This is a genomic window from Rhizobium sp. WYCCWR 11152 (genome assembly GCF_013087615.1).
Lineage (GTDB): Bacteria > Pseudomonadota > Alphaproteobacteria > Rhizobiales > Rhizobiaceae > Rhizobium > Rhizobium indicum.
This window is the reverse complement of record NZ_JABFCP010000003.1, coordinates 285298-342035: the sequence shown is the minus strand read 5'-3', so window position 1 is coordinate 342035 and position 56738 is coordinate 285298. Positions and strand designations below refer to the sequence as shown.

At 61.7% G+C, this 56738-nt stretch carries 55 protein-coding genes and 1 pseudogene (2 of these 56 only partly in view); 24 read left to right on the top strand and 32 right to left on the bottom strand.

Annotated elements, in window-relative coordinates; genetic code table 11:
* Nucleotides 1-581, top strand: the end of a protein-coding gene (locus G9X67_RS04060; protein ID WP_171598149.1) for a PAS domain-containing sensor histidine kinase. Its footprint begins 1348 nt before the window's first position; 581 of the gene's 1929 nt are visible here — the last part of the coding sequence; the start codon falls outside the window, past its left edge; it ends in the stop codon at nt 579-581.
* Here G9X67_RS04060 and G9X67_RS04055 read toward each other — a convergent pair.
* From G9X67_RS04055 to cyoA, 5 genes are read right to left on the bottom strand one after another with little or no spacing between them, the layout of a single operon-like run.
* Nucleotides 576-1364 carry an SURF1 family protein gene (locus G9X67_RS04055; RefSeq protein WP_171598148.1) on the bottom strand — a complete coding sequence of 263 codons (789 nt, stop codon included), beginning with the start codon at nt 1362-1364 and terminating at the stop codon, nt 576-578. The two genes, G9X67_RS04060 and G9X67_RS04055, sit on opposite strands and share 6 nt — an antisense overlap.
* Nucleotides 1361-1762: a cytochrome o ubiquinol oxidase subunit IV gene (cyoD, locus tag G9X67_RS04050; protein WP_129419331.1), complete on the bottom strand. Its 402-nt coding sequence runs from the start codon at nt 1760-1762 to the stop codon at nt 1361-1363. The genes G9X67_RS04055 and cyoD overlap by 4 nt, the downstream gene beginning before the upstream one ends.
* On the bottom strand, nt 1759-2379 hold the full coding sequence (cyoC, locus tag G9X67_RS04045; protein WP_028756183.1) for a cytochrome o ubiquinol oxidase subunit III: 621 nt from the start codon (nt 2377-2379) through the stop codon (nt 1759-1761). The genes cyoD and cyoC overlap by 4 nt, the downstream gene beginning before the upstream one ends.
* A gap of 6 nt (nt 2380-2385) precedes the next feature.
* Complete coding sequence (gene cyoB, locus G9X67_RS04040) at nt 2386-4389, bottom strand: cytochrome o ubiquinol oxidase subunit I (protein ID WP_171598147.1); 2004 nt, start codon at nt 4387-4389, stop codon at nt 2386-2388.
* A 42-nt stretch (nt 4390-4431) separates the two neighbouring features.
* On the bottom strand, nt 4432-5598 hold the full coding sequence (cyoA, locus tag G9X67_RS04035) for a ubiquinol oxidase subunit II (RefSeq protein WP_171598146.1): 1167 nt from the start codon (nt 5596-5598) through the stop codon (nt 4432-4434).
* A 379-nt stretch (nt 5599-5977) separates the two neighbouring features.
* On the opposite strand from cyoA, the gene G9X67_RS04030 reads away from it, so the two are divergent.
* Both G9X67_RS04030 and G9X67_RS04025 read left to right on the top strand, forming a co-directional pair.
* Nucleotides 5978-7309 carry an MFS transporter gene (locus tag G9X67_RS04030; RefSeq protein ID WP_138389793.1) on the top strand — a complete coding sequence of 444 codons (1332 nt, stop codon included), beginning with the start codon at nt 5978-5980 and terminating at the stop codon, nt 7307-7309.
* Nucleotides 7310-7347: 38 nt separating this feature from the next.
* Nucleotides 7348-7542 (top strand): annotated as a pseudogene (locus tag G9X67_RS04025) (hypothetical protein); the annotation flags it as partial.
* A gap of 35 nt (nt 7543-7577) precedes the next feature.
* Here G9X67_RS04025 and G9X67_RS04020 read toward each other — a convergent pair.
* The 10 genes from G9X67_RS04020 to G9X67_RS03975 form a co-directional block, all read right to left on the bottom strand.
* A complete protein-coding gene (locus G9X67_RS04020) occupies nt 7578-8045 on the bottom strand; it encodes a cyclic nucleotide-binding domain-containing protein (RefSeq protein ID WP_029872144.1) in 468 nt (155 codons plus the stop codon).
* 102 nt (nt 8046-8147) lie between these two features.
* Nucleotides 8148-10862 (bottom strand): ABC transporter transmembrane domain-containing protein, encoded by a 2715-nt coding sequence (locus tag G9X67_RS04015; RefSeq protein WP_138331567.1) that lies wholly within the window; start codon nt 10860-10862, stop codon nt 8148-8150.
* A gap of 182 nt (nt 10863-11044) precedes the next feature.
* On the bottom strand, nt 11045-12190 hold the full coding sequence (locus tag G9X67_RS04010) for a glycosyltransferase (protein WP_246705357.1): 1146 nt from the start codon (nt 12188-12190) through the stop codon (nt 11045-11047).
* The gene (locus G9X67_RS04005) at nt 12187-13434 is read right to left on the bottom strand and encodes a glycosyltransferase (RefSeq protein ID WP_171598144.1); all 1248 of its coding nucleotides are present in this window, start codon (nt 13432-13434) and stop codon (nt 12187-12189) included. The genes G9X67_RS04010 and G9X67_RS04005 overlap by 4 nt, the downstream gene beginning before the upstream one ends.
* A gap of 9 nt (nt 13435-13443) precedes the next feature.
* Nucleotides 13444-14652, bottom strand: a complete 1209-nt coding sequence (locus G9X67_RS04000) for a glycosyltransferase family protein (RefSeq protein WP_138389790.1) — start codon at nt 14650-14652, stop codon at nt 13444-13446.
* A 96-nt stretch (nt 14653-14748) separates the two neighbouring features.
* Nucleotides 14749-15921, bottom strand: a complete 1173-nt coding sequence (locus G9X67_RS03995) for an ABC transporter permease (protein ID WP_164067319.1) — start codon at nt 15919-15921, stop codon at nt 14749-14751.
* Complete coding sequence (locus tag G9X67_RS03990; RefSeq protein WP_003548391.1) at nt 15921-16919, bottom strand: ABC transporter permease; 999 nt, start codon at nt 16917-16919, stop codon at nt 15921-15923. Before G9X67_RS03990 ends, G9X67_RS03995 begins: the two co-directional genes overlap by 1 nt.
* 3 nt (nt 16920-16922) lie before the next feature.
* Nucleotides 16923-18830 carry an ABC transporter substrate-binding protein gene (locus G9X67_RS03985; RefSeq protein ID WP_171598143.1) on the bottom strand — a complete coding sequence of 636 codons (1908 nt, stop codon included), beginning with the start codon at nt 18828-18830 and terminating at the stop codon, nt 16923-16925.
* Nucleotides 18830-20719, bottom strand: coding sequence for an ABC transporter ATP-binding protein (locus G9X67_RS03980; protein WP_138331573.1), 1890 nt, complete (start codon nt 20717-20719; stop codon nt 18830-18832). Before G9X67_RS03980 ends, G9X67_RS03985 begins: the two co-directional genes overlap by 1 nt.
* 154 nt (nt 20720-20873) lie before the next feature.
* Complete coding sequence (locus G9X67_RS03975; protein ID WP_138389788.1) at nt 20874-22217, bottom strand: adenylate/guanylate cyclase domain-containing protein; 1344 nt, start codon at nt 22215-22217, stop codon at nt 20874-20876.
* A 455-nt stretch (nt 22218-22672) separates the two neighbouring features.
* On the opposite strand from G9X67_RS03975, the gene G9X67_RS03970 reads away from it, so the two are divergent.
* Nucleotides 22673-24010 (top strand): nucleotide sugar dehydrogenase, encoded by a 1338-nt coding sequence (locus tag G9X67_RS03970; protein WP_138389787.1) that lies wholly within the window; start codon nt 22673-22675, stop codon nt 24008-24010.
* Nucleotides 24011-24175: 165 nt separating this feature from the next.
* On the top strand, nt 24176-24550 hold the full coding sequence (locus G9X67_RS03965) for a tudor domain-containing protein (RefSeq protein WP_138331576.1): 375 nt from the start codon (nt 24176-24178) through the stop codon (nt 24548-24550).
* 71 nt (nt 24551-24621) lie between these two features.
* Here G9X67_RS03965 and G9X67_RS03960 read toward each other — a convergent pair whose 3' ends face one another.
* Nucleotides 24622-25848, bottom strand: coding sequence for a DUF3095 domain-containing protein (locus tag G9X67_RS03960; protein ID WP_171598142.1), 1227 nt, complete (start codon nt 25846-25848; stop codon nt 24622-24624).
* 173 nt (nt 25849-26021) lie between these two features.
* Here G9X67_RS03960 and G9X67_RS03955 point away from each other — a divergent pair, with 173 nt between their 5' ends.
* Nucleotides 26022-26501 (top strand): class I SAM-dependent methyltransferase, encoded by a 480-nt coding sequence (locus tag G9X67_RS03955; RefSeq protein WP_138331579.1) that lies wholly within the window; start codon nt 26022-26024, stop codon nt 26499-26501.
* 67 nt (nt 26502-26568) lie between these two features.
* Here the strand turns inward: G9X67_RS03955 and G9X67_RS03950 are convergent, their stop codons facing one another.
* Complete coding sequence (locus G9X67_RS03950; protein ID WP_171598141.1) at nt 26569-28359, bottom strand: ABC transporter ATP-binding protein; 1791 nt, start codon at nt 28357-28359, stop codon at nt 26569-26571.
* Nucleotides 28360-28703: 344 nt separating this feature from the next.
* Nucleotides 28704-29159, bottom strand: coding sequence for an Rrf2 family transcriptional regulator (locus tag G9X67_RS03945; RefSeq protein WP_171598140.1), 456 nt, complete (start codon nt 29157-29159; stop codon nt 28704-28706).
* Nucleotides 29160-29290: 131 nt separating this feature from the next.
* Here G9X67_RS03945 and G9X67_RS03940 point away from each other — a divergent pair, with 131 nt between their 5' ends.
* The 3 genes from G9X67_RS03940 to G9X67_RS03930 all read left to right on the top strand — a co-directional run bounded on the left by G9X67_RS03940 (nt 29291) and on the right by G9X67_RS03930 (nt 31406).
* The gene (locus G9X67_RS03940) at nt 29291-30196 is read left to right on the top strand and encodes an NAD(P)/FAD-dependent oxidoreductase (protein ID WP_171598139.1); all 906 of its coding nucleotides are present in this window, start codon (nt 29291-29293) and stop codon (nt 30194-30196) included.
* A gap of 247 nt (nt 30197-30443) precedes the next feature.
* Nucleotides 30444-30887 (top strand): DUF805 domain-containing protein, encoded by a 444-nt coding sequence (locus G9X67_RS03935; protein WP_138389882.1) that lies wholly within the window; start codon nt 30444-30446, stop codon nt 30885-30887.
* A 186-nt stretch (nt 30888-31073) separates the two neighbouring features.
* Entirely contained in the window at nt 31074-31406 is a 333-nt protein-coding gene (locus tag G9X67_RS03930) for a hypothetical protein (protein ID WP_138389785.1), read from the top strand.
* Between the two features lie 154 nt (nt 31407-31560).
* On the opposite strand, the gene G9X67_RS03925 is transcribed toward G9X67_RS03930, so the two are convergent.
* Both G9X67_RS03925 and G9X67_RS03920 read right to left on the bottom strand, forming a co-directional pair.
* The gene (locus G9X67_RS03925) at nt 31561-32439 is read right to left on the bottom strand and encodes an FkbM family methyltransferase (RefSeq protein ID WP_138389784.1); all 879 of its coding nucleotides are present in this window, start codon (nt 32437-32439) and stop codon (nt 31561-31563) included.
* Complete coding sequence (locus G9X67_RS03920) at nt 32439-34157, bottom strand: adenylate/guanylate cyclase domain-containing protein (protein WP_138389783.1); 1719 nt, start codon at nt 34155-34157, stop codon at nt 32439-32441. Before G9X67_RS03920 ends, G9X67_RS03925 begins: the two co-directional genes overlap by 1 nt.
* Nucleotides 34158-34336: 179 nt before the next feature.
* Here G9X67_RS03920 and G9X67_RS03915 point away from each other — a divergent pair, with 179 nt between their 5' ends.
* Nucleotides 34337-35425 carry a glycosyltransferase family 4 protein gene (locus G9X67_RS03915; RefSeq protein WP_138389782.1) on the top strand — a complete coding sequence of 363 codons (1089 nt, stop codon included), beginning with the start codon at nt 34337-34339 and terminating at the stop codon, nt 35423-35425.
* Nucleotides 35425-36177 (top strand): polysaccharide deacetylase family protein, encoded by a 753-nt coding sequence (locus G9X67_RS03910; protein ID WP_171598138.1) that lies wholly within the window; start codon nt 35425-35427, stop codon nt 36175-36177. The genes G9X67_RS03915 and G9X67_RS03910 overlap by 1 nt, the downstream gene beginning before the upstream one ends.
* A 10-nt stretch (nt 36178-36187) precedes the next feature.
* On the opposite strand, the gene G9X67_RS03905 is transcribed toward G9X67_RS03910, so the two are convergent.
* From G9X67_RS03905 to G9X67_RS03895, 3 genes are all read right to left on the bottom strand, one after another.
* Nucleotides 36188-37057, bottom strand: a complete 870-nt coding sequence (locus G9X67_RS03905; protein ID WP_171598137.1) for an alpha/beta hydrolase — start codon at nt 37055-37057, stop codon at nt 36188-36190.
* A gap of 24 nt (nt 37058-37081) precedes the next feature.
* The gene (locus G9X67_RS03900) at nt 37082-37456 is read right to left on the bottom strand and encodes a GFA family protein (protein WP_131713100.1); all 375 of its coding nucleotides are present in this window, start codon (nt 37454-37456) and stop codon (nt 37082-37084) included.
* Nucleotides 37457-37713: 257 nt separating this feature from the next.
* On the bottom strand, nt 37714-38544 hold the full coding sequence (locus G9X67_RS03895) for an MBL fold metallo-hydrolase (protein ID WP_171598136.1): 831 nt from the start codon (nt 38542-38544) through the stop codon (nt 37714-37716).
* Between the two features lie 498 nt (nt 38545-39042).
* On the opposite strand from G9X67_RS03895, the gene G9X67_RS03890 reads away from it, so the two are divergent.
* On the top strand, nt 39043-39711 hold the full coding sequence (locus G9X67_RS03890) for a GntR family transcriptional regulator (RefSeq protein WP_029872168.1): 669 nt from the start codon (nt 39043-39045) through the stop codon (nt 39709-39711).
* Nucleotides 39712-39784: 73 nt separating this feature from the next.
* Nucleotides 39785-40459 carry a GntR family transcriptional regulator gene (locus G9X67_RS03885; RefSeq protein WP_138331591.1) on the top strand — a complete coding sequence of 225 codons (675 nt, stop codon included), beginning with the start codon at nt 39785-39787 and terminating at the stop codon, nt 40457-40459.
* Nucleotides 40460-40568: 109 nt separating this feature from the next.
* On the opposite strand, the gene G9X67_RS03880 is transcribed toward G9X67_RS03885, so the two are convergent.
* Complete coding sequence (locus G9X67_RS03880) at nt 40569-42464, bottom strand: sugar phosphate isomerase/epimerase and 4-hydroxyphenylpyruvate domain-containing protein (RefSeq protein WP_171598135.1); 1896 nt, start codon at nt 42462-42464, stop codon at nt 40569-40571.
* 247 nt (nt 42465-42711) lie between these two features.
* On the opposite strand from G9X67_RS03880, the gene G9X67_RS03875 reads away from it, so the two are divergent.
* The 7 genes from G9X67_RS03875 to G9X67_RS03845 all read left to right on the top strand — a co-directional run bounded on the left by G9X67_RS03875 (nt 42712) and on the right by G9X67_RS03845 (nt 48333).
* The gene (locus tag G9X67_RS03875; RefSeq protein ID WP_062940503.1) at nt 42712-43542 is read left to right on the top strand and encodes a transporter substrate-binding domain-containing protein; all 831 of its coding nucleotides are present in this window, start codon (nt 42712-42714) and stop codon (nt 43540-43542) included.
* 231 nt (nt 43543-43773) lie between these two features.
* The gene (locus G9X67_RS03870) at nt 43774-44217 is read left to right on the top strand and encodes a type II 3-dehydroquinate dehydratase (RefSeq protein ID WP_138331593.1); all 444 of its coding nucleotides are present in this window, start codon (nt 43774-43776) and stop codon (nt 44215-44217) included.
* Nucleotides 44218-44248: 31 nt separating this feature from the next.
* Nucleotides 44249-44917 carry an amino acid ABC transporter permease gene (locus tag G9X67_RS03865; protein ID WP_017991876.1) on the top strand — a complete coding sequence of 223 codons (669 nt, stop codon included), beginning with the start codon at nt 44249-44251 and terminating at the stop codon, nt 44915-44917.
* Between the two features lie 10 nt (nt 44918-44927).
* Entirely contained in the window at nt 44928-45569 is a 642-nt protein-coding gene (locus tag G9X67_RS03860) for an amino acid ABC transporter permease (RefSeq protein WP_011654831.1), read from the top strand.
* 53 nt (nt 45570-45622) lie between these two features.
* Complete coding sequence (locus G9X67_RS03855) at nt 45623-46387, top strand: amino acid ABC transporter ATP-binding protein (protein WP_138389774.1); 765 nt, start codon at nt 45623-45625, stop codon at nt 46385-46387.
* A gap of 43 nt (nt 46388-46430) precedes the next feature.
* Nucleotides 46431-47498, top strand: a complete 1068-nt coding sequence (locus tag G9X67_RS03850) for a Gfo/Idh/MocA family oxidoreductase (RefSeq protein WP_171598134.1) — start codon at nt 46431-46433, stop codon at nt 47496-47498.
* A gap of 4 nt (nt 47499-47502) precedes the next feature.
* Entirely contained in the window at nt 47503-48333 is an 831-nt protein-coding gene (locus tag G9X67_RS03845) for a shikimate dehydrogenase (RefSeq protein WP_138389772.1), read from the top strand.
* Between the two features lie 120 nt (nt 48334-48453).
* On the opposite strand, the gene G9X67_RS03840 is transcribed toward G9X67_RS03845, so the two are convergent.
* The 6 genes from G9X67_RS03840 to pcaD form a co-directional block, all read right to left on the bottom strand.
* The gene (locus G9X67_RS03840; RefSeq protein WP_171598133.1) at nt 48454-49221 is read right to left on the bottom strand and encodes an SDR family oxidoreductase; all 768 of its coding nucleotides are present in this window, start codon (nt 49219-49221) and stop codon (nt 48454-48456) included.
* Nucleotides 49222-49288: 67 nt separating this feature from the next.
* Nucleotides 49289-50335, bottom strand: coding sequence for a 3-carboxy-cis,cis-muconate cycloisomerase (locus G9X67_RS03835; protein ID WP_138389771.1), 1047 nt, complete (start codon nt 50333-50335; stop codon nt 49289-49291).
* Nucleotides 50336-50508: 173 nt separating this feature from the next.
* Entirely contained in the window at nt 50509-51120 is a 612-nt protein-coding gene (pcaG, locus tag G9X67_RS03830) for a protocatechuate 3,4-dioxygenase subunit alpha (RefSeq protein ID WP_138389770.1), read from the bottom strand.
* 2 nt (nt 51121-51122) lie between these two features.
* Nucleotides 51123-51872, bottom strand: coding sequence for a protocatechuate 3,4-dioxygenase subunit beta (gene pcaH / locus G9X67_RS03825; RefSeq protein WP_012763508.1), 750 nt, complete (start codon nt 51870-51872; stop codon nt 51123-51125).
* A gap of 9 nt (nt 51873-51881) precedes the next feature.
* Nucleotides 51882-52286 carry a 4-carboxymuconolactone decarboxylase gene (gene pcaC / locus G9X67_RS03820; RefSeq protein ID WP_171598132.1) on the bottom strand — a complete coding sequence of 135 codons (405 nt, stop codon included), beginning with the start codon at nt 52284-52286 and terminating at the stop codon, nt 51882-51884.
* A complete protein-coding gene (gene pcaD, locus G9X67_RS03815) occupies nt 52283-53092 on the bottom strand; it encodes a 3-oxoadipate enol-lactonase (protein ID WP_171598131.1) in 810 nt (269 codons plus the stop codon). Before pcaD ends, pcaC begins: the two co-directional genes overlap by 4 nt.
* 95 nt (nt 53093-53187) lie before the next feature.
* Here pcaD and pcaQ point away from each other — a divergent pair, with 95 nt between their 5' ends.
* The 3 genes from pcaQ to G9X67_RS03800 are packed head-to-tail and all read left to right on the top strand — an operon-like array spanning nt 53188 to nt 55355.
* Nucleotides 53188-54108: a pca operon transcription factor PcaQ gene (gene pcaQ, locus G9X67_RS03810; protein WP_171598130.1), complete on the top strand. Its 921-nt coding sequence runs from the start codon at nt 53188-53190 to the stop codon at nt 54106-54108.
* A 57-nt stretch (nt 54109-54165) separates the two neighbouring features.
* Nucleotides 54166-54687 (top strand): MbcA/ParS/Xre antitoxin family protein, encoded by a 522-nt coding sequence (locus G9X67_RS03805; protein ID WP_171598129.1) that lies wholly within the window; start codon nt 54166-54168, stop codon nt 54685-54687.
* Entirely contained in the window at nt 54684-55355 is a 672-nt protein-coding gene (locus G9X67_RS03800) for an RES domain-containing protein (RefSeq protein WP_171598128.1), read from the top strand. Before G9X67_RS03805 ends, G9X67_RS03800 begins: the two co-directional genes overlap by 4 nt.
* A gap of 45 nt (nt 55356-55400) precedes the next feature.
* Here the strand turns inward: G9X67_RS03800 and G9X67_RS03795 are convergent, their stop codons facing one another.
* Nucleotides 55401-56042 (bottom strand): alpha/beta family hydrolase, encoded by a 642-nt coding sequence (locus G9X67_RS03795; protein ID WP_171598127.1) that lies wholly within the window; start codon nt 56040-56042, stop codon nt 55401-55403.
* A gap of 70 nt (nt 56043-56112) precedes the next feature.
* On the opposite strand from G9X67_RS03795, the gene G9X67_RS03790 reads away from it, so the two are divergent.
* Nucleotides 56113-56295, top strand: coding sequence for a hypothetical protein (locus G9X67_RS03790; protein WP_003548476.1), 183 nt, complete (start codon nt 56113-56115; stop codon nt 56293-56295).
* A 293-nt stretch (nt 56296-56588) separates the two neighbouring features.
* On the opposite strand, the gene G9X67_RS03785 is transcribed toward G9X67_RS03790, so the two are convergent.
* Nucleotides 56589-56738, bottom strand: partial view of a hypothetical protein gene (locus G9X67_RS03785; RefSeq protein WP_171598126.1) — the 3' portion only. 60 nt of this gene lie beyond the right edge of the window; 150 of the gene's 210 nt are visible here — the last part of the coding sequence; its start codon lies beyond the right edge, outside the window — the gene reads right to left on this strand; it ends in the stop codon at nt 56589-56591.

Below are 56738 nucleotides of genomic sequence, written 5' to 3'. Positions count from 1 at the left end.
AGACGGTGGAGCAAGCAATCACGCCGTTCTTCACCACCAAGGGTATCGGCAAAGGCACCGGTCTCGGCCTTTCCATGGTTCAGGGCCTTGCGTCCCAGTCCGGCGGCCGCCTCATCCTGAAGAGCAGCCTTGGCCAAGGCACGACGGCCGAATTGTGGTTCCCGGTCGTCATTGCCGAGCAGGTGACCGCGGTAGCTGCAGACCTGCCGCAACGCGAGGAAAACGCGCCGCGTCGGCTGCGCATCGTCGCCGTCGATGACGATGGTCTGGTGCTGATGAATACGACACTGATGCTCGAGGATCTCGGCCATACCGTATTCGAGGCGATGGCGGGTTCCGAGGCGCTCGACATCCTGCGCAAGCAGCAGGTCGATCTGGTGATTTGCGACCATGCCATGCCGCGCATGACGGGCGCGCAGCTCGCCCAGGCGATCCGCGACGAATGGCCTGATATGCCGATCATCCTCGCAACCGGTTACGCCGAAATCCCCGAAGGGGCAGGCATCGTCGATCTGCCCCGCCTGGGCAAACCCTTCTCGCAGGCGCAGCTCGCCGAGGCGATCAGCCGGATCGCTTCATAAGCGGCGTCGGCTATCCCTCTCACCGCGAAGAATGAACACCAGCAATGCCAGCACCATTGCCGCCAGGGCGTACCAGGTGATCGCGTAGACGAGATGGTTGTTGGGGAAAGCGATGACGGTCAGGCCGCCGACAGGCAGGCCTCCCGGATTGGCAGCCGCATCGGCGTCGATGAAATAGGGCGCGATCGCACCGATGCCGCGCTTTTGCGCGATCGCTGCGACATCGCGCGAATACCAGCGGTCGGCGGCGACGTCATTGGATTGCAGCAGCGATCCCTTCGGCTCCGTCATCCGCATCAGCCCGGTGATCTCGACCCGGCCGGATAGTTCACCCTCGCGGCGCGAGGCCGGGTCGCGCCGGTCGGTCGGCACGAAACCACGATTGATGAGGATTGATGTCCCGTCGGCAAGCGTCAGCGGCGCCAACACCCAATATCCCGGTCCCAGCGCGGTTGAGGCATAGACCAGCGTTTCCTTGTCGTTGGCCAGCATCCCGGCCGCGGTCACCCGCCGATATTCGTCATCAGTGGCATTGACCTGGTCCCAGTCGGCGCGCGCCGGGGCCGGCACGGGTGACGCATGCACACGCTGGTCGACGCGGGCGATGAGGTCGCGTTTCCAAGCCAACCGCTCGACCTGCCAGGTGCCGAGTGCGGAAAGTGCCGCGGCAAGCAGCACCAGGCAGCCGGCGAAGATCGCGCGTTTGACCTGATAATGCCGTCTTTCCGATTTTTCCGAGGGAGCCTGCGGATGACGCTGCCGCCGCCCCTTCGTGACCGTCACGGCATGTTCTTCATCATCTCGGGGCTCATCGGCATCATGTTGGTGTTGAGATGATGCATGACCCAGAGCGAACCGGAGAGCGCGATGGCGACGATGATGAGGGTGAAGATCAGCGCCATGATCGTCCAGCCGCCCTCGCTCCTGGTATTCATGTGCAGGAAGAAGACCATGTGGACGACGATCTGGATTGCACCCAGGCCCATCACCAGAACCGCCGTCAGCGTCGGGCTGGCGAAGACGCCTGACATGACCAGCCAGAAGGGAATGGCGGTCAGGATGACGGAGAGCACGAAGCCCGTCATGTAGCTGCGGAACGTGCCATGGCCGGCCTGATGGCCGTGGCTGTGGCCGTGATGAGCCTCGTGGGCGTCCTCATGTGCAGGTGCTTGCGAACTCATCCGAGAACTCCCAACAGATAGACGAAGGAAAAGACGCCGATCCAGACGACGTCGAGGAAGTGCCAGAACATCGAAAGGCACATCAGGCGGCGGCGGTTGGCCTCGATCAGCCCATGCATCGATACCTGCACCATCAGCGTGATCAGCCAGATGATGCCGAAGGTGACGTGCAGACCGTGCGTGCCGACCAGGGTGAAGAAGGAGGAGAGGAAGGCGCTGCGCGTCGGCCCGGCGCCTTCATGGATCAGGTGGATGAACTCGTAGAGCTCGAGCCCGATGAAAGCCGCGCCGAACAGGCCGGTCACACCAAGCCAGAACAGCGTTTCCGCCTTTGCGTTCCGCTCCATCTGCAGCATCGCGAAGCCGTAGGTGATCGAGGAGAAGAGCAGCATCGAGGTGTTGAGGGCAACGATCGGTAGATCGAAGAGATCGGCCGGTGACGGGCCGGCGGCATAATTGCGGCCGAGCACGCCATGCGTTGCAAACAGCACCGCGAAGATCAGGCAGTCGCTCATCAGGTACAGCCAGAAACCGAGATTGGTGCTGTTCTCCGGATGATGATCTTCCGTCAGGTAGAATTCAGGCTTTTCGGCCGTGTCGATGGTGTGATCGCTCATGGTCTCTTACACCTGCTCGGCAAGCAGCGCGGTGCGCTTGCCTTCCGTTTCGGTTACCTCTTCGGCGGGGATGTAGAAGTCACGTCTGTAGTTGAAGGTATGGCCGATCGCCACAGCCAGCATGGCGACGAAGGAGACGACGACCAGCCACCACATGTACCAGATCAGGCCGAAGGCGAGTGCGATACTGATGCCCGACAGGATCGCGCCGGTGCCAGTGTTCTTCGGCATGTGGATCGGCCGGAAACCTTCCAGCGGACGCGCGTAACCGCGGTTCTTCATGTCGTACCAGCCGTCATGATCGTGCACGACAGGCGTCAAGGCGAAGTTGTATTCCGGCGGCGGCGAGGAGGTCGACCATTCCAGCGTACGGCCATCCCAGGGATCGCCGCTGTCGTCGCGCAATTCCTCGCGCCTCATGAAGCTGACGACGATCTGGATCAGGAAGGCGGCAATGCCAAGCGCAATCAGGCCGACGCCGAAAGCGGCGATGATGAACCAGATCTGTATCGACGGGTCCTCGAACTGGCTCATGCGGCGGGTGACGCCCATCAGACCCAGCACGTAGAGCGGCATGAAGGCGAACCAGAAGCCGATCTGCCAGAACCAGAAGCTCACCTTGCCCCAGAAGGGATCGAGCTTGAAGCCGAACGCCTTCGGGAACCAGTAGTTCACGCCGGCGAACATGCCGAAGAGAACGCCGCCGATGATGACGTTGTGAAAGTGAGCGATGAGGAACAGCGAATTGTGCAGCACGAAGTCGGCAGGCGGCACGGCAAGCATGACGCCGGTCATGCCGCCGATGACGAAGGTCACCATGAAGCCTACCGTCCACAGCATCGGCACCTCATAGCGGATGCGGCCGCGATACATGGTGAAGAGCCAGTTGAACATCTTCGCCCCCGTCGGGATCGAGATGATCATCGTGGTGATGCCGAAGAAGGAGTTGACGCTGGCGCCTGAGCCCATGGTGAAGAAGTGGTGCAGCCAGACGATGTAGGACAGGATCATGATCACGCAGGTCGCGTAGACCATCGAGGCGTAGCCGAACAGGCGTTTGCCGGAGAAGGTGGCGACGACTTCCGAGAAGATGCCGAAGGCCGGCAGCACGAGGATGTAGACCTCCGGATGACCCCAGATCCAGATGAGGTTGATGTACATCATCGGATTGCCGCCGAGGTCGTTGGTAAAGAAGTTCGTGCCGGCATAGCGGTCGAGCGACAACAGGGCGAGCGTTGCCGTCAGGATCGGGAATGAGGCGACGATCAGCACGTTGGTGCAAAGCGCCGTCCAGGTGAAGACCGGCATCTTCATGAAGGTCATGCCCGGCGCACGCATCTTGACGATGGTGGCGATCAGGTTGATGCCCGAAAGCGTCGTTCCCACACCGGCCACCTGCAGGCCCCAGATATAATAGTCGACGCCGACGCCCGGACTGTAGGCCGCGCCCGACAGCGGCGGGTAGGCGAGCCAGCCGGTCTGGGCGAATTCGCCGATGAACAGCGACAGCATGATGATGATCGCGCCGGCGGTGGTCATCCAGAAAGAGAAGTTGTTGAGGAAGGGGAAGGAGACGTCGCGCGCGCCGATCTGCAACGGCACCACGAAGTTCATCAAACCGGTGACGAAGGGCATCGCCACGAAGAAGATCATGATGACGCCGTGAGCGGTGAAGATCTGGTCGTAATGGTGCGGCGGCAGGTAGCCCTCCGAACCGTTGAAGGCGATCGCCTGCTGGATGCGCATCAGGATCGCGTCGGAGAAGCCGCGCAACAGCATGATGACGGCCAGGATCACATACATGATGCCGATCTTCTTGTGATCGACGCTGCAGATCCAGTCCCGCCAGAGCGGGGCCCAGAACTTGAAATAGGTGATGATGCCGAGCAACGCGATGGCGCCGATGACGACGCCGATGAAGGTCACGACCAGGATCGGCTCGTGATAAGGGATGGCATCGAGGGTCAACCGGCCGAAGACGAACTTCAGGAGGTCTGGATTGGAAAACATGGAACAACCCGTTCATTATGTCTTGCGACGCAAAGCGCCAGGTTAATTGTTGTTGTTGAGCTGCGCCGGCGCCGGATCGGCGCCATTGCTCATGCCAGGCATGGAATGACCCTGATGTTGCATGTCAGTTCCGGGCATGTCGTGCTGCATGGTGTTGCCGTCGGTACGCTCGGCGGGCTCGCTTCGCGCCGGAGCCCCTGTCGCCGGCACGGTGGCGGCGGGCGCCACGATGCCTTCGTCGGCATAACGGTTGTCATATTGCAGCTTTTCGCGGTTCTCGGCACTTTCCTTGCCGCCGCCGCCCATCATGTCGATGTGCATCATCTCGTTCATGCACATCTTGCCGGGCGTGGCGCACATGTTGAGGATGGCGTTGTAAAGGTCGGCATCGGCGCCGGCATAATAACGCACCGGCTCCTTCTCGCTCGGCTTCTCGAGCTTGAGATAGGCGTCGCGGTTGAGCATCGTGCCCTGCTGCTTGACCTGCGCCGCCCAGGCGTCGAAGCCCGCCTGGTCGAGGCCGTGGAACTTGAAGCGCATGTGCGAGAAGCCGCTTCCGCTGTAATTGGCGGAGAAGCCCTCATATTCGCCTTGCTTGTTGATCACGGCGTGCAGCTTCGTCTCCATGCCGGGCATCGCATAGATCTGGCCGGCTAGCGCCGGGATATAGAAGGAGTTCATCACCGAGGAGGCGGTGATCTTGAAATTGATCGGCACGTCGACCGGGGCAGCGAGTTCGTTGACGGTGGCGATGCCGAGTTCGGGATAGAAGAACAGCCACTTCCAGTCGAGCGCCACCACCTCGACGATCAGCGGCTTGGTATTGGCCGGAATGGCGCGCTCCGCATCGAGGCGGTCGAGCGGGCGGTAGGGATCGAGCTTATGGGTGGAAATCCAGGTGACGGCGCCAAGCGCGATGATGATCGCAAGCGGTGCTGCCCAGATCACGATTTCGAGGCGGGTCGAATGGTGCCATTCCGGCGCATAGGTGGCAGCCGTATTGGAGCGGCGGTAGCGCCAGGCGAAGAACAGCGTCAGGAAGATCACCGGGATGATGATCAAAAGCATCAGCACCGTCGAGATGACGATGAGATCGCGCTGTTGCGCGGCGATGTCGCCGGAGGGCGCCATGACCACCATGTTGCATCCTGCCAGGAAAAGCAGCGGCAAGACGGATAGAAGGCGGGAAAACTTCACCAGTTTTAGCACGTCTCTAAGCTCTTGTTGTTTCGTTCGTTCCGCGACTAACGCACTGAACCGGATAGCGACATGAGGTGTTTGGTCGCAGTGCAGCAATCATGCCGCACTGCGGCACAAATCATGGTGCACTACAGCTTTGGAATCCTGATGAATTCAAGAAGGATTCTTTGGCCAGCGCTGTTTCAAATCAATATATCCGCAAGAGGCGGCCAAGCCAGCGTCTCCCGGGAAAAATCGCCGGGCCAATCACGCTATTTTTTCCGCCCAGGCCTCATTTTGAGCCGTGATGATGAACTATTTACGTCTTACGGACTTGATAAGCCTGCGGGTTTGATCAAGATCAGGCTGAGGCGCCTTGGCGAAAGCGCTTCATCGAGGGAGGCGTTTCATGGCTACAACATCGCATTACGGACCGTCATCGTCGTCGCTGGAACGCGACGCGCGGCGCATTCATGACGACAAGCCGGTTTCGCCGGGTAGTATCGCCATCGGCGTGGTGATCGGCCGCATGTCGGAATTCTTCGATTTCTTCGTCTATGGCCTTGCCTCGGTTCTGGTCTTTCCACAGCTGGTCTTCCCCTTCGCGCCGGACAGGCTGACGGGAACGCTCTATTCCTTCGCCATCTTCTCGCTTGCCTTCCTGGCCCGCCCCGTCGGCTCCGTCGTCTTCATGACGATCGACCGGCTGTATGGGCGCGGCACCAAGCTGACGATCGCGCTTTTCCTGCTCGGCGGCTCCACGGCCTCGATCGCCTTCCTGCCGGGTTACAACGAGATCGGCGTGTGGTCGATCGCATTGCTGGCGCTCTTCCGTCTTGGCCAGGGCTTCGCGCTTGGCGGCGCCTGGGACGGCCTTGCCTCGCTGCTCGCGCTCAACGCGCCGGCCAAGCACCGCGGCTGGTATGCGATGATCCCGCAGCTCGGAGCGCCGATCGGTTTTGCGCTGGCCAGTACCCTGTTCGGCTATTTCGTCGCCAATCTTTCCAGTGAGGATTTCCTCTCCTGGGGCTGGCGTTATCCCTTCTTCGTCGCCTTCGCGATCAACGTCGTGGCGCTGTTTGCGCGGTTGCGTCTCGTGATGACCAAGGAGTTCGGCACGCTGCTGGAGCAGCACGAGCTGGAAGCAGCCCCCATCCTTGACGTGCTGCGCGTTCATGGCCGCGACATCCTGATCGGCGCCTTCGTGCCGCTCGCGAGTTTTGCCATGTTCCACCTCGTCACCATCTTCCCGCTCGGCTGGATGAGCCTCTATGGCAACCAGCCGATCGGCGCCTTCATGGTGGTGCAGGTGATCGGCGCCGCAGTCGGCATCCTCACGATCATCGCCTCGGGCCTGATCGCCGACCGTATCGGCCGGCGCGCCCAGCTTGCCATCTGCGCCGTCATCATCGCTGTCTTCAGCTTTATCGGGCCGAGCCTGATCGCATCCGGCAACAGCGGCCATGACGCTTTCGTCATCATCGGCTTCGGCGTGCTCGGCCTTTCCTTCGGCCAGGCGACCGGCTCGATCTCGTCCCGCTTCGGCCGCGGCTACCGCTACACGGGTGCCGCCTTCACCTCGGATCTGGCCTGGTTGATCGGCGCGGGTTTCGCGCCACTGGTGGCGCTCAGCCTTTCCAGCCGCTTCGGCCTGACCTTCGTCGGCTACTACCTGCTTTCCGGCGCTGTCTGCACGCTGGCAGCACTTGCCTTCAGCAGGGCGCTGGAGCAGCGCGAATAGGACTTTGCGAGGAAGCCATGCCCGGGAGAGAAGTGGGACCGGATCGTGCAGAGGCTTTGCGGCGAACTCACGAGGCGGCGGCATACGAGGGATGGTTTCTCGAACGGGTCGAGGAAGCAATCCGGGAAGCCAATGATCCGAACGCTGTCTGGATCCCGCATGAAGTCATTAAGGGAGAGATGGCGCGCGAGCGTGCCGAGTTGCTTGCCTTGCTCAAGGATGAGGCCAAGTGAGGATCGTTTGGCCACCCAAATCCTATAGCTGAATCCTACTGCGCCATCTGCGGTTGTTTCGCCGCCCGGGCCGCGGTCAGTTCCGCCGTGGTATGGTTCAGGCGGTCGGCCAGCACCCGCATGATTTCCACGGCCATCTCGGGGAAATCGCTGAGCAGCTTCAGAAAGTGTTCCTTGCTGATGCGCAGCACTTCGAGCGGCGAGGTGGCGCGCACCGTTGCCGTGCGCGAGACATCGCAGAGGATGGCGATTTCGCCGACGATGGAATTGGGTTCGACGTCGGCGACCTTGATCTCGCCCGCCGGCGAGTCGACGACGATATCGGCGGTACCCGAGAGGATGACATAGGCGGCATCACCGACATCGCCCTGATGAAAGAGGTTCTGCCCGGCCTTGTAGGTCATGCGATCGGAGGTAAAGGCTAAAAGCTTGAGCTTTGCTGGCGCGATCCTTGAAAAGATCGGCACCCTTCGCAGCATTTCGACTTCGTCTCTCAACAGCATGAGCGTTTCAATCCCCTGACGCAGGGTCCGCAGGACCAGGCATCTTCAAACTCCGAGGCGTTCCCCATCGGGAACACCCACCATCGCCGCCCCTATAGAATATTACGATAACAGTTCCTTGAACATCCCGTTTTTCTCGGAAAGTTCCGGATAGTTTCCGGCTTCCGCCAATCCGCCGCGGTCGAAGAGCAGGATGCGGTCGAACATCTCTGCCAGCCGGGCATTGGAGAGCACCCAGATGATCGCCGGCCGATGCCCTTCTTCGTGCAGGCCTTCGATGATGTTGCGGGTGATCTGATCCTGAAGGCGCTGGTCAAGCGCCGACAGCGGCCGATTGAAGATGAAATAGTCCGAGCGCTTCAACAGCGCGCGGGCCAGGTTCAGCTTCTGCCGCTGCACCATGGTCAGTCGCTTGCCGCCGGAGCCGACGTCGAATTCGAGACCGATCGACAGCACGTCGTCATAAAGATCGAGCGCATCGAAGAGTTCGCCCATGATGCCGCGGATGCGGTCGGAGGCGTCGGCCTGCTGATAGGCGATACGGCCGAAGAGCACATTGTCCATCAGGCTTGCCGACGGGGTGAAACGCTCGGCGTCGTAGCGCTCGATCAGCTCGGCGAGATCGGCCGGAATATGCTCGTGGAACTGCTTGCGGGCGCTGACGATCTTGTCCATGAGCTCGTCGGTCAGCAAGCCGAAGCGATGGCGCGGCTCGATATAGGCGAAACTCAGCCGGATGATGGCCGAACGTTCCTCTGGCGTGGCGTCCTCGAAGCGGCGGCTTTGCAGCTTCTGCAGCAGCGCCTGATAGGTCGGGATGTCGTCCGCCGTCATGAAGGTCAGCTGCTGGAAGAATGGATGGTCCGGCGGCAGGTCGTGGAAGAGTTCCACCGCATTCTCGGCGATCTCGAGGCCCATGGCGTAGAGATCGGTGCTGAGGCCTGTCTCACGGAAGAGCTGCTGGAAATAGGGATGCGCGGCAAGCCTGCGGTTGGTCATCAACGGCCGCTTCATCGTGCCGAAGAGCAGGTTCTCGCCGACCGTCGCCTGGCCGTTATAGGCATCGAAATCGAAAGGCACGACGATCGTGTCGAGCCCCTCGTCGCGCAGCCGGTCCCTAAGCGAGGCGCGTAGCGCCACGACATGGTCGCCGAGCGCCACATGCACGTCAGTGTTGACGGTCGAGCGCAGCGCCAGATCGAGGATGTCCTGCGAGATCAGGACGGCGTCGAGCACCGGGCGGATCGCTTTCAGAATGTCCTCGGGCCCGCTGGCGCCGGCGGCCTTGTAGTCCACCCAGTCGCTGTTGAGGTCGAGCGTCGGATTGCCGGCCTTCTCCGCCTCGGCGGAATGCCATTTATACTCCAGCGCTTCCCGCTCGTCGTAAACCGGATCGGTCATCGGCGCATGTTTCAGGCCGTAGAGCAGATTGCTGGCGAGCGTGCCGTGGAAGAAGAAGGTGTCGGACGAGGCATAGGAGATCCGACGGCCGGTGATCGATTCCGGCATGTCGAGGAGATCGCGGCCGTCGATGGTGATGCGGCCGGAGTCCGGCCAGACCATGCGGCCGAGCGCTTCGGCGAAGGCTTCCGCGCCGCTGCCGTTCGGCCCGACGATCGCCACCGTCTCGTTCGGCTTGATCTCGACGGAGACGTGGTCGACGAGGCGGGCGCCGCTGTCGTCGGAGAGCGACAGGTTGGTGACGACGAACGCGCCCGTCAGCGCGCCGACCGGGGCGGTTGCGAGTTCCTGGATGCGGCTGTCGATCAGCGGCTCGACATTGAACTGCTCGTAGACCTGCTGGTACTTCACCTGCACGTCCTGGCGCATCTGGTCCCAGTCGATCAGTTCCTTCAGCGGGCCGGGCAGGTCCTTGTAGGCTGATATGACGGCGACGAGCTGTCCGATGTCGAGCCGGCCCTGCAGCGCCAGGTAGCCGCCGATCGCATAGAACAGGAAGGGCGTGACCTGGGCGAGGAAGTTGTTGATGAACTTCACCAGGAACTTCCACTGGTAAAGGTCGTAGCGGATCGAGAAGATGCGGCCGAGCCGCGAGGCGATGTCGGCGCGTTCGAGGTTGGATGTGTCGTTGCCGTGGATCGTGCCGATGCCCTCGACGATTTCGCCGACCCGGCCGGAGAGCTCGCGGGCCGTCAGCTGCCGCTGGCGGCCGAGATCCAGCAGGCGCTTGCGCATGCGGGGAATGACGATCGCCTGCACACCGACGATGCCGGCGGCGATCATACCGAGCCAGAAATTCTGGACGATGATGAAGGCGAGCGCCGTGATCGCCTGGCCGCCGAGAAGGGCAGGGGAGACGAAGGCATCACCGGTGAAGCCGCCCATCGGCTCCACCTCGTCCTTGATCATGGTGGCGATTTCGGCCGATTTCACCCGCTTGAAGTGAATGGGCGGAAAGCGCAGCACCCGGTCGATCAGCTCGAAGCGGATACGGCGCAGCATGCGCTCGCCGAGCCGGCCCTTATAGGTGTTGATGTAAAACTTGAAGAGGCCGTTCAGCACCACCAGCGCCAGAAACACCAGGCTGAGGGCCATCAGCATCTGGAAACGGTTGAGCTGCAACCCTTGAAAGAACTCGACATGGCCGATCAGCGGCAGGTCGTAGGCAATATGCATGAAGGTCTGCGTCGCGCCCGGACCTTCGAAGCCGTCACCCTGGATCGGTCCGTTGACGATCTGCTTCGGCAGGTCGAAGGACAGGAAGTAGGGCACCATCGATGCGGCGACGACAGCCAGAATCCACAGCTGCTGCAGCCGCGTGTTCTTCCAGATGTAGCGGGCGAGGCTTTTTTCCATGGCTAACCGTCAGCTTGCTGGGAAATTCCGGGGGCGCGATCCGGGCGCCGGGACGGGAAGGAATTTTGAGAACAGGATCATGCAGCCGGACCGCCGATATCGCAATGAAAACAAGGCGAAGCGACCGGCTGCAAAAATGCCGATTCTCGCCGGAACATTGCTTATATCACAGGAATTTTGGATTAGGCGAGGGATTCGGCAATCATGGAGCGAATGATGAGGGCGGTTTTCTCCGCCCCGTCGAGGTCGAGCAAGACCGGCCCCCGTGGCTGTGCGGCGAGTGCCTTTTCGACCGCCTCTTTCACATGGCCCGCCGTCAGTCCGTTTTCCGGCAGGATATCGGCGAGGCCGAGCGCCTGCAGCCGTTCGGCGCGCACCGTCTGCTCGGTCTCGCCGCCGGCGACGAAGGGGATGAGGATCGCCCGGCATTCGGTGCGCAAGAGATCGCCGACCGTGTTGTAGCCTGCCTGCGAGATCGACACCTTGGCGCCGCGCAGCAGCGAGGGAAAATCCCTGCGGAAACGCACCAGCGTCACATTCGGGGCCGCGTCCTCAGACAGCGCGGCGAAATCGGCCTCCGGCAGGTTCGGGCCGGCGACCAGCAGCCAGCGAAGATTGTCCGGTAGCAGCGTTGCCGCCTCTTTGGCCGCTCCGATCAACGCGGCGCCGACCGCGCCACCGCCCGCCGATGCGATGATGTCGAATGTTTCGGCGGGTTCCGGCGCCGGCGGGGCTGCGACGAGGCCGGTATAGCGCAGCCTGTCGGCGATCTCTGACGTCAGCGGGAAGGTGTCCTCGAGCCTGACGAAACCGGGATCGCCGTGGACGAGCACGGCATCGAAATGGTCCTTGACCAGCGTGACGGTCTCCGCGTCGCGGCCGGCCTTGCGGTTTTCCTGCAGGATGTCGCGCACCGAGCTTATGAGTTTCGGCCGCGGTTCGGCCTTGTCGATGGCCTCGAGCAAAGGCAGCAGTTCGAAGCGCATCTGTCGCCGGCCGAAGGGGAAGGCTTCGGTGATGACGACATCCGGCCTTGCGGCATGGAAGGCATCGAGTAGCAGCTGGCGGCGGGCATGGAGGAAATCCTCGCCGGCCGGCCGGCCATCGGCATCGGCGAGGCCGGAGAAACCGGCATTGTTGGCGACGACCGCCGGCAAGGCTACGGTCTTCACGCCTTCGCCGGGAAAGCCCGGCACCGGCAGGCCGCCGGTCACGACAGTCACGTCAAAACCGTCCTTGACCAAGGCATTGGCGATGCGGCTGGCGCGGGCTATGTGGCCGATGCCGAGCAGATGCTGGACATAGAAGAAAATACGCGGTGCCGTCATGACGCCTTCTGCCATTCGGCCTCGAACAGGCCGGTGAGCTGTCTGATGCTGGAGTGATAGTCGAAATATTCGCGCACCTGGCTTTCGGCGGCGTCGCCGAGGCGCTTGCGCAGCGCCGGGTCGCGGATCGCCGCCTGCAGCGCGCTGGCCAGCAGTGCCGGGTCCTCCGGCGGCACGACGAGGCCGTTTTCACCGTTCTTCAGGAGCTCCGGCACGCCGGACACGTCGGTCGAGAGGCAGACGAGCCGCTGGCTCGAGGCTTCGACCAGGACGTTCGGCAGGCCGTCGCGGTCGCCGTTGGCGGCGATGCGGCAGGCAAGCGCGAAGAGGTCGGCGCGGCGGTAATGATCGAGCACGTCTTCCTGCGCCATGGCGCCCTTCCAGACGATGCGGCCGGAAATGCCGAGTTCGGTGGCCAGCGCCTTCAGTTTCGCAAGCTCCTCGCCGCCGCCGATATGGTCCATGCGCCAGTGAAGGTCGGGGGGCAACAGCGCCAGCGCGTGCAGCAGCACGTCGTAACCCTTCTTCTCGACGGCGCGGCCGACGCTGAGGATGAAGGCCGGATCGTCGGGGTCGCTGCCGGTGCGGTCCGAACGCTCGCCGGCAAAATGGCCGAAGCGGGCGAGATCGAGACCGTGGTAACTCAAGTGCACGGCCTCCCTGCGTGACGTCAGCGTCCGCATATGGTCGTAGCCCATCCTGGTGCAGGTGACGGTCCAGCGGGCGCTGCCGAGTTTCTCGTTCAGCTCCCAGTCGGGCGACGTCCAAATGTCCTTGGCGTGCGCCGAGCAGGTCCAGGGCGTGTCCGTGAGGATGCTTGCATATTCCGTCACCGAGGCCGGCGTGTGGATGAAATGCGCATGCAGCCATTCACCCTCGTCCGGCCATTCGCGGCCCAGCACCAGCGCCTGGCCGAGACGGCGGAAGCGGTTGCGGGAGATGTCGCGCTTGAGGTCGGCGAGGAAGCGTTTCATCAGCGCCTTGAAGCCGGGTTTGGAGAAACCAGCGATGAGGCCCTTCAGCACGCGGATCGGCTCCTCGTGCAGATATTCCGGCAGATAGACGACACGCGCCCGGATCTCGTCATGCACAGGATGGCGCTTCTTGTCGGTCGGCCGGCGCATCGAAATCAGCGTCAGGTCGAAGCCGGCCTTTTCGAGGCCGAGCAGCTCCTGGGCGATGAAGGTTTCCGAAAGGCGGGGATAGCCTTTCAGCACGACGAGGATCTTGCGGCGTGGCGGCAAGGCTGTGCCCTATTCCGCGCCGACGAGGGAAAGGTGGCTGCCGCGGCCGTCGATCCACCGGCCGACGGTCTGCGAGATATGGTCCAGTCCTTCGAGACGCATATTGCCGCCGCTCTTCGACGGTGGCTGGCGGGAGGGCAGGCGCTTCAGCGCCTCGGCCATGATTGTGGGGTCGACCGACTGTTCCGGCAGCAGCATGTCGACGAGGCCGAGTTCGCTTGCCCGCTGGGCGCGCAGCAGCTGTTCCTCGCGCGGCTTGACACGCGGCACGATGAGGGCCGGTTTGTCGAAGGAGAGGATCTCGCAATAGGTGTTGTAGCCACCCATGGCGACGACGCCGGTGGCGCTGTCGATCAGCTCTTCCATGTGATTGTCGAACTCGATCACCTCGATATAGGGAATGGCTTCCCCCTTCTGCACCAGCTTGGCGCGCTCGGCGGCCGGCATATAGGGCCCGAGCACCACGAGCGCCTTCTGCGTCAGCGTCGGATCGGCCTCGTAGGCGTTCATGACGTCGTGGACGAGATCGGAGCCGTCGCCGCCGCCGCCTGTGGTGACGAGGATGTAATTATCCTTGCGGGCGTTGATCGACGTCTTGCCCCTGGAGACGCTGCGTTGCAGGAAGCCGACGAAATCCATCTTCCGGCGCAGGCTTTGCGGCACGTCAAGGCCGATCAGCGGATCGTAGAATTCCGGCGGACCGTAGACCCAGACGCTGTCGTAATACTGGTCGATCTTCTGCATGATGCTGTTTTTCTTCCACTCGGCCTCGAGCAGATGCGGCGCGTCCATGATCTCGCGCAGGCCGAGCACCAGAACGGTGCCGCGGGCCTTGAGATAGGCAAGCGTATCCTCGACCTCGCCCTTCAGTCCCATCGGTTCCTTGTCGACGATGAAGATATCGGGCTGGAAGGTCTCGGCCGTGTGGCGAATGCTCGATTCGCGCATCTTCAGCGTCTCGTGCAGGTCGATATGGCTGGCGAGCGACGTATATTCACCGTTGCGGAGCTTGATGACGCTCGGGATCTTCACGAAGTCGACACGGGCGCGGTAGTCGAAGGCGCCGGCGATCGTGGCACCCGAAATGATCAGAATATTGAGGCCGCGATAATCCTCGACCAGCGCATGGGCGATGGCGCGACAGCGGCGCAGATGGCCGAGACCGAAAGTATCGTGGCTGTACATGAGGATGCGCGCATCTTCGAGACGTCTGGACATGGGCATCCCTTCTGGGCTCAGCAACATATTTAGTACCCCCACCGTCCGGAGGCCAAGAGGTGGGGGCGGTGCCGTGATGCGCCGCCGCGTTTCCTGCTATTTGTAGGGATCTGCCGCATCACGCAAGCCGTCTCCCAGAAAGTTGAACGCCAAAATGACAAGAACAACAGGAATGATCGGATAGAGCAGCCATGGATAGAAGGCGATGACGCTGACGCTTTTTGCCTCGGTCAGCAGAATGCCCCAGCTGGTGATCGGCGGACGAAGGCCGAGGCCGAGGAAGGAGAGCGCGGTCTCTCCAAGGATCATGCCGGGGATCGAAATCGTCGCCGAAGCAATGAGATGCGACATGAAGCCCGGCACCAGGTGCCGGCCGATGATGCGTGGCGTGCTGGCACCCATCAGCTGTGCGGCCTGGACATAATCCTCCTCGCGCAGCGCCAGGAGTTTGGAGCGCACGGCACGCGCGAGCCCCGTCCAGTCGATGATGCCGAGGATGACGGTGATGCCGAAATAGATGACGATCGGGCTCCACGTTACCGGCATGATGGCGGCCAGCGCCATCCAGAGCGGCAGGCTCGGCAGCGATTGCAGCACTTCGATCAGGCGCTGGACGATGAGATCGAAAATGCCGCCACGATAACCGGCAAGGCCGCCAATGACGATACCGAGCACGAAGCTGATCGAAATGCCGATCAGACCGATGGTCAGCGATATCCGCGCGCCGTAGAGGATGCGCGAGAGCACGTCACGGCCGAGCCGGTCGGTGCCGAGCAGGAACATCTGCCCGCCGATCGCCGGGCAGACGAGATGATAGTTCGAGGCAACAACGCCCCAGAATTTGTAGGCATCGCCGCGGCAGAAGAATCGGATTGGCTGCACGTCGTTCGGCCTATCCGTATAGACACGATGCAGCGTGTCGAGATCGAGCGTCATGCTGCGGCCGTAAACGAAGGGACCGACGAAGCTGCCCTTGTCGAAGAAGTGGATGGGTTGCGGCGGCGCGTGGATGAAATCGACATTGCGCGTGTGCAGGCCGTAGGGCGCCAGGAACTCGACGATCAGGATCATCAGGTAGACGACGGCGAGAAAGATGCCGGAGATCAAGGCCAGCTTGTGCTGCTTGAATTTCCACCACATCAGCTGCTTCTGCGAGGCGAGATGAATGCGCGATTGCGCCGCCGTCATCGATTCGGTCGCAAGGGGATCGAAAGGCGCGGTCGAGACGTAATGCGGCAGCGGCGCGCCGGGTGCGGGAAGGGGCGACATTATTTGGTGCTCCTGCCTTGCAGACGGATGCGGGGATCGAGGAAGCCGAGCGCGATGTCGGAGATCAGCACGCCGATGACGTTGAGGAAGGCCAGGAACATCAGGAAGGAACCGGCGAGATACATGTCCTGGCTCTGCAGCGCCTTGATGAGCATCGGCCCCGTCGTTTCCAGCGACAGCACGATCGCGACGATCTCGGCGCCCGAGATGATCGACGGCAGGATCGAGCCGATATCGGCGACGAAGAAGTTGAGCGCCATGCGCAGCGGATATTTGACCAGCGCCTTCAGCGGCGGCAGGCCCTTGGCACGGGCGGTGACGACATACTGCTTCTGCATCTCGTCGAGCAGGTTGGCACGCAGCCGCCGGATCATGCCGGCCGTGCCGGCCGTGCCGACGATGATCACAGGGATCCACAGGTGAGAGAGGATCGACCGCGCCTTCTCCCAGCTCATCGGCGCCGAGATATATTGCTGGTCCATCAGATGGCCGATCGAGATGCCGAACCAGATATTGGCGAAATACATCAGGATCAGCGCCAGCATGAAGTTCGGAATGGCGATGCCGAGCAGGCCGAGGAACGTCAGCCCGTAATCACCCCAACTGTACTGGTGCGTGGCCGAATAGATGCCGATCGGAAAGGCGATCAGCCAGGTGAGCAGGATCGTCGTGAAGGAGACGAGCATCGTCAGCCAGAGGCGATCGCCGACCACGTCGGAGACCGGCAGCTGATATTCGAAGGAATAGCCGAAATCGCCGTGCAGCATGCCGCCGACCCAGTAGAAATAACGCACGATCTCCGGCTTGTCGAAGCCGTATTGCTGGCGCATCTCCTCGATTTCCTGGAGGTTGGCGGTCTCGCCGGAGGCACGCAGCTCGGCGATCTGGCTCTCGAAGAAGTCGCCGGGCGGCAGCTCGATAATCGTGAAAACCAGCGCCGAAATGACGAAGAGCGTCGGCACCATGGCGGCGATGCGCCAGAGAATGTATCTGAGCACGCCTCAGGCCTCCTTGTACCAGAATGCATCCGGCATGTAGACGCCGAGATAGGAGGTGGGATCGAAGCCGTAGAGCGCTCTCTCCGGCAGGTTCTGCAGCTTGGCAGCGCGAAGGATCGGCTGCAGCGTGCTGTTGATGAGGCCGATCGAGAATACCTGCTGCGTATAGAGCGACAGCATCTTGTGCCAGATCACCTGGCGCTCCTCGAATTTCGCCGTCGAGCCCCATTGGCTGAGCAGGTTGACCAGCTCGGCTGCCTCCGGCAGGTCGGGTGCGACCCCCTCCTGGCCGGCGGAGAGGTAATGCATGCCCCAGAGCGGCCATTGCAACTGATCGTCGAGTGTCGGCGCAAGGCCGGCCGGCGACATGTCGGCCGTCGGGACGCCATTGTCGAGGCCGTACCAGATCGACATCATGATCGAACCGCTCATGGCGCGATTGCGGAAGACATCGCGCTGCGAGGTCCGGGTATAGAGCGCCAGGCCGATATTGGCCCAGTGATCTCGCACCAGTTCCAGCACGTCGGTGTCGAGATTGCTCTCGCCGGCGGTCTCGACGGTGATCTCGGCGCGACGCCCGTCCGGCAGCAGCCGAATGCCGTCGTCACCGCGTTTGGTCAAGCCGAGTTCGTCGAGCAGGCGGTTGGCCTCGTCGGGATCGAACTTCACGAAGGCATCGGCATATTCCTGCTTGAAGAGCGGGCTATCGGGCAGGACGGTATCGGCGCTTGGCGTGCCGAGGCCGTAGAAGGCGACCATGTTGACCTCGTGCCGGTCGATCGCCAACGACAAAGCGCGGCGCAGGCGGACGTCGCGGAAAAGGCCGCGCCACACTTCGTCAGCACAGTTGAGGTTCGGCAGCAGCGTGATGCGCGAGCCGCGCGCGAGCTTCCAGAGATTGACCTTCACCGGGAAGCGCTTCTCGGCCTCCTTCAGGAAGGTGTAGTCGTTGAAATCGATGCCGGTCACCTGCAGGTCGGCTTCGCCTGCCCCCGCCTTGGCGGCGATGATCGATGAGGAGGAGACGTTGAGGATGAAGCGGTCGAGATAGGGTAGCTGCCTGCCGGTCTCGTCGATGCGGTGGAAGAACGGGTTGCGCTCGAAGACGAACTGCTCGGACGGCAGCGGCGTCGTATTGCGCCAGGGATCGAGCGTCGGCAGGTTCGGATTTTCCGGACGGTAGGAACGCGCCATCTTGATGTGCAGATCCTGCCATTTCTTGACGCGGTAGGTCTTCATCAGCTCGTCCATCTTCGCTTGGTCCGGCTGGAATTTCTTGTGGAACTGCTTGAGATAATGACCAGGGCCGAAGATGACGAGCGGCTGCGGGCCTGCCAGCGTCGGCAGGAACATCGGGTTGGGTTTTTCCCAGGTGTAGCGCACGGTCAGCGGATCGAGCATCTCGAAGCGCGGCAGGCTGCCGTGCGGACGAAGCTCTAGCGCGCCGCCGCCGGGCGTCAGCTTGTCGTTCAGGATGACGTCTTCCCACCAGTAGCGGAAATCGTCAGCCGTAAACGGCTGGCCGTCGGACCATTTATGGCCCTCGCGCAGTGTGAAGGTGAAGACCGTGTCGTCCTCGGACTGGAAACCGGCCAGGATGTCCGGCTGGAACTGCAGGTGCTTGTTGTAGCCGACCAGGCGGGCATAGCCGTAGATCGTCATGAAGCGGATGTCGCGCTGGCTGCCGATGATGGTGCGCACCGTGCCGCCGTAGGCACCGGGTTCGAGCCCCATCTCCTTCAGATTGACGATACGCGGGCGGACGGGAATGCGCTCCGCCATCGGCGGCAGGCTGCCTGATGTCAGCCGCTCCTTCAGGAATTCCGGCTCGCCGACCTGTCCGGCGCGAAGCACCGCGGGCGCGATCGCCGCGCCGACGAGGCCGCCGAGAAAAATGCGACGCGTCACCATCAGCGCAACTCCTTGGCATCGGCGCCTTTGCGGGCGCGCACCAGATGGCCGTCGCCGAGGTCGGCATAGGCAAGTTCGGAAGCGTCGTCATGCTCGGCGGTGAAGGTCGCGCCCCAGTTCTGCTTGTCGGCGGCGCCGTTTTCCCTGAGCGCCTTGAAATCGAGCGGCCGGTCGAGATCGGGGAAGGGGACGGCGGCGAGCAGCGATTTCGTATAGGGGTGCACCGGATCGCGCAGGATGATCTCGCGCGGCGCGATCTCGACGATGCGGCCCTTGCACATCACCGCGATGCGGTCGGCCATGTAATCGACGACGGCGAGATTGTGCGAAATGAACAGATAAGTAAGCCCCAGCTCTTTCTGCAGGTCCTTCAACAGGTTGAGGATCTGCGCCTGCACGGAGACGTCAAGCGCCGAGACCGGCTCGTCGAGGATGACGAGCTTCGGGCCGAGCGCGAGCGCCCGCGCGATACCGATGCGCTGGCGCTGGCCGCCCGAAAAACTGTGCGGGTAACGGCTGAGATAACGCTTGTCGAGGCCGATTGCCGCCATCAGCCCTTCGACCTTGCGTTTGCGCTCGTCGCTGTCGCCGCGGTCATGGATTTCCAGCGGTTCACTCAGGATGTTGCGCACCGTCATGCGCGGCGAGAGCGAGGAGACCGGGTCCTGGAACACCATCTGGATCTTGGTCCGCATGTCCTGCAGTTCGGCGCCTTTGACGGAGAGGACGTCGACGACCTCCTTGCCGTCGTTGAACACCACTGCGCCGCTGTCCGGCGTGATGGCGCGCATCAGGATCTTGCTGAGCGTCGTCTTGCCGCAGCCGGACTCGCCCACCAGGCCCAGACATTCGCCGCGGCGGATGTCGAAGCTGACGTCGTCGACGGCGCGCAGGACGGTGGCTTCATGCTTGCCGAAGAAACTGCGCTTGCGCGTCTTGTAGGTCTTCGAGAGATTGGCGACGGAAAGCAGGATGCCCGGCGCCTCTGCCTGGAGCGGCTTCTTCTTGCCGACGAGGGACTCGAGATTGACCGTTACCTCCCGCAGCGCTTTCAGCCGCTCGCCGGGTTTCATGTCGAAATGCGGGACGGCGGCCATCAGGCCTTTGAGATAGGGATGCTGCGGATTGCGGAAGATATCCTCGACCGGTCCTGCTTCCATGATCTCGCCGTGATAGATGACGACCACCTCGTCGGCCATGTTGGCGACGATGCCGAGATCGTGGGTGATGAGCAGCATCGCCATGCCGAGCTTGGCCTGCAGCTCGCGGAGCAGTTCGAGGATCTGCGCCTGGATCGTCACGTCGAGCGCAGTCGTCGGCTCGTCGGCGATCAAGAGCGCCGGCTTGCAGATCAGCGCCATGGCGATCATCGCGCGCTGGCGCATGCCGCCGGACAGTTCGAACGGATACATGTCGTAGGTGCGATGTGGATTGGAGAAGCCGACCAGCCCAAGCATCTCCTCGGTCTTTTCACGGGCTTCCTGCTTGTCGGCTTCGGTATGGATCAGCAGCACTTCGCTGATCTGATTGCCGATCGTATGGAGCGGCGACAGCGAGGTCATCGGCTCCTGGAAGATCGTCGCCATGCGGCGGCCGCGCAGGTCGCGCATTTCCTCGCTGTCGCGCGGAAAGGACAGGATATCGGTCGTGCTGCCGTCGAGCGGATCGGTGAACAGGATGCTGCCCGAGGCCTTGGCCGGATTGGGCAGGATGCCCATGATCGACTGGCTGATCACCGATTTTCCGGAGCCGGATTCACCGACGAGAGCGGTGACCTTGCCCGGAAGAATGCGAAGATTGGCTTGCTTTACGACGCGTAGCCGGTCACCGAAAACCGAGAAGGAGACGTCGAGATTTTCAATACGCAACAGATCCGCTGCAGACGCCATACCAATGAAATTCCCCAGTCTTCTATGTTCCCGTTAAGGCACACTAGCGTACCGCAAACGGGGTGTCTAGCTGATGACAATCATAGATAAACCAGCATGTCCCGCCGAAGTTCCCCGGGCGAGACGCGCAGATTCTGACTGGGGTTCTGAGCTCTTACTGGATGAATTTCTCCATGCTGGTGCGCTCGACCTGTTTCTTGGCGTCACGATGCAGGAGAATGACCTGCTCGGCTTCTGAAAGTCCGTTCTGCACGGCCTCGCGGAAGCTCTCGTCGACGTTGATCGCCGGCGCCGGCGCGCGCGGCTGCAGCACCGTCACCTTCTGGCGGATGCCGCGCAGCTTCTCTTCGCCGAGCGTCGTCCATTCGCCGCCGCAATAGCCGGCGAAGGCCTGGCTGGCGACGACCTCGCGGCCGTATTTCTTGGTCAGGATCTGCAGGCGTTGCACCTCGTTGACCGCCGAGCCGAAGGCGGAGAAGGTCAGGCGGTCCTTGAGGCCGACATTGCCGAACATGACGTTGCCGACATGCAGGCCGATGCCGTAGCCGACCCTGGTCAGGCCCTTCTGCTCGCGGTCCCTGTTGAGCTCGGCAACCCGCGCCTGCGCCTGATGGACGGCCGAAAGAGCCGCCTCGCAGGCAATTTTCGATGGGTCCTTATGGCGTCCACAGGGATAGACGGCGAGAAAGCCGTCGCCGAGGAAACTCAGGATCTCGCCGCCATTGCGGTTGAAGGGGGCGGCGATCGCGTCGAAGAACTGGTTCAGCGTGTCGATATAGGCCTGCCGGCCTTCCTTTTCGGCATAGACGGTGGATTCGCGCATGTCGCCCATGACAAGGGCCGCGCGGATCGTCTCACCGTCGCCCCGGCGGATCTGGCCGTTCAGCACCCGCTTGCCGGCGTCGCCACCAAGATAGGTGGTCAGCATGTTGTTGGCGAGCTTGCCGAGCACGGCCATCTTGGCGGCGACCGCCAGATGGTTCTGCATCCTGAGCAGCGCGTCGATCATGTCGTCGGAAAAGCCGGTGTGATGGTCGGTCGACCAGGAGCCCATCATGCCCTGCACCGAGCCGTCGCCGAAGGGCTGCACGAAGGCGAGATAGTCGGTGATGCTGTCCTTGCGCAGGTCCTCGAAAATCGGGAACTCGTTCGGCCCATCCTGCATCAGCCGGCGGCGGATGTGCTGCAGATTGTTGTCGAGCAGGTAATAATAAGGGCTCTGCAGGAAGCGGTCCGGCTTCTGCCCGGCGGGCATGCGGAAGCCCTCGATGGTGACGCCGCTGGCGCGCCGCCAGGTGAAGCTCAGCGCATCGTAGAGCGGGTGCAGCATCGAGAAGGAAAGATGCACGCGCGCAAGTGGCAGGCCCGCAGCAGTGAGCCTTTCGCAGAAACCGCGGACGATGTTTTCAAGCTCGTCTCCGGCCAGCGAAGAGTTCGTCAGCCATTCAGCGACCCGGTCCAACAGGATGGAGGACACGCTGGATTCGATCGTGCTCATTCTCGGTATGATCCTCATAAGGCACGCCATCCCCAAGAGCCAAAAGTCCCCCGGCCGGCACATTTTCATGCGCAGGTCACAAGGAAATCAGGATGTACGAGCGGTATTATTGTGTCAACGATCTGCCGAAAGCCCGGCAGCGGCGCCCCTCAGTTCCCCCATAGCGGGATCGGACGGGTAGTCCTTTCGCGGTGGTTCATTATCAAAAGTCAAAATAGGGATGCTGCAAATGCGAAACAATGGGATGCGCATTTTTTTGTGCGCTCAAGTTGCAGCGAAGGGAGCGGCCTTAGTCATTTCGGCCACACCCGGTCGGCCACACCCGATAAGCATCGCAAGGGGTCGCGGCCCTGTTTTTCAGCTCCTGTCGTACGCGGAGAGACGGGGCCTGGGTTTAATTTGCCTGGAGCATGCATTAGATCAGCTTTCCCTGTTCCCGTTCGAAAGATCCCGCCTTGGCCATCTCCCCCTTCGATACGCTTTTGCAGAAGATCGAAACCCGCGCGGCCCGTGCCGGCATCATCGGCCTCGGTTATGTCGGCCTGCCGCTGGCGATGGCGGTGGCGCGTAGCGGCTTTGCCGTCACCGGCTTCGACATCGATCCCGGGAAGATGGTGGCTCTCGATGCCCGCCGCTCCTATATCGACGCGGTGAGCGACGCGGCGTTGTCGGCCGAGATCGATGCGGGACGCTTCAAGGCGACGACCGATTTCGCCGGCCTTGGCGAGTGCGACGTCATCATCATCTGCGTGCCGACGCCGCTGACCAAGCATCGCGATCCCGATCTTTCCTTCGTCGAGGCGACGTCGCGCTCGATCGCCGCGCATTTGCGCCCCGGTCAGCTCGTCGTGCTGGAATCGACCACCTATCCCGGCACGACCGACGACGTGGTGAAGGTCATTCTCGAAGGCACCGGGCTGAAATCCCGCTCGGACTTTTTCGTTGGCTTCTCGCCGGAGCGCGAGGATCCCGGCAACCAGCATTATCATACCGCCACCATCCCCAAGGTCGTCGCCGGCGACGGGCCCGAGGCGCTGGCGCTGATGAAGGCTTTCTATGGCGCGGCGGTATCATCCGTCGTTCCGGTCTCGTCGAATGCCACGGCCGAGGCCGTGAAGCTCACCGAAAACATCTTCCGCTCGGTCAACATCGCCCTCGTCAACGAGCTGAAGACCGTCTATGCGGCCATGGGCATCGACGTCTGGGAAGTGATCGACGCGGCCAAGACCAAGCCCTTCGGCTACATGCCCTTCTATCCCGGCCCCGGCCTTGGCGGCCATTGCATCCCGATTGATCCTTTCTACCTCACCTGGAAATCGCGCGAATACGAGCTGCCGACCCGCTTCATCGAGCTCGCCGGCGAGATCAATTCGGCAATGCCGCGTTACGTCGTCGGCAAGCTCGCCGAAGCACTCGACATCCGCGCCGGCAAGGCGCTGAGCCGCAGCAAGGTGCTGGTGCTCGGGCTTGCCTACAAGAAGAACGTCGCCGATATTCGCGAAAGCCCGTCGCTGCGGTTGATCGAGATCATCGAGGAGCGTGGCGGACACGCGGATTATCATGATCCCTTCGTCGCCGAGATCCCGCCGACGCGCGAATACCAGGCGCTGAAGGGCCGCAAATCGGTGGCGCTGACGCCTGATACCATTGCCGGCTACGATGCTGTGCTGGTCGCGACCGATCACGACAGGGTGGATTATGCGGCGCTCGCAAAAAGTGCCTCGTTGATCGTCGACACGCGCAACGTCTTCAACCGGCTCGGCCTTTCGGCCGATCACGTCATCAAGGCATGACGGAAACGTTGCTGCATTATGCGGCAACTCAAAGTGCTACGGCCTCTTATACTGATCCGCGCGGCTTCTTGTTGTTAAGGCAGGCTTCATCCCCGCGCTTTAAGCTGCCGACCTTGCCACGACCATTTCGGGGGCGGATTGGGTGAGTTCCGAGGGAGGACTATCTTGAAGAGTTTTGTTGCTGCGGCTATCGCAATCGGTGTCATGTGCTCCGGCGCTTCTGTCGCATCTGCGCAGACGAAGGGCGACTGGGTTCTCGGAAACTGGAAGGGAGCCGGTTATTGGTTCCCTGGCGTTATCGACAACACCTCCGGCGGGAAGGTCACCATCCGATATGATGACGGCGATAGGGAAACCGTTCCTTTGAGCGATGTGCGTCCTTACAACTGGGTCATCGGGATGAAGGTCGAGTGCAACTACAAGGGTGCCGGCGATTGGTATGCAGGGAAGATCACCTCGCTTGGGGGCGAGAAGATTGGTATTGCCTACGATGACGGCGACAAGGAAACCACCCGAACCGGCCGCTGCCGTTCACGATAAAGTCTTTGCCTGAACCGATGCGAGATCAGCCCGTCGCCGTCAAAGCGACGGGTTTATTTTTCTTCGGACAATCACGTTTGATGCGGCGCTGTCGCAAGCACCTTGCCGGTCATCCGGCTTGCGGCCACCGCATAACCGCCGGCCGCGCCGTCGATGAAATGCATGTGATCGCGCGAGATCGGCGTCGGCACGAAGCAGGTCATCAGCGCCGAGGCCTGCCGATGCAGGCCGTAGCGGGCAATGCCCTTGGCGCGTGCCGCTTCCAGTAGCGTCTCGATCCGTTTCAAATGTTCGGCGTCGACGTCGATCGTCATCTTCAGCCCGTCATCGAACTTGCGGAAGTCGGAATTGCCGGCGACGTCGCGCTTGTAGCGGCGGGCATCGAAGCGGCCGAGCGGAATGCCGAGCTTGTAGCACACGACGGTGATGGCGAGCTGCAGGAAGATGATGAGCTTCTGCCGCAATCGCCGGCCAGCCGGCGCGGTGGCCTTGGCTTCGCGGTTGATGCCGTGCAGCGAAAAGGCAAGGTTCGGACCATCCGCCGGCACCGGATGGCTGTCCCGGTTCTGCTCGGTGGTGATGGAGACGATGCCGTTGACGAGGTCCCGGAATTCCTGCCCCGGCCGGCCCTCGCCAGGAACCGCGATGATCGAGACGACCTCGCCGTGCCTGGCGTCGATCGGGCTCCAGCGGCAGGAAAGGCCGGTGAGATCCGGGCGCGTTCCCGGGGCCGCGCGATCGATACCGTAGCGGCCGAGCTTCATTTGTCTTTCGGCCCAGCTGGTGCCGCCGCCCCAGAACATCGCATAGGTGACATAAGGGCTTGCGGAGTAACGTGCGACGCGAACGTCGAGGCCCTCGGCGCGGGTGTCGGCGACCGGCACGATGGCGATGCGCAGCGTCAGGCCGAGATCCTCCTCGACCCAGACCTGCACGGCGGCAAGGGCGTCGCGCGCTGCCTTTTCCAGCGAGCCCGGAAGCGCGATCAGCGCGCCGTCGCCGCCGAAGACGAAGGGATAGTCGCCCTTGCCGACGGAATTCAACACCGCCGATATGACGCTGGCGCCCGCCATGTTGACGTCCTTGTAGCGGCCGGCGGCGATCGCCGGCGTCGAGCCGACGATGTCGGCCAGCGCCAGCACCCATCCGTCCGGCAGCGGCCGGTAATTGGCGGCGTCGGTCACGCCCTCGAATTCGCTGAAGAGCGGCACTTCGGCAAAGAAGGTTTCGTCGGTCACGGTTTTCATATCGTCCAGCTTAGCACAGACCCATGTCGCCACTGCAACGCCAATTCCCATTTACGGCAATCGACTTGGCAAGGTTTCATGTGTTAGAGCATTTCGTGCTTTTTCGGACGTACGGAAATGCGCTATCTTTTTGTTTTTACGCAATTCCGGACGCAAAACCGCTCTCGCACTTTTGCTGGAATTCCTCCTGGACCGCCGACGATTTCATGACGGATATAGATTAGATGAGCCGCCTCGACAGCTTCATTCGCCGGTTGACGGCTCAACGCGACATTTTGAACTCGATCATCGATCTGGTGGGGGAAACGCCAGGCCCGGTGCTGGAGTTCGGCCTCGGCAACGGCCGCACCTATGATCACCTGCGCGAGAACTTTCCCGGCAGGCGCATCGTCGCTTTCGACTGGGAAGTCCGTTCCTATTCGGCCTCGACACCATCGGCAGAAGACATGGTGACCGGCAATATCCGCGAGTCCGGCCAGGCCTTCGTCGGCATCGGCGCAGCCCTTGCCCATGCCGATATCGGCACCGGTCATGACGAGATCGACGCGGTGACGCTGACCTGGCTGCCGCAGCTGATGGCCGGCGTGCTCGCCCATGACGGCATCGCCGTCAGCGGGCTGCCGCTGGAGCATCCCGAGCTGATGGCGCTGCCGCTGCCAGACGGCATCAAGGAAGGCCGCTATTTCCTGTATCGCAGGACGTAGCATCAGCAATTGAAAGTGCTAGAGCGCCGCGGCTCTCGAAAAGACGCGCGGCGCTGTCGTGTTTCGGTTACGCCACCAGACCCTTGGTCAGTTCCAGTGCCTGCCGTTCGAACAGCCGGCGATAGATACCGTTATTGAGCCTGATCAGCGCTTGGTGATCGCCTTCCTCGACGATCTTTCCCTTGTCGAAGACCAGCAGCCGGTCCAGCGCCCTTACCGTGGACAGCCGGTGGGCGATGACCAGCGTCGTGCGGCCGTTCATCAGGCGTTCCATGGCCTGCTGGATCTGCACCTCGCTCTCGCTGTCGAGGCTCGACGTCGCCTCGTCCAAGATCAGCACCGGTGCATCGGCCAGGAAGGCACGGGCAATGGCGACACGCTGCCGCTCGCCGCCCGACAGCTTGACGCCGCGTTCCCCCACCATCGTCTCATAGCCCTTGGGAAGGCCCATGATGAAGTCGTGGGCACTCGCCTGTTTCGCCGCCTGCACGATCTCGCGCCGCGAGGCGTTAGGCCGGCTATAGGCGATGTTTTCCGCCAGCGTGCGGTGGAACAGGATAGGCTCCTGTTGCACGATGGCGATCTGGCCGCGCAGACTGGATTGCTTGACCGCCGCGATATCCTGTCCGTCGATGCGGATTTCGCCCGAGTTGACGTCATAGAGGCGCTGGATGAGCTTGACGAAGGTCGTCTTGCCCGAGCCCGAATGCCCGACCAGGCCGACGCGCTCACCCGGCTTGATGGTGACCGAGAAATCCTCATAAAGCGGGGTGGGATGCGCGCCATACTGGAAGGTGATGCGATCGAAGACGATCTCGCCCTCGCCAATCTCGATCGGCTTGGCGTTCGGCTTGTCCTCGATGCCGAGCGGCATCTTGTCGAGCAGCACCAGTTCCTCCATGTCGTTGACGGCACGCTGCAGATTGCGGATGTCCTGGCCGACATTGCGCAGATAGCCCTGCAGGACGAAGAACATCGCCAGCACGAAGGTGATGTCGCCAGGCGTCGCCAGCCCCTGCCGCCACATGATCAGGCCCGTTCCCAGAATGCCGGCCTGCATGGAAACCATCAGGAAACCCTGGATTGTGCCGCTCAATGTGCCGCGCTTCCATGTCCGCCGCGTGCGGCTGTCCCATTTCGCCATCACGTGGCGCAGGCGCACCTCTTCGCGGCCTTCGGCGCCGAAGGCCTTGACCACCGAATTGCAGCTGATGGCATCCGCCAGCGCGCCGCCCAGCTTGGTGTCCCAAGCATTGGCAAGCCGTGCCGCCGGCGACACGAAGCCCATGGAAAGCGCCACGGTCACGCCGATATAGATCAGCGACCCGGCAGCAACGATCAGGCCCATGATCGGCCAATAGCTGCCGAGCACGATGCTTGCGCCGACCAGCATGACGATGGACGGCAGCAGGGCGACCAGCAGCAGGTCGTTGAGCTGGTCGAGCGCCCACATGCCACGGGTGATCTTGCGCACCGTCGAACCGGCAAAGCTGTTGGCGTGCCAGTCGGTCGAGAACCGCTGCACCTTATGGAAACCGTTATTCGTCACATCCGCCATGGTGCGCAGCGTCAGCCGGATAATGCCGTTGAAGATGAACCAGCGCAGTGCCACGCTGGTCAGGCCCAGTGCCACGACGATGACGAAAGCACGCAGCGCCCGGCCAGCCGCATCGCCGCCGGCAATGGCATCGACGATCCGGCCGGAAAACACCGGCACCATGACTTCGGCCAGGGTGCTGGCAATGACCAACACGATGATGATGCCCACCAATACTGGCCGATGGCGCCAATGATGGAAAACAAAGCCGAGCACATGGCGATAGGCATCGGCGCGGAAATCGAGCTTCTTGCGAGTCATTTTAATCGCTCGGCGCCGTGTCGGCGACCGGTCCTCAAAATCGAGAGTTGGATGGCACAGCCCAAGCGGGAGACGAAATGATCCCGCGGATCAATCGGGCTATGAATTAAGGGAAAACCGCATGTCGGGCGCGCTCGAGGCGGGCCGCGAATGGAAATGACCTAGTGTCGGGACATTCCGCACGGGAAGGTTTCGATGATTGCTGGTGTCATGCAACGCCTCCCTTATGTTCGAACTAAAGCGGTCAGCGTTTTGTACCGAAGCAATTCGCCATTGCCAAGCGGATATTTGCAACCTTACGGAAAGTGATGCGGAAACGACACACCTTGTGAGCTTGCGACCGCTCAGGAGGCGCAGGAATGGGATGTGGCCGGGCGCTTGGCCAGTTTCGCCTCGAAGTCGGCCGCGATTTTGTCTAGCGTCACGCTGTCCAACCGCCGCAGGAGCAGGGCCTGGGCTTCTTTCATCGCGTCGCCGAGGACGACATTCACCGCCTGTTCCACCAGGCATTGCGGCTGGTCGTCGGCCGGGCCGATGGCGAAGAGATGCGGTTCGCCGATGGCGTTATAGACGTCGAGCAGGGTGATGTCGGACAAGGGACGCACCAGCGTCCAGCCGCCGCCATGGCCCTTTTCGGAGCGGACGTAGCCCTGTTCGCGAAGGCCGGCCATGGTGCGGCGGACGACGACGGGATTGGTGTTCAGCATCTTTGCAATCATGTCGGAGGTCGCCGAATGCTGGTGCTTATCCATGTGGATCAGCACGTGCAGCATGCGTGAAAGGCGGCTGTCATTGCGCATGGGTCTCTTCCTGTCGATCGGACGGGCCATTATCGCAAAGGGATCGTAACAAGACAAGTAACATGATGCTTGACGACATTGATTCATGTAACTTATGTTGAGTCATGAGTCCAATATCAAGGAAGAGTTCCATGTCGTTCGAAGCCATCATCATCGGCGGAAACTTTGCCGGCCTTTCGGCAGCGATGCAGCTGGCCCGGGCACGGCGGCGCGTTCTGCTCGTCGATGCCGGCGCGCCGCGCAATCGTTTTTCTGAAGCCTCGCACGGTTTCCTCGGCCAGGACGGCCAGACGCCGGCGGCGATCATGCGGGAGGGAAAACGGCAGCTTTCGCTTTATCCGACCATCACCATCCGCGAGGGGAAAGTCGTCCGGGCGCAAAGCGATGGTGACGCCTTCACTATCGGCACCGAAGACGGCGGCGAGGAACGAGCCGCGCGCATCGTGCTCGCAACCGGTGTTAGCGACACGCTGCCCGAAATCCCCGGCCTCAAGGAGCGATGGGGCCGCTCCGCGCTGCACTGCCCCTATTGCCACGGTTTTGAGGTCGGCGGCGGCAAGCTCGGCGTTCTCGCAAACCATCCGCATTCGGCTCATTCGGCCATGATGATCCCGGACTGGGGTGCGACGACCTTTTTCACCCAAGCGCTGTTCGAGCCCGATGAAGAGCAATTGGTGAAGTTGACGGCCCGTGACGTCCGGATCGAACGCAGCCCTATCGTGGAATTGTTGGGCGACAAACCGAAGCTTGAGGCCGTTCGCCTCGCCGATGCCCGCGTCGTGCCGCTGGACGCCATCTTCGTCGCTCCGAGAACGGCGATGGCGAGCACGATTGCCGAACAGCTCGGCTGCGCCTTCGACGACGGCCCGTTCGGGCCAATCGTTCGGATCGCCGATAACAAGGAAACCACCATCAAGGGCGTCTTTGCCGCCGGCGATGCGGCAAGCGCCATGCACAATGCCACGCTCGCCTCCGCCTCAGGCGTGCTCGCCGGCGTGCACTGCCATCAATCGCTTGTCATGCAGTCGACCGCTTAGGGCGGAAACAGCACGTTAAACGGGTGGAATTCTCCCCAACAGGTCAGGGACACGTGCACCTCGCGGTCATCGAGGTGAAAATCTCAACGCGTTAATCATTGCTTTTAAAATAATGAGCCGATGCAACCGACTTATTGCAATTTCTACGTTTGAATTGTAGCTGTTTTCATCTGAATGACTATCAAGCAAGACGATGGTGAGACCGTGGATCACCGCGCTTGCAGCAAGCAGAAATGGGGGGATTTCAATGGGGTTTACTGAAGCTGTTCGGACTGTTCTGAAGCAGAAATATGCGACCTTTTCCGGCAGGGCTTCCCGGTCGGAATATTGGTGGTTCGTGCTATTCTATCTGCTGGCGCTGTTCGCACTCATAATTCCGGCCTTTATACTCGCCTTCGCTACCAGTGGCGGCGGAGCCCCGTCACCGGTTCACTATACCGTGGTCATCTGGATGTTGTTCACACTCGCAATTTTTTTGCCGCTGACATCTCTTCAGGTTCGCCGCTTCCATGATCGCAACATTTCCGGTTGGTGGTATCTCGCGCTGTTTATCGGGAGCTTCGTTCCCTATGTCGTTCTCGTCACCGCCCCAGTGACTATTGTTATTTCCGTGCTCCCGGGCACAGAAGGTCCGAACAAGTTCGGGGCGGATCCGCTGCGTCCGGAACGAAGCGCGGAGGTCTTTGCTTAGAGCATGACCATTCGCAAGGCCGACCTGCTGTGGCTGTGTGCTCGCCGCAAATGATGATTGGACGGTGGGATCCGATCCCTCCTATCGATGTAACTCTGAAAGAATAGTGGTTCTGAGCGGCGAATTGACTTCGGAAATTCGCCGAGGTGTATGGCGCCGAAGGATTGTATTTTAAGGGCAGGGGTAATGAAGCTACGTATTTTAGGCGCTTTCGCGCTTGTTCTTGCTGCTACGGGTCACGCTCAGGCTGGCGATCGCACAGCCGCGGCAGCAACCTTCTTTCGTGATGTGACGAAATCGACATGCGGTTTCAAGATGACGCCAGAGTCGGCGTTAAAAGCTGCAACCACTCTTGGAATGTCGGATCCTATTAGCGAGCCATCGCTTTCTGCGGTGGTTGCAATTTGTGGAGAGGTAAAAAAAGGAAACAAAAGCAAAACCATTGTAATCCAGGTTCCCGACAACCGAAAAGTGCTTCGGAAAGTCATGATTGAAAGAGCCAAGTGGTGGCAAGCATGATGAGAGCGGCAGGGCTTGGCGGAGATGACAAACCTGCTGTAACTGCTGGATACCCAAGGAAGTGACAAGTGCTGCATATTCACCGCGTGTCTTCGCGGTGAATGACTCAATTGCCGCAGGGGAAATAGTCTCTCCGGCATTCACGGCCGAACATCTAAGGCAAAAACAGCACGTTGTACTGATCGACATCGCTCGGCAGGTCCCGCACCCTCATCTCCTCCTCGCGATCCTCGAAGAGGACCAGGCAATCCTCGTAGAAGCCTGATAGCATGGATATGAAGGCTTTCGTTCCCTCACGCCCGTAAAAGAGTGGCGTGAACTCCATGTAGAGCGGCACGCGGCGGGCAAGCAGCGGCTGCATTGAGCGGCAGGCGACCGGCTCGTAGCCCTCGATATCCATCCAGACGAGGCCGATTGCGACCGGGTCGATCGAAAGTCCGGCAAGGATCTCGGAAATCGGCTTTACCGGCACGCTGATCTTCCTGTCCGTCGGGCTTTGGCGGATGGCGCTGCTCTTGCCGTGATTATTGAGGTTGAGAAAAAAGTCGATCTCGCCTTCGCTCTCGCCGGCGGCGCAATTGACGAGTCGGACTTTTTCCTCCAGCCGGTTCTGGCGAATGTTAAGTTGAAGCAGCGGGAAATTACGTGGATCGGGCTCGATGCTGACGATCTTGATGTAGGTGTCGCTGAGGGCGAAATAGACGGTCTGGGTGCCGATATTGCCGCCGATCTCGAGCAGCGTCGCGTCTTTTCGCAAAAGGCCGCGCTCGCGCAGGATGACGATCAGCCGGTCGACGGCCTCGCGCTCGAAATGGCCCTTCCGGAACACCTTGCGACCGATATAGTCGGCCGGCGAGAAGGTCATCAGGTGGTCGCCGGCATCGACCGTCATCGAGACGACGCGCGGGCCGATATTCTCGATCAGCAGGCGGCGGCCGAAGCGGGTGTCGAAGAAGCGCGAAGCGGCCGCATTGCGCGCCTTGCGCAGCCGGCGGCTCCAGTATTTGGCGGTCAGCCAGGGCTTGCCAGGCATCAGGCTTTTCCTTCGAGCGGCTCTGCCGCTTTCTCTCTCGGAATGACGTAGACTTTCAAGGGCAGGGCCCGGCCGCGTACACTGATTTCACGGCTTTCGATGCCGGCGAGGTTAGCACCCGAAAGGCTCGCCACCGGCTCGGAGATGACGATCGCCGCCTCGAACTCCTTGGCAGCACTTTCCAACCGGCTCGCGACATTCACGGTATCGCCGATCGCCGTCATGCTGCGCACCCGGCCGTATCCCATCGTGCCGACGACGGCCGGGCCGGTGTGAATGCCGATCGCGATGCGCAACGGCAGCGCCAGTTCGTCGGCCAGCTCGGCGGCGAGTTTCTCGATCTCGGCGACGATCGCCGCGGCCGCGTTGAGCGCCTGGCGACAGGCTTCCTCCGGTGCGGTGTTGAGCCCGAAGAGCGCCATGGCGCCGTCGCCGATGAACTTGTCGAGCCGCCCGCCCGACTGCTCCACCGCCTTGCCGATGATGGCGAAATAGCGGTTCAGCAGGAAGACGACGTCGAAGGGCAGGCGGGTTTCCGTCAGCGTGGTGAAATGGCGGATATCGACGAAGAGCACGGCGATCTCGCGCTCGCGGCCGGGGCTCGTCTCCTGGCTGTTGGCGGGAAGGGCCGCCTCGATCGCCGGCACGAGAAGCGGCGCGACGGCAACGTTGCCGTTCGGGCGAAGCTGGCAGGCGAGCCGGACATCCGGGCCGGCATTGATGCGCCTCAGTGTCGTCTGTTCCATCTTGTCGGGGGCAGGCAGGCTTTCGTAATCGCCAAGGATCTGCACGCGACAGGTGGAGCACTGGCCCTTGCCGCCGCAGACGGCATAATGCGGCAGGCCGCCGAGCCGGCTTGCCTCCAGCACCGAGAAGCCGCGCGGCACACGGATCACCTCGCCGCCCGGATAATTCACGGCGACCTGGTCAAGCCGCTCCTTCAACTTGCGCCGGGCGCGGGCGACGACGACGATGAGCAGCGAGGCCGAGAAGGCGCCGTAGAGCCCGGCGCGGATCATGGCGACCTGACGGTGAACCTCCGGGTTCGAGGCGTAACGGGTGTTGACGCCCTCCTTGTAAGCGCTGACCGTCATTGACTGCTGGTAGGAAGGGTCGGCGAGCGTCCTGCCCATTTCGACGAAGCCGAGCAGCGAGAGCACCGGCACGAGGATGGCGAGTGCCAGCATGAGCGGTGCGAAGTCCGGGTACCAGGAGCGGTAGCGCAGCCAGAAATGGATGCCGATGCAGCCGTGGATCCAGACGGCGACGACGGCGAGCGCCTGCCGCGCGCCGTTCGCCGGAGACCTGATCCACAGCGAACTGACGACCGTCTCGTAGTCGTCGATATAGCCATAGAACTCGTGGGCGATGCGCGTGCCGATGACATGATCGAGGAGAAGCAGCGGGATCATCAGGCCGAGCACAATCTGCGCCATTTCCCCCTTCGGCATGACCAGGCTGCGGCGCATGTAGATGGCGCGCAGCACCAGCGCGATATGGATTAGCACCGACGAATAGAAGACGGTGGTCCCCAGGGGATTACGCCAGATCGCCAGGAAGAGGTGGGCGGCTTTATCGGCGGCTGCGACGGAAATCAGGCCAATCGCATGGTTCGACAAATGCAGCACGACGAAGATGAAAATGACGAGGCCGGAACCGAGCCTCGCCCTTCTGATCGTACGTTCCGAAAAAATCCCTGTGGCCGAGACCGTCGTCATTCATTCCCGTTCTTGTCGATGTAACCGCAGGCCCATAGAGATTGGGAAAGAGGCGGAATTGCTTCGATGGCGATCACATTCCATATGCTTATGCGCAAGTTTTCGGCAAAGGGACAATAGCGGAATTTTCCCGACAGGCGCGAAAGTTGTAAACAGTGTGTCTTACCTGAGGTGTCCCAATGCAGGTGGCTTTCTACGCGCCGATGAAATCGCCGAACCATCCGGTGCCGTCGGGCGACCGTTTGATGGCGCGGCTGCTGATCCGGGCGCTGGAGCTTGGCGGGCATCAGGTCGAAGTCGCCTCCGAATTCCGCACCCATGCCTCGACACCGGAGGCGGCAGCCGCGCTCGAACCCGCCATCGGCGCCGAACTGGAGCGGCTGCGGCTGAGATGGAAATCTGGGCCGCGACCGGAACTCTGGTTCTGCTACCACCCCTATTACAAATCGCCCGATCCCTTCGGGCCGGCGATTTCTGCCGAATTCGCCATTCCCTATGTCACTGCCGAAGCCTCCTATGCGGCAAAACGCGACCGAACCGGCTGGGCAACATCACAGAAGCTGGTGGGCGAGGCGATCATGCAGGCGGCGGTCAATATCAGCTTCACCGAGCGTGACCAGGCCGGGCTTGCCGCCGTCTTTCCGCAGGCGGGCCTTGCCAGGCTGAAACCCTTCATCGACACGGCGTTGTTCGAGAACGTGTCGCCGGCGCCCGATCCGCGCCGGCTGATGACGGTCGCGATGATGCGGGCCGGCGACAAGATGGACAGTTATGCGATGCTTGCGAGAGCATTGCGGCTGATCGAAGACCGGCCCTGGACGATTGCCGTCATCGGCGATGGTCCGATGCGCCAGGAGGTACAGGCGGTGTTTGCCGAGTTTCCTGGCCGGATCGAATGGCTGGGCGAGCGCAATGCCGTCGAGATCGCCGAACTGCTCGGGCGCGGCGGCGTCTATGTCTGGCCCGGATGCGGTGAGGCCTATGGCCTTGCCTACCTGGAAGCCCAGGCCGCCGGCCTGCCTGTCGTCGCTCAGGAAACGGCAGGCGTGCCAGCGGTGGTCGAGGCTGGCGTGACCGGCCTGCTGACGCCGGATGGCGATGTCACTGCCTATGCCGAGGCCCTGGCTGCCCTGCTTGACGACAGGCAAAGGCGCGACGCCATGGGGCAGGCGGCGCGGCGCTTCGTGCTCGGCGAGCGATCGCTTGCGACGGCGGCGCAGGTATTGAACGGAATTTTGCGCGACAGCGCAGCAACAGGAGTGACGTGATGACCGACTGGATAGCCTGGGACCCCCTGCACCATGAGCTTGACCGCTGGCAGGCCGCCGACCGGGTGGCGCGGTTCTGGCTGCGGGACGACGACGCCGTTGAGCCGACCCAGGCGCTGGAGACGTTGATGGCGCTCGCCTGTCAAAGCGAGGTTCCGCTGACACTCGCCGTCATTCCCGGCTTGACCGGCGAGGCATTGGCCGCGCGCCTGGTGGAAGACGCAGCCGTCGCTGTCGCGGTGCATGGCTGGTCTCATACGAACCATGCGGGGCCGGAGAGAAAAAAGCAGGAACTCGGCGGCGACCGGCCGGCAGATGTCGTGCTCGGCGAGTTGGGTGAAGGGTTCCGGCTGCTGCAGCGGCTGCATCCGGCCCGCTTCCTGCCGGTGCTGGTGCCGCCGTGGAACCGGATCGACGCGGCCCTCATCCCGGCGCTGCCCGGTCTCGGATTTGCAGCACTGTCGGTCTATGGGCGGGCAAATCAGGGTGGCCCGGTGCCGCTCCTCAACACCCATGTCGACATCATCGACTGGCATGGCACGCGCGGCGGACGAAGCGAGGCGGACCTGGTGGCCGAGCTGGTGGCCGAGCTTCGCCACCGGTTTGCCGGGAGCGACGAGCCTGTCGGCGTGCTCACCCACCATCTGGTGCATGATGCAGCCGCGTGGGACTTCCTGTCGGCCTTGTTTGCAGTGACGGGCCGGCATCCGACCGTCCGCTGGTCGCCGGCGTCGGAACTGCTAGGGCCTTAGACATTGCCGATCAGGCGGCGTGAACGCGTCCGAGGAACTCTCGCATGAGTGCTACGACATCATTGAGATGCGTCTCGAGCAGCCAGTGCCCGCCGCCGAGCAGATGGAGTTCGGCATCCGGCAGATCGCGCAGATAGGCCCGAGCCGACTTTTCCGGCATGTAGTGGTCGTTCGGACCCCAGACGATCAAGGTCGGCGGCCGGTATTCGCTGAGATATTTGCGGTGTTCCGGGAACCAGGCCCGGTTCTCCTTCAGTCCGGCGATGAGGTCTATGGCGATGTCCTTGCGCCGCGGCGTGATCAGCGACCAATGCAGCTTCCAGAGATCGGGCGGGATCGTATCGGCCAAAGCAGGCGGCAGATCGTTGAGGAACTCCTCCTTGAAGGCCGCCTCGCTGATCGCCTCCGCCAGCACCTTCCTCATCTCCGATCTCGGAAGCGTCCATGTCGCCTCGATATCCGCATATTTCGGTCCGAGGGCATCTTCATAGGGGATATCGCCATTCTGGATGATCAGCCCGGCGACGCGGTGAGGGTCTTTGATTGCCAACCGCGCACCGATAGGCGACCCGAAGTCGTGGAGGTAGAGCACAAACCGGTCGACATGCATCGCATCGACGAAGGCCTCCAGCCAGGCGGCATATCCATCGAAGCTATAGTCGAAATCATCCGGCGTACCGCTATAGCCCGCACCCGGGAAATCCGGCGCAATCAGGCGCCAACGGTCGGCAAGGCGCGGCATTAGATTGCGAAATTCATAGGATGAGCAGGGATATCCGTGCGGCAGCAACAAGACCGGTGCATCTTCCCGGCCGGCCTCGCGGTAAAAAGTCTCGACGCCTGCAACCGTCATCCAGCGATGTCGGACGAGAGTGGCCATCAGAAAGCTCCTCAGAACCGTTCTTCACTTTCGGTCTTCGTCATACTGCTTGGCGCCTTCCACCGGTCGCAGCCACGGTTCACGGCGTTTGATCCAGAGTTCGTAGCTCGGCACCAGAGGCGTCGGCGCCTCGGAGAGGATGCCAAGCTTGATTTCCGCCTCCCGGTCATCGGCGGAAAACAGCCGCGAGCCGCAACCGGTACAGAAATGCCGACCTTGGAACGCGCCAGTTTCCCCTGAATGTTCGAATTGGCCGGCGGGCCAGATCCCATAAAAGGTAAAAGCCGAACCGCTTTCCTGCCTGCAGTCCGTGCAATGACAAATTCCAACGCGCAAGGGTTCGCCCCGGACAGAAATACGCACCTGCCCGCAAAGACACTTTCCGGAAAGCACGGTCATGACGGATCCCTGTTTCGTTGATTTGCGCTGCCGGGAAAACGGTCCGGCCCGGCATCTGTTCCTTCGTGACGTCGCCGGCATGCCAGTTCGACGAATGGGCTCTCTGTCGAAGAGCTTCGGACTGGCAAGATGAAGGCGGCCTTCGGCGGCCTGCTAAAGCATGTCGCGCAAAAGTGTGCAGCGGTTTTGCGACAACGACATGCGTAAAAACAAAGATCTAAAGCGCGACGAGCGAATCTGAAAGATCGCGACGTGCTTTAGATCACCACGGTCTGATTGTCGCGGGCGGCAAAAGATTCGGGGAAGGCGGCCTGCGCCTGCATTTCCATCTCCGCCAGCTGTTCGTCCGTGCGCGAGGGGGCGTGGTGGAACAGCGCGAAGCGCTTGGTGCCCGCCATTTTCGCAAGCTCGGTGCCATGCTGCCACGTCGAATGGCCGAAGCCCTTGAAACGCTGCATCTCGTCTTCATTGTATGTGCAGTCGTAGACGACGAGATCGGCGTCCCGCATCATCTCCAGCGAGACCGGATCATAGCTGCCGGGAATATGCTCGATATCATAGACGAGAGCGACCGAACGGCCCTGCCATTCGATGCGGTAGCCGATGGCGCCGCCCGGATGGTTCAGCATGAAAGTCTTGATCTCGATGCCCGCATGCGGGGTCAGCACCTGACCGGCATGGAAATCCCGGAAGTTCATCGTCGCCTGACAGATGTCGGTCTTGACGGGAAACCAGGGCGGGCTGATGAACTGCTCGACCATTTCCCGCGTGCTCATCTTGCCATCGAGATGGCCGGACCAGATGTTGACGTTGATCGAGGGATAATAGATCGCCTTGAAGAAGGGCAGGCCAATGATGTGGTCGTAATGGCAGTGGCTGAAGAACAGGTCGACGTCGCTGACGCCGTCGGCGAGCATCGACAGCCCGGCCTCGCGCAGGCCCGAACCCGCGTCGAAGATCATCCGATGTTTTCCGCAGCGAATTTCGATGCAGGAAGTGTTACCGCCGTAGCGATCGAACTCGGGGCCTGACACGGGAATACTGCCGCGGACGCCCCAAAATTTTATTTGAAACAGTTCTGTCGTCATCGTTCTTCAAACCGGCCTTCCCGCATCGCCATCGTAGTCATAGTTCGTCTCTATGCGAAGCAGCAGAATTCCACGGGTTTGTCTGTTCCCCTTTGTATTCTCCTAACCGCTAGCGGAAGAAGAAGTAGATTTTCCTAAGCAATCGGCTTTCGGCTCGGAAAGCAACCCGGTATGGTTGGTTTTCGGTAAACAGGCTGCTGAGGACGGGGGACATTTTCCCGTAAGTCATGCCTATTAGATGGTTGCGCGCGATTGAAAAAACAATTGCCGCCATGTTGAGCCGAAAATCCCGTCTTGAAAGCAGCACGAACGCGGCGCCGAAGGGGCTGTCCGAAACGACATGTGGCGCGTGGATTCTCGTTCGGCCCGCTCGCCCGGTTCTCCGGGAAAACCGCCATCATATGAGAAAATTGTGCTTCCTATTCCGCGAATGTTTCCTTGATTGGGAATGGCAAAAAGCGATATATCCGACGATACAGGAAATATAAGAGACTCGCCATGTTGCAGCCGGTTATCAACGAGACCATCGCCGAAAGCAGCTACAGGCGCATTCGGGCCGACATTATTTTTGGCCGGCTGGCTCCCGGACAAAAGTTGAAGCTGGAAAGCCTGAAGGAGAGCTACGAGACCAGCATCAGCACACTTCGGGAAGTGCTGAACCGGCTCTCCTCCGAGGGGCTTGTCCTCGCCGAGGGGCAAAAAGGTTTCGAAGTGTCCCCGGTGTCGGTTTCAGACCTCAAGGAGACGGCGGCGCTAAGGCTTCTCCTGGAAACACATGCGCTGGAGCAGTCGTTCGTGCATGGCGACGTGGAGTGGGAAGCTCCGCTGGTATCGGCGCATTACAAATTGGCGCGGATGGAACAGGTGATGGCCTCCGGTGATACCAGCCGGGCCGAGGACTGGAAGCGCTACGACTGGGAGTTCCATCAAGCCCTGATATCCGCCTGCGGGTCGAAACTGCTGATGGAGACGCATTCGGTGATCTTCGACAGATATCTCAGATATCAGATGGTTGCCTTGTCCTATCGAGGCGATGTCGCGGCCAATGAACACCAGCAGCTTTTGGATGCGGCATTGCGACGGGACGCGGAGACGGCCAAGCGGGTGCTTGTCCTGCATATTCAAGGCGGGGTCGAACATGCGCTGGCGAGAGGGACGCTGAGATAGACATGGTTCGGACGTTTCTCTTCGAGCTTCAGGTCCCGACGTAAATTGCATTTCGGCGAAATCAGGAAAAGCCATGCTCAAGCAAGTCCACGACCCGGCGGAAACAGTAAGCGATGTCGTCTTCCGACAGATCCGCGAGGATATCATATCGGGCACATTGCCGCCCGGGGCCAAGATCAAGCTGGAGCAGGCAAAGGAGCGCTACTCCATCGGCATTTCATCGCTGCGCGAAATTTTGAGCCGCCTGACCACGGAAAACCTCGTCGTCGCCGAGGGGCAGCGCGGTTTTGAAGTCAGCCCTGCTTCGCGCCGCGAACTCCTCGAACTCGCCGACCTCAGGATTGTTCTGGAAACACATGCGATCGGCCTTGCCTTCGCTGCGGGAAATCTTGAATGGGAAGGGCGCATCGTCGCCGCCCATCACCGGCTGGCTGCCGCCGAACGCAAGCTCCTTGCCGGCGACGTCTCGCGGACAGTCGACTGGGTTCGATACGATTGGGAGTTCCATCAGGCGATCGTCTCGGCCTGCAATTCGGCGACGCTGATGGCGACATTGTCATCCGTCTTCGACCGCTTTCTCCGCTACCATATGCTGGCCGAGAGTTTTCGCGGCAAGCCCGTGGTCGATGACCACAGGCTTTTGTTCGAGCTTTCCATTCGGCGCGACGTCGCCGGCGCGACCGACATCGTCAGGCGGCACGTTCAAAGCGGCGTGGACCATGTGCTGAAGAGCGGCCGGATTACTTAGCTCAATTCCAGGAAAAGTGCGACGCGGTTTTCCGTCCGGAATGCGCGAAACAAGAGGTTGGAGCGGCTCTGCGTTTTCATGAAAAGCTGAGCCGCTCCTAAACCATGGCTCAAGAGGCGTCTTTAGGAATTCCTTCCGGACGCATCTGTTTCTTCAGAGCGGCGATCCGGAAAATTGCGTTCGGGGCGCCGTAGCCGCGGTAGCCGCGGCGCTCGACGATCTCGAAAAAGAAACCCTCTCCATAGGTTCCGCTATAGAGCTGGAAATATTCGCCATGCTCGTCGCGGTCATAGAGGATGTTCTCCGCCTTCAGCCGCTCAGTCAATGCAGGATCGAGGCCGAAGCGTGCTTCGACGTCGTCATAGTAGTTCGGCGAAATGTGCAGTGATCTGAAACCGCAAACACGAAGGCTTTCGGCGGTCGCGAAGATGTCGTCGGTCAAGAACGCCAGATGCTGGATGCCGGCCCCGAATTTCTCGGCGATGAAATGTCCCGCCAGAGTGCGGCGATTCTCGGCGCCGTTCATGGTAATGCGCAGCGCCCCGGTGTCGTTCTCGACGACTTGACTGCGCACCACCCCGGCCGGATCGATGATATCGACCATCGGGGTCTTCCGCGTCTCGAAAATGGACGTGTAGAATAGAAGCCAGGTGAGCATTTCATCGTAACCGACCGTCTGGGCGACGTGATCAATGCGCAAAAGGCCTGCAGGCGGCGCGTCGCTGTCGTCGGTGACCGGCTGAAAGTCGATTTCGGAGAAGCGACCCAATGCGCTCTTGTCGTCGATGAGATAGACGATTCCGCCCCCGACACCGCGAATGGCGGGCAGCTCAAGCTCACCGTCTGCGACAGGCTGGGTGAATGGCTCGGCATCCAAGGCGAGCGCGCGCTCATAGGCCTTGGCCGCATCATCGACGATCAGGGCCATGGCATAGGCAAAAGTACCGTGAACGGCGTAGGCGGCGTTGGCGAATCCTGCCTGATCGACATTGACGAGGATGCGGATCTCGCCCTGCTCGAAGAGGGAGACTTTTTTCGTGCGGTGGACCGCCGTCTTTTTGAATCCGAGCGTGCGCAGCAATGCAACCAGCTCGACTTCGTCTTCCTCGTCTGTGGCAAACTCGACGAAGCCGACGCCCTTGACGGAAGGCCTTTCCGGCATCGCCGCCCCGGTCATGCTGCCGATGCCGAGATTGCGTCGTACCTGATCGCCGAGATAGATCAGGGAGCGGTGGCCATCGGCCGCGATCGCGCGCGACAAACCGCCTCGGAACTGGTCGTTGAAGATCTCCAGGGAGAAATATCCGTCGTAACCTGTTGCCGCGACGGCTTCGGTGAACGCCGTGACGGGAAGGTCGCCTTCACCCGGCATGTTTCGGAAGTGGCGGCTCCAATAGAGCAGGTCCATGTCGATATCAGGGGCATCGGCAAGCTGGACGATGAAGATTTTCTCTTTGGGAATTGAGCGGATCGAATTGACGTCGATCTTCCGCGACAAGGTGTGGAAGCTGTCGAGGATAAGACCGATATTCGGATGATCGGCGCGACGGACGATCTCCCAGGCGTCGCGATGGTCGCTGATATGGCGGCCCCAGGCAAGCGCCTCATAGCCCACCCTCAGTCCACGCCGGGCAGCACGCTCGCCAAGTTCATGAAAGTCCGCTGCCGCCCGGTCGATGCCGCCGATAGCGGCCGGCGAGACGTTGGAGCAGACAAGCACCAGCTCCGTTCCGAGCTGCTGCATCACGTCGAACTTCCGTTCCGCGCGGTCAAACGTACGGCTTCGCAAGGGCTCCGGCATGCCCTCGAAATCACGAAATGGCTGAAACAGGGTGATCTCCAGGCCATGGTCGCGGACGAGTTTTCCGACATCGGCCGGGCTTCCGTCGAAGGCGAGGAAGTCATTTTCGAAGATCTCGACGCCGTCGAAGCCCGCCCGGGCGATCGCCTCGAGCTTCTCCGGAAGTTCGCCGCTGATCGTTACAGTCGCAATCGAGGTCCTCATGTCAAACCCTTCCGATATCCGTGCGAGATTAAACGAGCGCCGAACACCACGATGCGTCACGGAAAATCGCTCGCTACTATTATGGCAAATGTCGTGAGGAATTCAAATAGCGTGTCTTATTATAAATTCTCATATGATTTTGAAAAACTCTGTTGATTTGACCGCTCGTCTCTGGCAATCATTGCTCACACAGTCAAAAGGTGAGGTGGCTGTCCGGTCGAGTGACCGCCAAAGGAGGAGGAATCACATGTTCAAATCTATGCTGACGCGCCGAAACGCGATGCTCGGAGCCGCGGCCCTGGTGGCTGCCGTCACCCTAGCGCAACCGGCCGCCGCCATCACGCCTGATGAAATCAAGGCTCGCGGCAAGATCATCGTCGGAATTCAGGGTGACAACCCGCCTTGGGGCTTCGTGACCAGCGGCGGCAAACAGGACGGCCTCGATGCCGACATCGCGACGCTGTTTGCCAAGGAACTGGGTGTTTCCGTCGAGTTCGTGCCGCTTGAAGTCAACAACCGCATTCCCGCACTGACGGCCGGCCGCGTCGACGTTCTGTTCGCGACGATGGCGATGCTGCCGGATCGCGCAAAGGCCGTGCAGTTCAGCAAGCCCTATGTTGCTAATGCCATCGTTCTGATTGGTCCGAAATCGGCTGAGATCAAGAAGAATGACGACATGGCCAAGTTCACGGTCGGCGTCGCCAAGGGTGCAGCCCAGGACACGCAGGTCACCAAGAACGCGCCGCCGAGCACGACCATCCGGCGCTATGATGGAGACGCCGCGAGCGTCCAGGCCCTGGTGTCCGGCCAGGTCGAGACGCTTGGTGGCAACATTTTCTACATGGACCGGGTGGAGAAGGCCCGTCCGGGCGAATTCGAAAACAAGCTTGAATTCCAGAAGCTCTACAACGGTGCTTGCACGCGTCTCGGCGAAAAGGAAATCAATGCGGCGCTCAACACCTTCATCGACAAGATCAAGGCAAACGGCGAACTCAAGGCAGTCTACGACAAGTGGATGAAGGTTCCGGTCCCGGAATTCCCGGAAACGCTGGAAGGCATTCCGTTCGCGGCGAACTGAGCGAACCGCAAAGGCGGACGAGGCCCGGCCTTCCGGCTGATGACAGGGTCTGCCAACCGCTCGCCATCATGCTCGGGCTCGTGTCCCGAGCATCTACGGCGGCAGATCCCCGGCACAGGCCGAGGATGACGTCCAGAAAGAGGCAGTCTCTCACCAAGCAAGGCCGGGCATGCCAATGCCCGGCAACGCAACCGCCATGCTTAAGGCTCTGCCCCGTTTGAGGTGCGCGACATGACCAAAACCATCTTTGTGCTCAACGGACCGAACCTGAACCTGCTGGGCCAGCGCGAACCGGCGATCTATGGAACCACGACGCTGGCCGACATCAGGAAACGGTGCGTGACCAAGGCAAAGTCCTTGGGATTCGACGTCGAGTTCCGGCAGACCAATTTCGAGGGCGAACTGGTCGAGAGCGTGCACCAGGCCCGGACCGACGCCTGTGGCATCATCATCAATCCCGCCGGCTATACCTTCACATCGATCGCTCTTCTCGATGCGTTGAAAATGTTCGACCCGCCGAAGATCGAGCTGCATATTTCGAATGTTCATGCGCGCGAAAGCATCTACCACAATTCGCTGATCTCGCGCGTTGCCACGGCCATCATGATCGGCTTTGGAGCGGATGGCTACGAGCTGGCTATCCAGGCGATGGCTGGAATGGTCAAGCAGGACTGAACTTTCAGGAAGACGGACCAGAAGGATCGCCATGAATTATAAGTTGGATTTCACCCCGGTCATAGATGGCCTGCCGAGCCTTCTGCTCGGCTGCCTCGGGACATTCTTGCTTGCCATTTGTGGGATGCTGCTGGCGATCATCATCGGAATTGGCGGCGTCGCCTTGCGCGACTCCGCCCTGAAGCCGGCGCGATGGCTGGTCATCGCCTTCGTCGAGTTGATCCGTAACACGCCGTTTCTGGTGCAGATCTTTTTCATCTACTTCGCGCTTCCGCTGACAGGCATCAGGCTGGATCCGACACCGACGGCGATTATCGCGCTCGGCATCAACGGTGGTGCCTACGCAATTGAGATCATTCGCGGCGGCGTCCAGTCGATCCCGAAGGGACAGATGGAAGCGGGTCTGGCGCTTGGTCTGCACAAGGCTCAGGTCTTCCGGCTGATCATCCTCAAGCCGGCATTACGGGCGATCTATCCGTCCTTGACCAGCCAGTTCGTCCTGTTGACGCTGACCACCAGCATCGCATCGGCGATTTCCGCCTACGAGCTAACGTCCGTTTCGCAGCGCATCGAGTCGGAGAGCTTCCGCAGCTTCGAGGTCTACTTCACCGTCACGGTTTTCTACTTCGTGATCTCCTGGCTGATGATGCGCATCTTCGCGCTGTTTTCGGCGCGTTACTTCAAATATCCGGTCAAGTAGGAGGAATTCCATGGGTCACGAAGAATTCGTCTTCCTCCTGATCGGCCTGAAATGGACAGTGCTCCTGTCCGCCGTCGGTTTTGTCTGCGGCGGCATCGCGGGGCTCGGCGTCGCCCTTGCCCGTGCCTCGGGCATACCGCTGCTGGAACGCGTCACGGCCGGCTATATCGCCGTCTTCCAGGGAACCCCGCTGCTGATGCAGCTGTTCGTCGTCTATTACGGCTTGGCGCTGGTGGGGCTGATGCTCGATTCCTGGGTGGCCGTCGCCATCGGCCTGACGCTGCATGCGAGCGCCTATCTCGGCGAGATCTGGCGCGGATCGATCGAAGCGGTTCCGCGCGGCCAGACGGAAGCGGCAAAGGCTCTCAGCCTCAGATACATCTCGCGCATGAAGGATGTCATCCTGCCGCAGGCGCTGCGCATTTCGCTGCCCGCCACGATCGGTTTCCTCGTCCAGTTGATCAAGGGCACCTCGCTTGCGTCGATCGTCGGCTTCACCGAGCTGACGCGGGCCGGCAACATCATCTCCAACCAGATTTTCCAACCGCTGACGGTCTTCGGCATCGTCGGCATTCTCTATTTCCTGATGTGCTGCCCACTGACGATTCTTGGCGCTCGCCTCGAACGAAAGTTCGCCGCCTCCGCGCGCTGATCCGCATCCCTCGTCTTCGATGCGGTCCAGCCCGCCAATATGGAGTTCTACCGATGACCATTCCCAGTCCTGCTCAAGGCGCGGAAACCATGATCACCATGGAGCGGGTGGAGAAGTGGTATGGCGCTTTTCAAGCCCTGCACGACATCAACATATCGGTTCGCAGCGGCGAGAGGATCGTCTTGTGCGGGCCTTCCGGCAGCGGCAAGTCGACGCTCATTCGCTGCATCAACCATCTCGAGACCTATGAAAAAGGTGAAATCCGCGTCGGCGGGATTCTTCTCGGCAATCAGGCCAAGACCATCGATGCGATCCGTCGCGAGGTCGGCATGGTCTTCCAGCAGTTCAACCTGTTTCCGCATCTGACCGTGCTGCAGAACTGCATGCTGGCGCCGATGAAGGCAGCCGGCGTTGGCAGGGCGGAGGCCGAGGAACGGGCACGCGGGCTGCTCGAGCGGGTCAAGATCCTGGAGCAGGCCGACAAATATCCGGTGCAGCTTTCTGGTGGCCAGCAGCAGCGCGTGGCCATTGCCCGCGCGCTTTGCATGCGGCCGAAAGTCATGCTGTTCGATGAGCCGACCTCGGCGCTTGATCCGGAGATGGTCAAGGAGGTGCTGGATACGATGATCGCGCTTGCTGATGAGGGCATGACGATGATCTGCGTCACGCACGAGATGGGCTTTGCCCGCCAGGTCGCCGATCGCGTGATCTTCATGGCCAGCGGCGCGATCGTCGAGGAAGCCCCGCCCGCCGAGTTCTTCACGAACCCACAGCATGAGCGAACCAGGAAATTCCTCGGAGAAATCCTGCGGAAGTAGGGGTCTCAAGGTCGATGCGTCTGGCAAATTATGGGAGCCGGCAATGAAGCCGCTGGAGATTGCAGTCATGGGAGCCGGCCTGATCGGCAGGCGCCACGTCGAGCGTGTCATGTCCGAGCCCGGAACCGTTCTCTCGGCGGTGATCGATCCTTCCGCCGCCGGTCGCGACTTTGCCGAGACTGTCGGCGCCCGATGGTACCGGAGCTTTTCGGACATTCGCGTCGAGGATAGGCCTGACGGCGTCATCGTGGCAACGCCGAACCAGCTTCACGTCGAGAACGGAATGGAGATCGTCGCCGCCGGCATCCCCGTTCTGATCGAGAAACCGATCGCCGACGATGTCGATGCCGCCGCGGCGCTGGTCGCCGCCGGCGAGAAGGCGGGCATACCGCTGCTGGTCGGCCATCACAGGCGCCACAATCCGATGATCCAGGCGGTAAAGCAGATCGTCGACGGCGGAAGGCTTGGCCGGATCATCGCGGTGCACGGCACGTTCTGGGTCGCCAAGCCCGACAACTATTTCGATATCCCCTGGCGGCGCGAAGCGGGCGCCGGCCCGGTCTTCGTCAACCTGATCCACGATGTCGATCTCTTCCGATATCTCTTCGGCGAGGTCGAAGCCGTCCATGCGCTGGAATCGCACGCCGTGCGGAACCATGCCGTCGAGGATACGGCCGTCGTCACGCTGCGTTTTGCAGGCGGGGTGCTTGCCACCCTCAACGGCAGTGATGCCGTGGCCGCGCCCTGGAGCTGGGAGACGACCACCGGTGAGAACCCCGCTTTTCCCCATTACGATCAATTCTGCTACCAGATCGGCGGCACCAGGGGTTCGCTCGGAATTCCCGATTTGACGCTTTGGACGAGCCCTTCGAGGCCCGATTGGCTGGAGCGGCTCGACCAGGAGCGGGTGCCCTACGCGGCAGCCGATCCCCTTCGCGTTCAGCTCGGACATTTTTGCGACGTCATTCGTGGCGATGCCACGCCTCTGGTGAGTGGCCGGGAGGGCCTCGCCACGCTCAGGGTCGTCGAGGCGATCAAGAGATCGGCGCGCTCGGGACGGATGATCCACCTCGCTGACGCCCGCGCCTCTTCCGATCCCCAGAAAGTCTGACCACATGATCACCGGGACGACCAAACTCATCGCTCACCTCGGCTATCCGACGGAGTCCTTCAAGGCCCCGCTGATCTACAATCCGTATTTCGAGAAGAACGGAATTGATGCCGTCGTCGTGCCGATGGGCTGCAGGCCGGAGGACTATTCGGTATTTCTGAAGCTTCTGTTCCGGCTATCCAATATCCACGGCGCTCTGATCACGATGCCGCACAAGATTTCGACGATGGCGCTGCTCGACGAAACGTCGACCAACGCGAAAGTCGCAGGCTCGTGCAATGCAGTGCGCCTCGGTTCGGACGGCAGGCTGATCGGTGACATGTTCGATGGCGAGGGCTTCGTTCGCGGCGTGTTGCGCAAGGGTAAAAAGGTTGAAGGCGCCCATGCGCTCATTGCGGGTGCCGGCGGCGTCGGCTCGGCGATCGCGGCGTCGTTGGCACAGGCGGGCGTGGACCATCTCGCCATCTTCGACGCCAACGAGACGACCGCGACCGCGCTGCTGGACAGGCTGAAGAAATATTATCCACAGCTTGAAGTGACGGTCGGCTCCGCCGATCCGGCAGGTTTCGACATTGTCGTCAATGCGACACCTCTCGGAATGCGACGGGGTGACCCGCTGCCAATCGATATCGACCGCATTTCTCCATCGACCTTCGTCGGCGAAGTCGTGCTGACCAAGGAGATAACCCCTTTTCTCGAGGCCGTGCGGGCGCGCGGCTGTGCATTTCAGGTTGGGACGGACATGTTGTTCGAACAGATCCCCGCCTATCTCGAATTCTTCGAATTTCCGACGACGACGGCCGACAATCTGCGGGCAATCGCCAAACTCGGATGATGCGAATTTAGAGCAATTCCAGCAAAAGTGTGCAGCGGTTTTGCTTTCGGAATTGCGTAAAAACAAAGAGATAGAACATGATGCCGAAAAGTGTGCGCGGTTTTCGGACGACATCCTGTTCTAGAGCGAGACGGTGATGCCGCCGTCTACGGTCAGCATATGGCCGTTGACGAAGGAGGAGGCATCCGAGGCGAGGAAGACGGCGGCGCCGACGAGCTCCTTGACCTCGCCCCAGCGGCCGGCCGGCGTGCGGGTTTCCAGCCAGCCAGAAAACTTCGGATCGTCGACAAGCGCCTGGTTGAGCGGCGTGCGGAAATAGCCGGGCGCGATCGCATTGACCTGCAGGCCGTATTTCGCCCAGTCGGTCGCCATGCCGCGCGTGAGGTTCTTCACCGCGCCCTTGGTCGCGGTATAGGGCGCGATGCCGGGGCGGGCGAGTTCGGCCTGGACGGAGGCGATGTTGATGATCTTGCCGCGGCCGCGCGATATCATCGCCTGGGCGACCGGCTGGCTGACATAGAACAGGCTGGAGACATTGGTCTTGAAGATCTCGTCCCATTTGTGGACCGGGAAGTTCTCCAGCGGTGTGCGGAACTGCATGCCGGCATTGTTGACGAGGATGTCGATCGGGCCGATCTCCGCCTCGATATAGGCGATGGCGGTGCGGCTGGCCTCGGCATCGGTGACGTCGAAGGCGGCGCTGACGGCATGGCGATGGCTGCGACGGATATCCTCGGCGGCGGCCTCAGCCTTCTGCGCGTTGCGGCCGTTGATGATGATCGAAGCGCCATGCTCGGCAAGCCCGACCGCCAACGCGCGGCCGATGCCTTGGCTGGAGCCGGTAACGAGGGCGCGGCGCCCGGAGAGGTCGAAGAGGGGAAAGGTCACGAGGCTGCTCCTGATTTCATTGCACTCTGCATAGCCGGTTTCCGGCATTACATGCAAAGGTGCTGGATCAGCCCGTTCCAAGCCTCTTGATATTTCCTGCAAGCTCTCCGGCTAGCCGCAGGCTGGCGGCGGTTGCCATCGTCATTTGCGGCAGAAGCAGCCATTCGAGCGTCCAGGCAGCGCCCGAGCGTTCCTGTTCGTGGACGAGGGACTGGTGAACGCCCGATAAAGCCGTGGCGTTGAAGCGGGCGAGCGAGACGAGGACTTCGGCGGAAACGGGGTTCTGCTTGTGCGCCATCGCCGACGACGTGCCGCCGCCTGAGATTTCGATCTCGCCGCCAGCCTGGGCAAGCAGCGCGATATCCTGCCCCATCTTGCCGAGGCTGCCCGATATCGACGCGAACAGGCCGGCGATATCGGCGATCGGCAGACGCCCGCTCTGCCATTGCGGCGCATCGGTGAGACCGAGTTCCTGGGCGAGCGAGGCCCGGATGGCTGCGGCCTGCGACCCGAGCTTGTCAAGCGTGCCGGCCGCACCACCGAACTGGACGGGAAAACCCTGTTCGGTCAGGCGGTCGCGATAGGTCGCCAGCGGCTCCCGCCACGCACGGAGGCGATCGGCGACGGTGATCGGGATCGCCGCTTGCATGCGGGTATGACCCATCAGCTGGTTCCGGCCGAACTGGCCGTCGAGCGCATCGAGCCCCACGGCGATGGTGGAAAGCCGGCCGGCAAACAGGAAGACGACGGCCTTCAGGCGGATCATCAGGCTGGTATCGATGACATCCTGGCTGGTCGCGCCGAGATGCAGGCTTTTTGCCGCTTCCTCGCCGACATCGGTGCGCAGCTGCTTGATGAGGTCGGGAACGACGACACCGTCCCTTGCCGTTGCTGATCGAAGACTGGACACATCGGGCGAGAAGGCGGCGCAGGTGTCAGCGATGCGCCTTGCGGCTTCGGCGGGAATGAGGCCGTGAGCGGCTTCAGCCTTGGCGAGCGCGGCCTCGAAGGAGAGCATGGCCCGTATATCCGCCTCGGCGGAGAAATAGGGCGCGATTTCATCGTCGCCGAGCAGGCTGGAAAGGAAGGGGTGGTCGAAGGGCGATGCAGTCATGATCGTCTCGGTTCGTGGTTGTGGCCCCTCATCCGGCTGCCGCCACCTTCTCCCCGCTGAAGGGGCTCGAGGCGGCGTCCGCGCTTCATGGGCGGGTGATCTCGTACGGCACATCCCCTGGCGGACGCTACCCGCACATCACCGCCCCAGCAAGCCGATGGCGACGCCGGCCTTCAGATATCCAGAAACACCGTTTCCTTCGGACCCTGCAGATGGATGTCGAAGTGACAGGTCGCGCCGTCGCGGGTGGCGACCATTGTTGCGACGCGCTCGCGATGTTCGATGCGGGAAAGCAGCGGGTCGGCGGCGTTGGCCTCCGTCTCTTCCGGAAAATACATGCGCGTGTGCAGGCCGATATTGATGCCGCGGGCGACGATCCAGAAGGTGATGTGCGGGGCTTGTCTGCGGCCGTCCTTGAAGGGGACACGGCCGGGCTTGACCGTCTCGAAGCTGTAGACGCCGTCCTCAGCGCGGGTCGGGCAGCGGCCCCAGCCGGCGAAATTCGGGTCGGCGGCGCCGCGCATTTCCGACGGGCTGTTATAGAGCCCGGCGCTGTCGGCCTGCCAGATCTCGATGACCGCATCGCGCACCAATGCCCCGGCGCCATCGAAGATCCGGCCGGTAACGGTGATGCGTTCGCCGAGCGTCTTGTCGTTGACCATCCCGATGCCGAGATCGGTGTCGTAGACGCCCGTTATGTCGCAGAAATTCGGCGTCAGGCCGATATGCACATAGGGACCCGCCGTCTGCGACGGGGTTTCCTTGAGATAGCCGAGCTGCTGCATGGTCAGTTGCCCTCCGGTCTGTTTTCGAACATCGTCGAGCGGCGGCCGCGCAGCACGATATCGAATTTATAGGCGCGTGAATCCATCGGAATGGTGTTGCCCCAGTCAAGCGGCGCGATCAGCTGCTCGATCGCCGCCTTGTCGGGGATGGTGCCGACGATCGGACATTTCCAGATCATCGGGTCGCCTTCGAAATACATCTGGGTGATCAGGCGCTGGGCAAAGCCATGGCCGAAGATCGAGAAATGGATATGGGCGGGACGCCAATCGTTGATGCCGTTCGGCCAGGGATAGGCGCCGGGGCGGACGGTGCGGAAATGGTAGCGGCCATCCTCGTCGGTGATGGCGCGGCCGCAGCCGCCGAAATTCGGGTCGATCGCCGCCAGATAGGTTTCCTTCTTGTGGCGATAGCGGCCGCCGGCATTGGCCTGCCAGAACTCGACCAAGGCGCCGGCAACCGGCTTGGCGCGTTCGTCGAGCACGCGGCCATGGACGATGATGCGCTCGCCAATCGCACTTTCGCCGGGCTGCGCGTAGTTCAGGATCAGGTCGTTGTCGAGTTCGCCGATCATCGAATGGCCGAAGACCGGGCCGGTGGTCTCGGAAATCGTGCCGTCGAGGGAGAGCAGCGCGCGCTGCGGTGCACGCAGCACGGAGGTCTTGTAGCCGGGGGTCAGCGCCGGCGCATGCCAGGCGCGGTCGCGGGCGAAGAAGCCGCCGGTCTCGGGCTTGCGGTTCGGTCGTTCGGACATGTTCCTCCCTCAGGCCGCCTGTTCGGCGTCCATCTGTTCAAAAGCCTGCTTTGCGATCTTGATCGCGTGATTGGCGGCGGGAACGCCGGCATAGATCGCCACATGCAGCAGCGCCTCGCAGATATCCTCGCGGGTCGCCCCCGTATTGGCGGTGGCACGCACATGCATGGCGACCTCGTCGTCCTGGCCGAGCGCGGCAAGCAGAGCGATCGTGATGATCGAGCGCTCGCGCTTCGTCAGTGCCGGGCGTGACCAGACATGACCCCAGGCGGCCTCGGTGATCAGTTCCTGGAAGGGGCGGTCGAACTCTGTCGATGTGGCGGCGGCGCGGTCGACATGGGCGTCGCCAAGCACGGCGCGGCGGGTCGCCATGCCCTGGCGATAGCGCTCGGAAGGGGACGCGGTCTCATTCATGGGCTGACTTCTCCAGGCGGAATGGATGTGAGGAAGGCGCGGATGATCGCCGTTAGCGCCTCCGGCTGCTCGACGCAGGGAATGTGCGCGCAATCGCGGATCACTTCGTAGCGAGCGCCTGATATCAGCTTCGCGGTCGAAAGCACGAGATCGGGCGGCGTCGAGCCATCCTGGTCGCCAACGATACAGATCGTCGGGATGGTGATCGTCTTTGCGACCTCGGTGAAATCGGCATCGCGGATCGCGGCGCAGGCGGCGACATAGCCCTCGACGGGCTGGCGCGTCAGCATGTTGCAATAGCCGGCATAGGCGGTGCTCTCGGGCCGGCGGAAGGCGGGCGTGAACCAACGCTCCATGACCGCGTCGACGATGCTGCCGATGCCGTTTTGCTCGACGGCGGCGATACGGGCGTTCCAGCTCTCCGCCGTGCCGATCTTGTGGGCGGTGTCGCAGAGGATCAGCGCGCGGACCAGATCCGGCCGGCGATGGTAGAGCGACTGGGCAATGAGGCCGCCGACCGACAGGCCGCAGATGACGGCACCCTTGACCGACAGCAGATCGAGAAGGCCGGCGAGATCCGTCGCATGGTCCTCGATCGATGAGGGGAGCTGGCCGACATCGGAAAGGCCGTGGCCGCGCTTGTCGTAAAGCACGATGGCAAATTCACCGGCAAGCCGTACCACGACGTCGCGCCAGATGCGGAAATCCGTGCCCAGCGAGTTGGCGAAGACGATTACCGGCCTGTCGGCAGGCGCGCCAATGATCTGATAATGGATCGTCACGTCGTTTATGCGGGCGAATTGCACGTCACTCTCCTCCTGAATGGTGAAATTGACTGGTTGATCCGGTTAAGTAAAATGATATTTATTGGCGTTTCGATAACCCTGGAGTTATGCGAGCGATGATCGACAGCCGGGTCAAGTTCCGCCATCTGCAAACCTTTGTCGAGGTGGCGCGGCAGAAGAGCGTCATGAAGGCCGCCGAATTGCTGCATGTCAGCCAGCCGGCGGTCACCAAGACGATCCGCGAACTGGAACAGGTGCTGGGCGTCGATGTCTTCGAGCGTGATGGCCGCGGCATCAAGATCACCCGCTACGGCGAGGTCTTCCTGCGGCATGCAGGTGCGGCGCTGACGGCGCTGCGCCAGGGTCTCGATTCCGTCTCGCAGGAGCAGTTCGCAGATGCGCCGCCGATCCGGATCGGCGCGCTGCCGACGGTGTCATCGCGCATCATGCCGCGGGCGATGGAACTCTTCCTCAAGGAGAAGACCTGGAGCCGGGTGAAGATCGTCACCGGCGAGAATGCGGTGCTCCTGGAGCAGCTTCGCGTCGGCGATCTCGATGTCGTCGTCGGACGTCTGGCCGGCGCCGAGAATATGGCAGGGTTTTCCTTCGAGCATCTTTATTCCGAGCAGGTGGTGTTTGCCGTGCGCGCCGGCCATCCGCTGCTCGACGGCCGGCAAGCACTGTTTGCCGGCTTCGGCAACTATACGGTACTGATGCCGACGCGGGGTTCGATTATTCGGCCGGTGGTCGAAAATTTCCTCATCGCCAACGGCGTCTCCAGCCTGCCGAACCAGATCGAGACGGTTTCGGATTCCTTCGGCCGCGCATTCCTGCGGGCAAGCGATGCGATCTGGATCATTTCCAACGGCGTCGTGGCCAACGATGTCGCCGACGGGCGGCTGGCGCTTCTGCCGGTCGATACCGGCGAGACCAAGGGGCCGGTCGGGTTGACGATGCGCGCCGATGCCGTGCCGTCACTGCCGCAATCGATCCTGATGCAGACGATCCGCGAGGCGGCAGGCGAGGCGGCCCTTTAAATTTGCTTGATGAATGCCCAGATTTGGACTAAGTCTAATTCAAGACAGGAGGCTTTCATGCAGCGTGCGCGACGGGAGCAACGGGAAGACCAAGGGCCACAGCGGCTGGAAATGGAGCGGTTTGCTCCGGCAAACCGCAAGAGGCTGAGCGCCCCGGCCCTGCGAACCTTTCTGGCGATCGCCGATCTCTGGGGGCTGAGCGAGGAGCAGCGTCTGCTCATGCTCGGCTATCCCTCTCGGTCGACCTATCACAATTGGGCCAAACAGGCGCGCGAGCACGGCGCTTTCACGCTCGATGTCGATACGCTGACCCGCATCTCCGCCGTGCTCGGTATCCAGCAGGCGCTCGGCGTGCTGTTTTCCGATGAACGCGCCGGCGTCGCCTGGCTGCGCACGCCGCATCAGGCGCCGGTTTTCGGCGGCCATCCGCCGCTTGATATCGTGACGAACGGGACCCAGGACGGGTTGATGACCGTCCGCCGGTTTCTCGACGGCGCCCGCGGCGGTCTCTATATGCAGCCAAATGCACTCGACGAGGCCTTCACACCTTACGAAGATGCGGACATCGTCTTCCGGTGAGCGATCGTTTTGCTGAAGCGCCGCGTCCGTCATATCGGCTGATCCCGTCGCAATTTCCACCGATCGGGCTTTTTGAGACGGTGACGCGGGCGGCAGATCTCGAAGCCGTGATGGAGCTCGTCGGCTGGACCAACGACCGGCTCGTCGCCGACCGCATCCAACGGCTTCCCGAGGACCAATGGGTTTATGGCGTTGCCAATGCCAGCATTGTCATGGCGGCATTCCTGCATGTTGCGCCGGGAGGAATGCGCTTCAACGGCCCCGATCTCGGCGCCTGGTATGCCGCCGACAATCTCAGGACAGCCGCAGCCGAGGTTGGCCATCATCTCCGGCGCGAGGCTGTCGCGCGCGGAGTGGCGACGGTGGCCCGCACCTATAGAAGCTACGCAGCCACTCTGTTGGGGGACTATCTCGACATTCGTGGAGAGCAGACGCTACGGCCCAATGTCTATGACGGCACCAGCTATGCGGCGTCGCAGGTTCTGGGAGAAGAGGTGCGCTCGAGCGGCGGCGCCGGTATCCTCTATGACAGTGTCCGGCTGAGAAGCGGAGTGGCCATGGTCGCACACCGGCCGCGCAATATTCAGGGCGTGGTGCAGGCCGACCACTTCGAAATCACCGTTTCCGCCACCGACCGACGCATCGATGTCAGGAAGCTTGCAGCTTGACAACGGCAACCGCAGGCGCCTGTTGCGCCGGGGATATGGTGATGCTCAAGCCGGCAATCCCTCGGCCCATGCCTTCACCGCTTTCGCCATCGTGGCGAGGTGATCGGCACTGGAGAAACCGGAGATCGTCTTGCGCGGCTTGAGGTCGTGGTCGCCGTCCTCGAGCCAGAGGATCTCGATCTTGTCGGACAGATCGTAGCCCGGCACCTCGTCCCGCGTGCCGAATTCGTCGCGTGTTCCCTGGCAGATCAGCGCGGGCGTCGTCAGCCCTGTGAGATGGCCGGTGCGCAGCTTCTCCGGCTGGCCGGGCGGATGGAAGGGATAGCCGAGGCAGAGCAGGCCGGCAATCTTTCCCCGACGATGGAGATCGTCGGCGACCATGCTGGCGACCCGGCCGCCCATCGACTTGCCGCCGATGATCAGCGGGCCGCTGGCGCCGAGCTCGGCAATCGCCGCCTCGTATTCGGGATTGAGCGTTTCGGCGCGTGGCGGCGGCTTGCGACCTTCTAAGGTGCGGCGGGCGGCCATATAGGCGAATTCGAAACGGGCGACGCGGAAGCCGACACCGGCGAGCGCATTTGCCGCTGCTGTCATCGATGCCGAATCCATCGGCGCGCCGGCGCCATGCGCAAGAAGGATGGTGAAGCGCGCATCCTGAGGCCCCTGCAGCAGAAACCCGTCAAGCATCGGTAATCCTCCATCCCATCGCCGGAACCATGTCGACGGCCATGACTTTTTCCTGGAAAGGAGAATGACAATGTCGACGAATGATCAAAACGTAAAGCCCGAGCAGCGGCGCCCCAAAGATGTCGGCGCCGTTCCTGAAAAGCCGGAGCCCGCCGATGCAGAATCGATGGCGCCGCCGGTGGTGCAGCCGGCGGGGGTCAGAGACAAAAGCGAACGACCTGTGGTCAATCCGATCACCGGGGTCGCCTCCTGATCGACTAGAGCATGATGCCGAAAAGTGTGAGCGGTTTTCGGACGACATCATGCTCCACTTCTTTGATTTAGATCAGGATCGGATTTTAGGCCGACCCGGCCTAAAATCTGAATCCTGTTTTAGGGTCAATTATCGTGTAGAACCGCTGAACCGACCTCTTGAAACCCCGGAGGAAAGGGTCCATATACCCGTCCTGCCTGAAAAATGGATGCGCGCGGTATCGACGTCGTCGAACTGTTCGTTGTCCGACAGGATAAGGGCGCTCCCCGCAAGGGTCGAGCGCCCTTTTTGCTTTACAGCCCTCGTGCCCATTCTGATGCGTTCTGAACGTTCCGGCCGGAAGTGGCGGGCGCCGCATAACCAAGCCGCAGGTTCAAATCCTGCCCCGCAACCAATGACGCTTGTAAATTCGCCCATTCCGGATAACGGGCACGAAGCTCCTC

Coding starts and splice junctions, on each gene's coding strand:
- G9X67_RS03915 (WP_138389782.1), top strand. CDS start 34,337: ATGCAGGTGGCTTTCTACGCGCCGATGAAATCGCCGAACCATCCGGTG.
- G9X67_RS03905 (WP_171598137.1), bottom strand. CDS start 37,057: ATGGCCACTCTCGTCCGACATCGCTGGATGACGGTTGCAGGCGTCGAG.
- G9X67_RS03880 (WP_171598135.1), bottom strand. CDS start 42,464: ATGAGGACCTCGATTGCGACTGTAACGATCAGCGGCGAACTTCCGGAG.
- G9X67_RS03865 (WP_017991876.1), top strand. CDS start 44,249: ATGAATTATAAGTTGGATTTCACCCCGGTCATAGATGGCCTGCCGAGC.
- G9X67_RS03925 (WP_138389784.1), bottom strand. CDS start 32,439: ATGCCTGGCAAGCCCTGGCTGACCGCCAAATACTGGAGCCGCCGGCTG.
- G9X67_RS03885 (WP_138331591.1), top strand. CDS start 39,785: ATGCTCAAGCAAGTCCACGACCCGGCGGAAACAGTAAGCGATGTCGTC.
- G9X67_RS03980 (WP_138331573.1), bottom strand. CDS start 20,719: ATGGCGTCTGCAGCGGATCTGTTGCGTATTGAAAATCTCGACGTCTCC.
- G9X67_RS04010 (WP_246705357.1), bottom strand. CDS start 12,190: ATGACGGCACCGCGTATTTTCTTCTATGTCCAGCATCTGCTCGGCATC.
- G9X67_RS03910 (WP_171598138.1), top strand. CDS start 35,425: ATGACCGACTGGATAGCCTGGGACCCCCTGCACCATGAGCTTGACCGC.
- G9X67_RS03790 (WP_003548476.1), top strand. CDS start 56,113: ATGTCGACGAATGATCAAAACGTAAAGCCCGAGCAGCGGCGCCCCAAA.
- G9X67_RS03955 (WP_138331579.1), top strand. CDS start 26,022: ATGAGCCGCCTCGACAGCTTCATTCGCCGGTTGACGGCTCAACGCGAC.
- pcaH (WP_012763508.1), bottom strand. CDS start 51,872: ATGTCCGAACGACCGAACCGCAAGCCCGAGACCGGCGGCTTCTTCGCC.
- G9X67_RS04000 (WP_138389790.1), bottom strand. CDS start 14,652: ATGTCCAGACGTCTCGAAGATGCGCGCATCCTCATGTACAGCCACGAT.
- G9X67_RS03935 (WP_138389882.1), top strand. CDS start 30,444: ATGGGGTTTACTGAAGCTGTTCGGACTGTTCTGAAGCAGAAATATGCG.
- G9X67_RS03895 (WP_171598136.1), bottom strand. CDS start 38,544: ATGACGACAGAACTGTTTCAAATAAAATTTTGGGGCGTCCGCGGCAGT.
- G9X67_RS03920 (WP_138389783.1), bottom strand. CDS start 34,157: ATGACGACGGTCTCGGCCACAGGGATTTTTTCGGAACGTACGATCAGA.
- G9X67_RS03805 (WP_171598129.1), top strand. CDS start 54,166: ATGCAGCGTGCGCGACGGGAGCAACGGGAAGACCAAGGGCCACAGCGG.
- G9X67_RS03835 (WP_138389771.1), bottom strand. CDS start 50,335: ATGACTGCATCGCCCTTCGACCACCCCTTCCTTTCCAGCCTGCTCGGC.
- G9X67_RS03945 (WP_171598140.1), bottom strand. CDS start 29,159: ATGCGCAATGACAGCCGCCTTTCACGCATGCTGCACGTGCTGATCCAC.
- G9X67_RS03930 (WP_138389785.1), top strand. CDS start 31,074: ATGAAGCTACGTATTTTAGGCGCTTTCGCGCTTGTTCTTGCTGCTACG.
- pcaQ (WP_171598130.1), top strand. CDS start 53,188: ATGATCGACAGCCGGGTCAAGTTCCGCCATCTGCAAACCTTTGTCGAG.
- G9X67_RS03850 (WP_171598134.1), top strand. CDS start 46,431: ATGAAGCCGCTGGAGATTGCAGTCATGGGAGCCGGCCTGATCGGCAGG.
- cyoD (WP_129419331.1), bottom strand. CDS start 1,762: ATGAGTTCGCAAGCACCTGCACATGAGGACGCCCACGAGGCTCATCAC.
- G9X67_RS03855 (WP_138389774.1), top strand. CDS start 45,623: ATGACCATTCCCAGTCCTGCTCAAGGCGCGGAAACCATGATCACCATG.
- G9X67_RS03950 (WP_171598141.1), bottom strand. CDS start 28,359: ATGACTCGCAAGAAGCTCGATTTCCGCGCCGATGCCTATCGCCATGTG.
- G9X67_RS03975 (WP_138389788.1), bottom strand. CDS start 22,217: ATGAGCACGATCGAATCCAGCGTGTCCTCCATCCTGTTGGACCGGGTC.
- G9X67_RS03875 (WP_062940503.1), top strand. CDS start 42,712: ATGTTCAAATCTATGCTGACGCGCCGAAACGCGATGCTCGGAGCCGCG.
- G9X67_RS03960 (WP_171598142.1), bottom strand. CDS start 25,848: ATGGGAATTGGCGTTGCAGTGGCGACATGGGTCTGTGCTAAGCTGGAC.
- G9X67_RS04030 (WP_138389793.1), top strand. CDS start 5,978: ATGGCTACAACATCGCATTACGGACCGTCATCGTCGTCGCTGGAACGC.
- G9X67_RS04015 (WP_138331567.1), bottom strand. CDS start 10,862: ATGGAAAAAAGCCTCGCCCGCTACATCTGGAAGAACACGCGGCTGCAG.
- G9X67_RS03860 (WP_011654831.1), top strand. CDS start 44,928: ATGGGTCACGAAGAATTCGTCTTCCTCCTGATCGGCCTGAAATGGACA.
- G9X67_RS03845 (WP_138389772.1), top strand. CDS start 47,503: ATGATCACCGGGACGACCAAACTCATCGCTCACCTCGGCTATCCGACG.
- G9X67_RS03985 (WP_171598143.1), bottom strand. CDS start 18,830: ATGGTGACGCGTCGCATTTTTCTCGGCGGCCTCGTCGGCGCGGCGATC.
- G9X67_RS04020 (WP_029872144.1), bottom strand. CDS start 8,045: ATGCTGTTGAGAGACGAAGTCGAAATGCTGCGAAGGGTGCCGATCTTT.
- G9X67_RS03995 (WP_164067319.1), bottom strand. CDS start 15,921: ATGTCGCCCCTTCCCGCACCCGGCGCGCCGCTGCCGCATTACGTCTCG.
- cyoB (WP_171598147.1), bottom strand. CDS start 4,389: ATGTTTTCCAATCCAGACCTCCTGAAGTTCGTCTTCGGCCGGTTGACC.
- G9X67_RS03900 (WP_131713100.1), bottom strand. CDS start 37,456: ATGACCGTGCTTTCCGGAAAGTGTCTTTGCGGGCAGGTGCGTATTTCT.
- pcaG (WP_138389770.1), bottom strand. CDS start 51,120: ATGCAGCAGCTCGGCTATCTCAAGGAAACCCCGTCGCAGACGGCGGGT.
- G9X67_RS03870 (WP_138331593.1), top strand. CDS start 43,774: ATGACCAAAACCATCTTTGTGCTCAACGGACCGAACCTGAACCTGCTG.
- pcaC (WP_171598132.1), bottom strand. CDS start 52,286: ATGAATGAGACCGCGTCCCCTTCCGAGCGCTATCGCCAGGGCATGGCG.
- G9X67_RS03890 (WP_029872168.1), top strand. CDS start 39,043: ATGTTGCAGCCGGTTATCAACGAGACCATCGCCGAAAGCAGCTACAGG.
- cyoC (WP_028756183.1), bottom strand. CDS start 2,379: ATGAGCGATCACACCATCGACACGGCCGAAAAGCCTGAATTCTACCTG.
- G9X67_RS03795 (WP_171598127.1), bottom strand. CDS start 56,042: ATGCTTGACGGGTTTCTGCTGCAGGGGCCTCAGGATGCGCGCTTCACC.
- G9X67_RS03940 (WP_171598139.1), top strand. CDS start 29,291: ATGTCGTTCGAAGCCATCATCATCGGCGGAAACTTTGCCGGCCTTTCG.